Genomic DNA, 57671 nt, shown 5'->3' on the forward strand with positions numbered 1-57671 from the left:
AACCTTGGGTGCCTTTTTCAGCGCACGCCGAACCTGCCGGTCACGGATCTCGAAGTTGAGCCGCATCGTCATGCGCGCCTCCCGAACTCGTCCATCAGTTGCTGGTAGAGCGCCGCCGGGGTGCCGTCGCCCCGTCCGGGCGCCCCTGGCTGTCCTCGAACAGCTCCAGGTGGCGGCGGGTGTGCACGTCGAGCAGCAGGGCGTCGCTGGTCTGTTCCACGGCCAGCCCGTCGATGTGGCCCAGCTTGGTCTTTTGCGTGTCATTGACGTACTGCCACAGGGCGCCGGCCGCGCCGAGTGCGGCATCCAGGGCCTGGCGGTTGTCGGCGTGGATGCCGAAGCCGGCGAGATCGCGGGTGCCGAACTGGGCACACAACTGCTCGCTGGCCGTCTCGCTGGCAAAATGCCAGACCGGGCGTTCGCGGGAAAACCCGTCGGCCCGGAACAGGCCGTCGGTCAGCGCCTCGATGGAGAGCCCCTCGGGCAGCAGCAGCTCGCGCGGGTCGACCGCGCCAGTTCGGTGGCCAGTTCGTCCGGGCCGGCCGGGGCCATGATGGCGAAGTGGCCGCTGGAGAGATCCAGGTGCGCCAGGCCGAGGCGCTCACGGCCGCGGTAACGGCTGCGCGATACCGCCACCAGCCGATGCGCCTGGCGCTGTTCGAGCAGGGCCTCGTCGGTGACCGTGCCCGGGGTGACCACCTTGACCACCTCGCGCTTCATCGGCCCCTTGGCCTGCACGTCGCCGACCTGCTCGCAGATGGCGACCGACTCGCCGGCCTTCAGCAGCCGGGCCAGATACGACTCGTAGGCATGCACCGGCACGCCGGCCATCGGGATCGGCTCGCCGGCCGAGGTGCCGCGCTGGGTCAGGGTGAGATCGAGCACCCTGGCCGCGTGCCGCGCGTCGTCGAAGAACAACTCGTAGAAGTCGCCCATGCGGTAGAACAGCAGCACGTCCGGATAGTCTTGTTTGATCCGGAGAAACTGCTGCATCATGGGCGTATGCGCGCTGAAACTGTCCGTCGGGTCGGCCGTTGGCGAGGTTTCGGCGGGGCGGGGCGATGTCGATTTCGTCATGCGCGGCATTGTAACGAAAACCCAGTAACGATAACCCTGGCGCCGAACGGCCCGCCGATCTGGGCGCGTGCCGGTCGTGGGCCGTGGGTGACACGAGGGACGGGCGAACCGGATGGTGGAACGGGACGAGGGGCAACAGCCACCCGAATGGCACGGGGCCCAGGCCATGACCGACTGCGACCTGAGTCGCCCGGCCCGCATTCGTTGCCTGGGCGAGGCGCTGGGTGCGCGTGGGCTGCGCCTGGCCGTCGCCGAGTCCTGCACCGGCGGGCTGTTGGCTGCCAATCTCACGGCGCTGGCCGGGAGTTCGTCCTGGTTCGACGGTGGCTGGGTCACCTACAGCAATCAGGCCAAGCAGCGTGAGCTGGGCGTGCCGGCGTCCTTGTTCGCCGAGGTGGGGGCGGTGTCCGCCGAGGTGGTCACGGCGATGGCCCGCGGGGCGCTCGAGCGCGCGGGGGTCGATTACGCGGTGGCCATCAGCGGCGTGGCCGGCCCGGGCGGCGGCAGCGAGACCAAGCCGGTCGGCACCGTCTGGATCGGTTGGGGCCATCGGCCGCCGACCGAAGGCGAACCGCATCAGTCCGCCGTTGCCACCTTCGCGACCCGATTTCGTTTTCCCGGCGACCGCGAAACGGTGCGCGAGGCGGCCGTGGACGTCGCCCTGCAAGGCCTGTGTGCCCACCTGGGCGGCGAGGGCTGGAACGACTCGGCCGCCGCGCGCTGGTCGTCGGCGCACTGGCCGGCGGCTGGTCTCAAGTGGTCGGAGGCCTGACGTGATATGAACGTCGAACCGGCCACTAATCGCCTCGACAGCGCCCGCTTCGTCGCCTCGCCCAATTGCGACGCGCGCCCACGCGATGAACGCATCGAGCTGGTGGTGATCCACGGCATGTCCCTGCCGCCCGGCCAATTCGGCGGCACGGCGATCGAGCGCTTTTTCACCAACCGGCTCGACCCCGGCGAACATCCGTATTTCGAGGAGATCCGCGACCTGCGCGTCTCCGCCCACGTGGTGATCTACCGCGACGGGGCGGTCACGCAATTCGTGCCCTTCGATCGTCGTGCCTGGCACGCGGGGCAGTCTCGCTTCGGCGAACGCACGCGGTGCAACGACTTTGCCATCGGTATCGAGCTCGAGGGCACGGATACCGAGCCCTATACGGCCGTGCAGTATGAGACGCTCGGTCGCGTGCTCGCGGCCATCAAACGCGCCTACCCGAGCGTGCACGCGGTGCGTGGCCACAGCGATATCGCCCCGGGACGCAAGACCGATCCCGGCCCGGCCTTCGACTGGGGGCACCTGGCATCCCGCCTGCCCGACGGCATGGCGACCGCCTGACCGTGCGTCCTTTTTCGTCCAACAGTGGGGCATCCACGCGATGAAACTTCTGGTCCTGATCCTCGTCATCGCCTTCGACCGGTTCCTGGAATTCTTTCAGCGATGGCGCGCCGATCGCTGGCCGCATCGCGTCACCATCGAGGTGTTCGACACGCTCGCCGGCATGATCGGCGCCACGGCCGCGCGTCTGTTGGTCTGGCTGTTGTTGCCGGCGGTGCTTCTGGTCTGGCTCGGCATCGGTGGCGACGGCTGGATCGGTTGGGTCGTGTCGCTGGTCGTACTGCTGCTGGTGATCACCCCGCGCAACACCTCGGAGATCAATCGCCAGTTGCTCGACGCCGCCGGCCGGGACGACCAGGAGACCGTCGAGGCGGCACGCCGCGTCCTGTTCGACGGCACGCCGGTGGATTCCGCCAAGGCGACCACCCGCCAGACCGGCGAGCGCATTATCGTGCTGGCGTTCAGCGAATGGTTCCTGGTGCTGTTCTGGTTCGTCCTGCTCGGGCCGGCCGGGGCGTTGTTCTACCGCCTGACCGAGTGGCTGGCACAGGCGCCCGACCCCGAGGCTGGTTCGGGGGCTGCATCGGGTGCCGATGCGGACGGGGAAGGGCGGTTGCGTCGCTGGCAGACGAAAGCCCACGCGCTGCTGGTCCTGCCGGCCGCGCCGGTGTTCACCGTGCTGATGCTCCTGGCCGGTTCATTCCAGCGGGGCCTGAATGCCTGGCGGGGTGACGAGGCACTTGGGCGCGAGCACGGCGCGATGGACGGCTGGGAGGCCGGCTCGATCGGACTGATCGCCCGGGTCGGCCACGCCGTCATCGACGTCGAGCGCGCCGACGAATGCCTCGACGAGAATGCCTGTCTCGCCGATCAACGCACCTGGTACCGGGCCGCCCACGCGATCGTGCTGCGCGCGCTGCTGTTCGGCCTGGCCCTGGTGGCCGTGCTCACCCTGATTGGCTGGCTGCCGTGACGTTGGTGAATGTGTCAGCAGTAGGTAGTAACGCGTTGCGTTAATACCAGCGTGGCTGTATTCTCAGTTCATGATCGTTAGCTTCGCTTGCAAGGATACGCAACGGGTGGCGAGCGGGCGGTTCTCAAAACGGCTCCCGCAACAGATTCAGCGCCGGGCGAAGATGCGCCTGGACCGGATCGACGCAGCACGAGACCTCGACGACTTGCGCGTGCCGCCGTCCCATCGACTCGAGGCCTTGTCCGGGGATCGGCTCGGGTTTCATAGCGTGCGCATCAATGACCAATGGCGGATCGTTTTCCGGTGGGAGCAGGGCGGCGCCCACGACGTGGCGATTGTGGATTACCACTGAGAGGGGGCGTGATGAACAACCGTATTGACCCAATTCATCCAGGCGAACACCTGGCCGAGTTCCTCGATGACTTCGGTGTCACGCAATATCGCCTTGCCAAGGAAATTCGGGTTCCGGCAAGACGGATCAACGAAATCGTGCTTGGGCGGCGTGGGGTCAGTGCCGACACGGCGCTCCGGTTGGCGCGCTTTTTCGGTACCAGCCCCGACTTCTGGATGAACCTGCAGGACAAGTACGAACTCGAGGTGGCTCGGGCACGATCAGGGGATGAGATCGACCAGATCATCACGTGTTCGGCTTGAGTGGCTGTGCCCCCGGGTTCTCCTGCGGGAGCGTCCATCGTGCTTTTTGACGCCGGGCCGACTGATAGAATCCCGCCTCGACTTCCAGCGGCGAGTGTCCATGATCACCCAGACCACCCCGGCCACCCGACTCGACCTGATACGCCACGGCGAACCCGTCGGCGGTCGTCGCTTTCGTGGCGACGCCGTCGACGATCCGTTGAGTGAACTCGGCTGGCAGCAACTCGAGCGTCGCCTGGCGATGGTCGAGGCGCGTGGCGAAGCCGACTGGGACGTCATCGCCACCTCGCCGATGCGTCGGTGCCGAGCCTTTGCCGCCTCGGTGGCCGAGCGTCGCGGGCTGGAGCTCGTGGTCGATCCCGATCTGCGCGAGATCGGCTTCGGTCCCTGGGAAGGCCTGCGGCATGCCGAGATCCCCGAGCGCTATCCCGAACAGCACGCGGCCTTCCTCGCCGATCCGGTCGACGGCCGTCCGCCTGGCAGCGAGCCGATGGCCGATTTCTTCGAGCGCGTCACGCGCGGGCTGGCCCGCCTGGAGACCAATCACGCCGGCCAGTCCGTGCTGGTGCTCTCGCACGCGATCGTCATGCGCGCCGCCTGTGCCTGGGTGCTGAACGCACCCATGGCGGCGATCGCCAAGGTGGAGACCGAATACGCCGCCATGCTCTCCATCCGTCACAACCATCGCGGCCGGCGGTTGCTCGGCCTGGATAATGGCCTGGACAACGACCTGCCGGGTGACGGGGCGTGACGCGGCGAATCGTCGATGTCGAGCTGACGGTATTGGGCCTCGAGCCGCTCGATGCGCCGGGCGATGACCAGAGCGGCTTTTCCCGCCCCATCTGGACCGGGCCGAGCGTTTCCGAGACGGACGTTTCCCGCCTGGCCCAACTGCTCGACGGCCGCTTTCAACGCGGGGCATCGACCGATGACGACTCTCCCGAGGAGGCCTGCGACGATCCCGATGCGCTCGCGCTGGTCGCCGTGGCTGGCGCCACGTCAGTCGCCGCGCCCCGTGGCATTACGAGTCCGGGCTACGCTCTGGCTCGCGCCCTGGGCGACTGGTGTCTTGCCGGTGGCACGCGGGCCGGGTTTGCCGAGCAAGTCGCCGACTGGCGCGCGCAGGGTTTCGAGCGGCTGCTGTGTTTCGATCCCGTTCACTTAAAGCCCGAAACCGACCATGCCATCGTGCTTGGGCCGCGGTTTCTCGCCTTGAGCGATGCCGAGCTCGACAGCCTGCTGGACGTTCTCAACCCGTGGCTTGCCGACGACGGCATGCAAGCCGTTCGCATCGGTCGTCAGACCTACCTGCTGGCCCAGTTGCGCCCGGACGGAATCGGCCCCGCGAATGCGGCCTTGCAACGGGGCGGGGCGCCGCTGGCCTGCCTGTTGAACCGCAACGCGGGGGTGTTCCTCAACGAGGAGCGCAGCGATCCACTGCTGCGCCAATGGCTGACCGAGTTGCAGATGTGGCTCTACCCGCAACCGCTCAACGACCGCCGCGCTGAACACGGCCAACCCATCCTGAGCAGCTTCTGGCCGCACGGGCTGAGTGCCCTGTCCGATGAAATGCCGTCACCGCCGGTCGGGGACCGATTGATCCTGACCGACTCGCCCGTCGTGATTGCCGAGCGCGATGCCAGCGTGTGGCAGGCCGACGACGTGGATGTGGCACGTGAGGCGATCCGTGCCGGCCGGCCCGTGCGCGTGCTGCTGACCGAAGCGGCGTGGTGTCGGCTGGAAGGCGACGTCGGCGGCTTCCAGCAGGAACTGGCCCGCATTGATGCCTGGCTCGAGCGACTGCAGACCGAATGCCCGGACGTGGTGGTCCGCCTGGATGATGGCCAGGGCGGGGTATGGCAGCCGGAATCCGGGTGGAAACGCACCTGGCGTCGACTTTTGCAGCGGGTGGGCCGATGACCGCAGAGGCAAAGGCCAACCCCGAGGCCAACCCCAGGGCCGCCCGCCTGCTGGGTGTCGCGAGCATCCGCCGGCGTCAGACCCCCGAGGTCAGCGACTCCCTGGCGCATCTCAATTCCCGGTTGGCGCGCGTGCTCGCCGCGCGTGGAATCACGCAGGCCGCGCAACTCGATCATCGCCTGCACGCGGTCCTCCCGCCGACGGGTCTGCCGGACCTCGATGAAGCGGCCCGACTGGTCAGCGATGCCATCGAGCGGGATGACTCCATCCTGATCGTCGGCGATTTCGATGCCGACGGCGCGACCGCCACGGCCCTGTGTTTGCGCGGTCTGCGCGCCATGGGGGGTGAGCGGGTCGACTTCCTGATCCCGGATCGCCAGCGCCACGGCTACGGCCTGAGCCCGGCGTTGCTCGACGAACTCGACACACCGCCGGCGTTGATCCTCACGGTCGACAACGGCATCAGCGCCCACGACGGGGTCGCCGCCGCCAAGGCTGCCGGGTCGCGCGTGGTGGTCACCGACCATCACCTGCCCGGCGAGACGCTTCCCGCCGCCGATGCCATCGTCAATCCCAACCGTGCCGATGCCGACTTCGGGTCGACCGCGCTGGCGGGCGTTGGCGTGGCCTTCTACCTGCTCGCCGCCGTGCGTGGCGAACTCGATCGACGCGGCTGGTTCGCCACGCGTCAGCGGCCCAATCTCGCCAACTGGCTGGATCTCGTGGCCCTGGGCACCATCGCCGACGTGGTCGAACTTGACGACAACAACCGCCGTCTGGTCGCGCAGGGGCTTTCCCGCATCCGCTCCCACGCCTGCGCGCCGGGGATACTCGCGCTGTTTGCCGTCGCCGGGCGCGACCCGCGCGAGGCGCGATCCAGCGATCTGGGTTTTGCCATCGGCCCGCGACTCAACGCCGCCGGGCGGCTGGAGAACATGCGGCTGGGGGTCGAGTGCCTGCTCGCCGACGATGCGGCCGAGGCCCGGCAACTTGCCGGCACGCTCGATCAGATCAATCGTCAACGTCGCGACGTCGAAGCCAACATGCTCGACACCGTCGCCGCCGACCTGGACCGGGCGATGGCCGGGCAGGGCGACACGCCGCCGTCAAACCCGGCCGACTGGGTACGCTTCGATCCGGGCTTTCACCCCGGCGTGATCGGCATCGTCGCCGGGCGCCTGAAGACCCGCTGGGTGCGCCCCGTGTTCGTCTTCGCCCCAGCCGAGGTCGGCAGCAATGACGGCCGGCTCAAGGGCTCGGGTCGCTCGATTCCCGGCATCCACCTGCGCGACCTGCTGGTCGAGATCGACGCCCGACAGCCCGGGCTGATCGACGGCTTCGGCGGGCACGCCATGGCGGCCGGGCTGTCACTCGAGCGCTCCCGACTCGACGCCTTCCGCCAGGCCTTCACGCAGGCCCTCGAACGCCACCACGAGCGGCTCCCCGACGGTCGCGAAGTGATTACCGATGGCCCGCTGGAGGCCGCCGACCTCCACCTCGACTTCATCGACGCCCTCGACCACCACGGCCCTTGGGGCACCGGCTTTCCCGAACCGCTGTTCGACAACAGCTTCGAGGTGCTCGAGAAAACCGCCCTCAAAGACGGCAAGCACTGGCGCCTGTCGGTGCGCCTGCTCGACCACCCGAACGCCCGCCCCGTCGACGCCATCTGGTTCCGCGCCCCCGACTCACTCCCCCCCGGCCGTCACTGGCAGATCGCCTACCGCCCCGTCGCCGACAGCTTTCGCGGTCGCAAGCGCTTGAAGCTCTTCGTTGAGACCGCGTTGCCGCTAACCGCAACAGATGGGACGTAACCATCGAATCTTGGATTCCGACTCTCCGGCCGGATATCAATTTTTCGCACTCGTCCATTTGCCCCACTGCAATGAGATAGCATTCCGCGACCAGAACGAACCTTTCTGGCGGAACGGTGTCACGAATGGTGCCGTGGGATCCATTGGCGAGGGGGTGTTTGCGTCGGCGAAATGCCCGTCGAGAAGCGGCGCCGCCGTCGTGATCTTTTCGTCTACAGAGCGGGTATGACTCGAGCAAACATTGGGTGTCTAACGCATTGGGTGCGTTTACAAGAACAATAAAGGCATGTCAGAGGCGGGAAGTTGAATTCGAGAAATTTCGAAAAGGTGGAGGTTTGGGAGCGAGCTGCCTTGTTGAGTGCGAAAGTGAATTGCTCGCTGCGTAGCTTGTGGGACCCCGGTTTCCGGGACCAAATTGCCCGAGCAGGTGCGTCCATGCTCAACAATATTGCTGAGGGATTGAGCCAGGAATCGCTCATGGAGCGGAATCGGTTCCTCACTATCGCGAGTCTCTCTTGTAGCCAGTTGCAGGCATGTGTTCATCGCGGCGGTGATTTGGGCTACTTTGAGAAAAATCAGGTTGCTGATTGGTTTGCTGAAACCCACGAGATTGTCGTCATGCTGGGCGACTTGTCGGACACGTAAGGGAAAGACGAGGAAGGCACGGCTCCGGCATGCTCGATTAATAAGATGCCCGGTTCCGTCATACCTCGCTTTGTAGCTGCTCACGCGGCTTTAGTTGGCGCCGTTCGCCAACACCCGTTGTGCTTGCGTGCCGAGGCCGGTGCAGACTTGGATTTCTTCACCCTCAACACCGCCTCCTTGAGATACAATCCCGCGCTATTCAATCCGAGTTAAATGGGAAGCGGATTCATGTGCGGAATCGTCGCAGCGGTAGCCGAACGGCAGGTGGGGCCCATCCTCCTGGAAGGATTGCGTCGCCTTGAGTACCGCGGCTACGACTCGGCCGGGGTGGCGTTGCTCGACGAGGATCAGGGGCTCGCTTCGGCGCGTGCCGTGGGCAAGGTCGCCGCCCTTGCCGAGAAACTTGAAGCCACCCCCATTACCGGTCAGCTCGGCATCGCTCATACCCGCTGGGCGACCCACGGCGTGCCGGTCGAGCGCAATGCGCACCCGCATATCGCGCCCAATGGCGATCATGGCCGGGTGGCGGTGGTGCACAACGGCATCATCGAGAACTTCGCCACGCTCAAGGCCGAGTTGGTCGACGCGGGCTGCACGTTCGCGTCGGATACGGATACCGAGGTCATCGCGCACCTCATTCACCACCAGCTCGACTTGGGGCTCTCACCGGAAGCGGCCTTCCATGCCGCCGTGGATCGCCTCCAGGGCGCCTTTGCGTTGGCGGTGATCGTCACCGACGCCCCTGAGACGCTGTTTGTCGCCCGCCAGGGCAGCCCGTTGGTTATCGGCGTGGGCATCGGCGAGCACTTCGCCGCTTCGGATGCCCTCGCGCTCCTGCCGGTCACCCAATCGTTCGTCTACCTGGAAGAGGGCGATCGGGCGGTCATCACCCGCGAGAACCTTGCCATCACCGATGCGGCGGGCAGCCCCGTCGAGCGCCCGGTGCGCCAATCGGCCCAGCGTGCGGAAAGCGCCGATCGGGGGCGGTTTCGCCACTTCATGCTCAAGGAAATCCACGAGCAGCCGCAGGCCATTGCCGACACCCTGGAAGGGCGGATCGCCCACGGCCATATCCTGCCGGCGGCGTTCGGCGTCGGCGCCGACGAGATCTTTGCCTCGGTCGAGCGCGTGCAGATCATCGCCTGCGGCACCAGTTACCACGCCGGCATGGTGGCCCGCTACTGGTTCGAGGACATCCTCCGCTTGCCCTGCGCCGTCGAGGTCGCCTCCGAATTCCACTACCGCAACCCGGTAGTCAGCCCCAACACGCTGATCGTCGCGCTGTCGCAGTCCGGCGAGACCGCCGATACCCTCGCCGCCATCCGCATGCTCAAGCGGGAGGATCCGAAGCGTCCGGTTCTCGCGATCTGCAATGCCCCTGAATCCTCGCTGGTGCGCGAATCGGACCTGGTGCTGATGACCCGCGCCGGCCCCGAGATTTCGGTTGCCTCCACCAAGGCATTCTCCACCCAATTGGTCTCTCTGGCCCTGCTGCTGTTGGCTATCGGGCGAGCGAGTGGCCGTATGGACGAAGCCGAGGAACAACGTATCGTCTCTGGCCTGGAGAAAGTGCCCGGACGGATCCAGAACGCGCTCGATCACGGTGACCGCGTCCGTGACCTGGCCGAACTGCTGGTGGAAAAAGAACACGCCCTGTTCCTCGGCCGGGGGCCGATGTACCCCATTGCCATGGAAGGGGCATTGAAGCTCAAGGAAATCAGCTACATCCACGCCGAGGCCTACCCGGCGGGTGAGCTCAAGCATGGGCCGTTGGCGCTGATCGACGAAACCATGCCCGTGATCACCATCGCCCCGCAGAACGAACTTCTCGACAAGTTGAAGTCAAATATTGCGGAAGTCAGCGCGCGAGGTGCGGAGCTATTCGTCTTCGCTGACGAGCGTGCTGGTTTAACGTCCTCCGGCTTTACCCATGTCCTACCGGTGACCTCACATGTCGGGCGCATCAGCGCGCCGATCATCTTCAACATCCCTCTGCAGCTGCTGGCCTATCATGTCGCCGTGCTCAAGGGCACCGATGTTGATCAGCCACGCAACCTCGCCAAGTCGGTCACCGTGGAGTAATGCTGTGAGCGTGGTAGCACCCGAAAAAATGGTCCCTCTGCCGGCAGACAAAGATGTTCGTCTCGCCGTGGTCGGTCTTGGTTACGTGGGGCTGCCGTTGGCCGTCGCCTTTGCCCATCGCCAATCCGTCATCGGGTTCGATATCGACGCTCAGCGTATCGAGGAGCTTTCGCGGGGTTACGACCATACGATGGAGGTCGAGAGCGATGAGCTCGGCGTGGTGAGCGTCAACTTGACGTTCACCGACCAAATCGAACACCTGGTCGACGCGAACGTTTACGTCGTTACGGTCCCGACGCCGATCGACAAGTACAAGCGTCCGGATCTGTCGCCCCTCCTGTCGGCGTCCCGGACAGTCGGACAAGTGCTGGCCCCCGGCGATGTGGTGATCTACGAATCGACCGTGTATCCCGGTGCGACCGAGGAGGACTGTGTCCCGGTACTTGAGCAGGTGAGCGGACTGACGCTCAACCAGGACTTCTCCGTCGGCTACAGCCCGGAGCGGATCAACCCCGGCGACAAGGAACACCGGGTGGCCGACATCAGGAAGGTCACCTCCGGTTCGACCCCCGAAGCGGCCGCGTTCATCGACGCGCTCTACAACCGCGTCATCCGGGCAGGTACGCACCTGGCGCCGGCGATCCGCGTGGCCGAGGCCGCCAAGGTGATCGAGAACACCCAGCGGGACGTGAATATCGCCCTGGTGAACGAACTGGCGATGCTGTTCAACAAGATGGGCATCGACACCCAGGCCGTGCTCGACGCCGCTGCCACCAAGTGGAATTTCCTGCCGTTCAAGCCGGGGCTGGTCGGAGGCCACTGTATCGGGGTGGATCCGTACTACCTGACGCAAAAGGCTCAGGAGATGGGTTATCACCCTGAGATGATTCTTGCCGGCCGCCGCACCAACGATGGCATGGGCGAGTACGTCGCCGCCCAGGTGGTGCAGTTGATGACCAAGCATCGCCTGCAGGTGGTCGATTCCAAGGTCCTGATCCTGGGGCTGGCCTTCAAGGAGAACTGCCCGGATCTGCGCAACACGCGCGTTGTCGACGTCGTCCACCACCTCGAGCAGTACAACGTCGATGTCCACGTCCACGACCCATGGGTCGACGCAGCCGAGGCCCGGCATGAGTACGGCCTCGAGCTGGATCCGGCCCCGGCTCCGGGCACCTTCGACGCGGTCGTGGTCGCCGTGGCGCATGACCAGTTCAAGGCGCTGGGTGCGTCTGGAATCCGGCGAATGCTGCAGCCGGAAGGCGTGATCTACGACATCAAGCACATTCTTCCGCGTCCGGAGAGTGATGGCCGACTGTGAATATGACTGGGGTAACCAACCGTGACTCTTCGACCGCCGGGGCGCACATCGCCGTTCTCGTGTGTGTCTACCACCCTGAAGAGAGATATCTGCGGGAACAGTTGGACTCCATCCTGAACCAGACTCACGAGAATCTGTCGGTTTGGGTGTCCGATGACGGCGACGACCAGGCAACACGTGACGTTCTGACCGAGTACCAAGCTAAGTTTCCCGTCGGCAAGATCACGCTCGTCACCGGGCCCAGAAAAGGCTTTGCGGCTAATTTCCTGTCACTGGTTAGTCGTGACGAGATCGAGGCGGATTATTACGCCTTCAGCGATCAGGATGATATCTGGGAGCCGAAAAAACTCGAGCAGGCGCTCGCAAAGCTGCGGGGTGTGGCGCAATCTGGACCGGCGCTGTATGGTTCGCGCACTCGATTAATCGACGCGCGTGGCAGCGTTATCGGGCAATCGCCCTTGTTCATGCGGAAGCCCTCGTTTCGTAATGCGCTGGTGCAGAGTCTGGCCGGCGGCAACACCATGGTCTTCAACCATGCTGCCAAGGAACTCCTCTCTCGGGCCGGGATGCCCGATGTCGTCAGTCACGACTGGTGGGCATACTTGATGATCACGGGTGCCGGGGGACGTGTCATTTATGATCCGGTTTCGTGGATCCAGTACCGGCAGCACGGTAGCAACCTTATCGGCTCGAACGTGTCTATGTGGGCACGGTTCACTCGGGTGTGGTGGTTGTTCAGGAATCGTTTTCGGAACTGGAATGATGTGAACATCGCTGCTCTTGAGGATGCGCGCGATGCGTTGTCTCCAGAGAATCGGAAAATCCTTGAACTGTTTGTGCGGGCTAGGCAGAGCGCCCTGCCGCTCCGACTGATGTTGCTCAGGAAGACGGGCGTATACCGGCAAACGCTGGCGGGAAGCTTGGGGCTCTTGTTAGCCGCATTCACCAATAAACTCTGATATTTGATTTACTTTTATGACCATTCTTGTAACCGGCGGCGCCGGCTTTATCGGTAGCAACTTCGTTCTCGACTGGCTTGACGTTTCCGACGAGCCGATCATCAACCTCGATTTGCTGACGTACGCCGGCAACCGCCAGAACCTTGCCGCCCTGGAAGGTGATTCCCGTCACGTGTTCGTCCGTGGTGACATCGGCGATACGGAACTGGTGGCGCGACTGCTCGAGGAGCATCGTCCCCGGGCGGTGGTGAACTTCGCCGCCGAGAGCCACGTGGATCGCTCGATCCTCGGTCCCGAAGAATTCATCCAGACGAACATCGTCGGCACCTTCCGTCTGCTGGAGGCTGTCCGGGGCTACTGGAATGACCTGCCCGAAGGGGATCGCGAGGACTTCCGTTTCCTGCACGTCTCGACGGACGAGGTTTACGGCACGCTCTCGCCCGACGAGCCGGCGTTTACCGAGCAGCACCGATACGAGCCGAACAGTCCCTATTCGGCGTCCAAGGCGGCCTCCGATCATCTTGTTCGCTCGTACCTGCACACCTACGGGCTGCCGGTCCTGACCACCAACTGCTCGAACAACTACGGGCCGTACCATTTCCCGGAAAAGCTGATTCCGCTCGTCATCCACAACGCGCTGGCGGGCAAGGCGCTGCCGATCTATGGCGACGGTCAGCAGGTGCGCGACTGGCTTTACGTCAAGGATCACTGCTCGGCCATCCGCCGGGTGCTCCAGGACGGTCGTACGGGCGAGACCTACAACGTGGGCGGCTGGAACGAGAAGCCCAATCTGGAAGTGGTCGAGACCCTGTGCGCGATCCTGGACGAGCGCCAGCCGCGCGAGGACGGCCGCTCCTACGCCGAGCAGATCACCTTCGTCAAGGATCGCCCCGGCCATGATCGTCGTTATGCGATCGATGCCTCGAAGATCGAACGGGAACTGGGCTGGTGCCCCGAAGAGACCTTCGAGACCGGCATCCGCAAGACCGTCGACTGGTATCTCGACAACCAGGTGTGGGTCGAGAACGTGACTTCCGGTGCCTATCGAGACTGGGTGGAGGCGCAGTACGCATGACCACGCTTCTTTTCGGCAAGAACGGTCAGGTGGGCACGGAACTGCAGCGCACCCTGCTGCCGCACGGCCCGGTCGTCGCGAAGGGAAGCGAGTCCGTGGACCTGGCGCAGCGGAACGCCGTGAGCGAGTGTCTGGAAGCGGTGCGCCCCGATGTCATCGTCAACGCGGCGGCCTATACGGCCGTGGACAAGGCCGAGTCGGAAGAGGAGCTCGCCCGAGCGATCAACGCCGACGCGGTTCGCGCGATGGCTGATTACGCGGCGCGAAATGATGCGCTGCTGATCCACTACTCGACCGACTACGTGTTCGACGGCGACAAGGACGGGGCCTATCTGCCCGATGACTCGCCCAATCCGCAGAGTGCGTACGGCCGAACCAAGCTCGAGGGTGAGGAAGCGATCCTGGGAAGTGGCTGCAACCACCTGGTGTTCCGCACCAGCTGGGTGTATTCCGCAAATGGCCATAATTTCATCAAGACCATGCTGCGATTGGCCGCGGAGCGTGACGAACTCAAGGTCGTGGCTGATCAGGTCGGCGCGCCAACCTCCGCGGAGCTGATCGCGGACGTGACCTCGATCGCCCTTGCCGGTTACCGCAAGGGCCATCTGCCGATCGGGACCTACCACCTCACCGCCAACGGCGCGACCAGCTGGCATGGACTGGCATGTCGGGCCATCGACCGGGCGATCGACAACGGCCGGAAACTCAAGCTGCGCGGTGCTGACGTCCAGGCTATCGGCACGGACGACTTCCCGACGCCGGCGGCCCGGCCATCGAATTCGCGCATGGACTCGAGCAGCCTCGAACAGGCACTGTCGCTCGAGCTTCCCGACTGGACCATTCACGTCGATCGCATGATCGACCAGATCACCAAGGCAAACGCATCCTGATGAAGAGAAAAGGCATCATCCTCGCGGGCGGCTCTGGCACCCGGCTGCACCCGGCAACACTCTCCGTGAGCAAGCAGCTGCTACCCGTGTACGACAAGCCGATGATCTACTACCCGTTGAGCACACTCATGCTGGCGGGCATCCGTGACATCCTCATCATCTCGACGCCGCAGGACACGCCGCGCTTCGAGCAGTTGCTCGGCAACGGCGAGCAGTGGGGGCTGAACTTGCAGTATGCCGTTCAGCCGTCGCCGGACGGCTTGGCACAGGCTTTCGTCATCGGCGAGGAATTCATCGGCAACGACCCTTGCGCGCTGGTGCTCGGGGACAACATCTTCTACGGCCATCACTTCGACGAACTCCTTGGGAACGCAATGGGACGCAGGGATGGCGCCTCGGTGTTCGCCTACCACGTTCATGATCCCGAGCGATACGGCGTGGCCGAGTTCGACGCGGACGGCAAGGTGCTATCGCTCGAAGAAAAGCCGGAACAGCCGAAATCGAACTATGCCGTCACCGGTCTCTATTTCTACGACAACGACGTCGTCGACATGGCCAAGGATCTCAAGCCATCCGCGCGCGGCGAACTTGAGATCACGGACATCAATAGCGGTTACATGGAAGCCGGCAAGCTGAATGTCGAGATCATGGGACGAGGCTACGCTTGGCTCGACACCGGCACACACGAATCCTTGCTGGATGCCGGCCAGTTCATTGCCACGCTCGAGCAACGCCAGGGGCTCAAGGTCGCATGCCCGGAGGAGATTGCCTTCCGTGCAGGTTGGATCGGTGCTCAGCAACTGGAGGACCTGGCTCGTCCGCTACTTAAGAATGGTTACGGCCGCTACCTGCGGCAGGTGCTCAACGAAAAGGTGTTTTGATGAAGGCTACTCCGCTTGTCATCCCGGACGTCCTCCTCATCGAGCCTAAAGTATTTGGCGATGAGCGGGGGTTCTTTTTTGAAAGCTACAATAAAACCAATTTTGACGGTGCTGTGGGAAGGGCCGTTGACTTTGTGCAGGATAACCACTCTCGATCAGTTAAGGGTGTGCTCCGCGGGCTCCATTATCAGTTGCCACCAAAACAACAAGGAAAGCTCGTAAGGGTGGTCCACGGTGAAATCTTTGATGTGGCGGTGGATATACGTCAAGGGTCGCCCACGTTCGGTCAATGGGTTTCTCAAATACTCTCCGCCGATAATAAAAAACAGCTCTGGATTCCAGAAGGATTTGCGCATGGTTTTTTGACTTTGTCCGACACCGCAGAGGTGCTCTACAAAGCCACCAATTTTTATGCGCCTGATTTGGATCGGAGTATTGCATGGAACGAACCGGCCATCAATATCGACTGGCCTTCAGGCGTGGAGCCAATTCTGTCCGAAAAAGATAAGAAAGCTTGCCTTTTGAAGGATGCTGAGGTTTTGTAACCATGGAAACAGCTCCTGTAACACTGCGTGCCCTGATCGGGTCAGCTATTCGGCATCGTGCCCTTATATCTCAACTGACCAAACGCGACGTCGTCGGACGTTATCGTGGTTCAATGATTGGTCTGGGCTGGTCTTTTTTAAATCCCTTGCTTATGTTGGCTGTGTTTACATTCGTATTCTCGGTCGTGTTTGAAGCAAAATGGGGTGTCTCATTGCAGGGTGAGCAAGAAAGCACAGGTTTTTTTGCGATAGTATTGTTTATTGGATTGATCATTCACTCGTTCTTTTCTGAAATCCTGGTTCGCTCGCCAGCGCTAATCATACAAAACTCAAACTACGTTAAAAAAGTGATCTTTCCTTTGGACATCCTGCCGCTTACAGCGGTTCTGAGTGCGTTGTTTCATGCCGCAGTGAGTTTAGCTGTCTGGGCTATGGCCTACATAGCATTGGTTGGCGTTCCTGCATTTCATGTCTTGTACCTTCCTTTGGTCGTCTTGCCGCTGATCACTCTGTCGCTGGGTATCTCGTTTTTTCTGGCGTCGTTAGGCGTTTATTTAAGAGATATCGGTCAGACTATGGGTGTTGTTTCAACAGCGCTGCTCTTCCTTTCGCCGGTATTTTTCCCTATTGAGCAGCTGCCAGAGGCTTATAGGCCGTTCTTTTTAGCAAATCCGTTGACCTTTGTGATTCAAGAAGCCCGGCAAGTGCTCGTCTGGAAAAGTGCCCCGGATTTCATGGGCTTGGGTGTTTATATGTTGCTGGCATTAGGTGTTCTAGCGAGTGGCTACTTTTGGTTCCAGAAGACCAGAAAAGGGTTTGCTGATGTGCTCTGATATCGTCATTGATGTCCGCAATATCCAGAAACGTTACGAGATATTCGATCGCCCAAAAGACCGTCTTAAACAGATGGTTTTGCCCAGATTGTCTCGTATTTTTAGGCGGCCGCCTAGACAGTATTTCACTGAGTTCTGGGCGTTGCGCGATATAACGTTTTCTGTTCGCCGTGGCGACACGGTTGGAATTATTGGCCGTAATGGAAGTGGGAAATCTACGCTTTTACAAATCATCAGCGGGACCCTAAATCAGACCTCGGGAAAGGTGGCTGCGCGTGGTCGAGTCGCGGCCCTTTTGGAGCTCGGTTCGGGCTTCAACCCTGAGTTTACTGGAAGGGAGAACGTATACCTAAATGGCGCCCTCTACGGATTGTCTGAAGACGAAGTTGATCGACGATTTGCCGATATTGAACAATTTGCCGATATTGGCGATTTCATCGATCAACCCGTAAAAACATATTCCAGCGGTATGATGGTCCGTCTTGCTTTCGCGGTAATCGCGCATGTTGACGCTGACGTGCTTATCATCGATGAGGCTCTGTCAGTTGGTGACGCCATATTTACTCAGAAATGCATGCGGTTTATCAGGGAGTTTCAGGAAAACGGAACTCTTTTGTTTGTAAGTCATGATGCCGCCGCTATCCAAAACCTCTGCAGAACGGCTATTTGGCTGCACCAGGGCGAAGTGGTCCAACAGGGAAAAGCGAAAGAGGTTTCTGATGCGTATTTAGAGTTTTCCCTGCAAGAGATATATGGAGAGAAAGCTAAATTGAAGAGCGTCGCTCCGCACAAGGGACGTGATCTTAATTATTCGGTTGCGCGCCCCGCTCCCGGCGGGTTGAGTGCTGAGATGGAGGCTCCGACAGAAGCTTTTGTACCTGAGTATTCCAGCAAAGCTTCGTTTTCTGAGAATATAAGTTCGGCAAAGGGTTGGACCACCGAAGACGCTGAGATCAACAACGTCGAGTTCTTAGATCAAACTGGTGAATCTGCAACCGTACTCTCGGGTGGAGAGCGCGTTAGCTTAAGGATTTCAGTGTTTCTTCGACGTGAGTTCACGCGGCCTATTGTTGGGTTTCTAGTTAGAGATCGGTTGGGTCAGGATTTGTTCGGTGAGAATACGTTGCCTTTTACATCCTTTCATCCGGTTTCCGGGAATGAAGGGGATACCATTGAGGCCGAATTTGTTTTTCGACTACCTATGCTGCCCAACGGGCAATATGTGATTATGGCTTCCTTCGCGGAGGGTGATTTGCATAGTAATGTGCAACACCATTACTTGCATGACGCTGCAGTACTGACAGTCAGCTCCGAAAAAATACGTTGGGGTTTGGTCGGTATCGAGTTTGAAAATATTAGGTTGGCTTCGAAGAAATGACATCACTTAAACAGCTTTATAACCGGAAGCATGGCAAAGCGTCTGATAAGTGGGAGCTTTATCTAGATGAATATGATGTGCGCTTTCAAGATTTAAAAGGTCTGCCGATCAACCTTCTCGAGATCGGGGTTCAGAACGGGGGCTCGATAGAGCTATGGGGCGAATATTTTCCACATGCACATAAGTTGGTGGGTTGTGATATCAACCAAAAGTGTGCCTCGCTCCGGTTTGAGGACCCGCGTATAAATATTATTGTTGGCAACGCCAACGACCCCTTAAGTTTTAAGAAGATACGCGATTTATCCCCGGATTTCGATGTAATCATAGATGATGGTTCGCATAAGTCTAGTGACATTATCAAATCATTTTGGCTCTATTTCCCGTTGCTGAAAGAGGGCGGGGTTTATGCCATAGAAGATCTTCATTGCTCGTATTGGAGTGAGCTTGAGGGCGGGCTTTACGACCCGTTCTCGTCAATCAGTTTTCTGAAAAATTTGGTAGACGTCATTAACCAGGAGCATTGGGGTGTCTCTATATCGGCACGTGAGCACCTGGAACCGTTTGCGACGCGATATGATTTCGAAACTGATTTGGATGTTTTGAGGTCCATCCATTCAGTTGAATTTGTCAATTCGTTGTGTTTTATATATAAAAAACCGGCTTCTAAAAATGAGCTGGGTAAGCGGATCGTTGGTGGAGAAGATTACAGCGTTTGGGACGAGATTAGGCCGCTATCTGGGTCGCAAATCACAGTTCCGGGACAAGAAGGGAATCCGTATTCCGATCTAGCCCATCATCCGATCTTAGAAACACGCGAGTTATTAGAGCGGGCCGAGGACTTAAGTGGGAAGCTTGTCGCCCTTAGAGACGAGAAATTGAGGCTTGAGCAGGAAACAAGGAAGTTGTCGGAAGAATGTCTCGCGGAAATATATCGGACGCGAGCGATCGTAGACGGTATGAAATCTTCGACCAGCTGGCGGATAACTTCGCCACTGCGCTTTATTTCACGAGGCGGGCGGGTCTTGGTTCAAGATTTGCGGAACTTCCGTAAAAAGCCGTCCTATGTTTTAACTGAACTAAAGTCTTGGCTCAACCGGAATCCCAGAGTGAAGCAAAGGATTGTTGGTCTGCTCGCCAGTAACAGACTTGGTAGATTCGCACTAAAGAGCTTGAGGTCATCCCATGACGGCGTAGATGAGGGGTTGGTTGGCTCTTTGATAAATGATTACCCAAGTTGGTTGGAAACGTTTGATACGCCGACTAACGCAGAACTTTCTGAACTCGTTTCCTCTTTGGGTGAATCCAAATCTCTAACGATTTTAGTTTTTTTTGATGAACACGATGCCTCTTCCGCTGAGGCCATGGCGGAAGCGTTGTCCCGAGACGTTATGCGCGCTTGGCGAGCGTTTTTTATTTGCCGCTCCGGGTCGGTTGATGCTGTGCGAACTATTGAAGATGCAGCTGCCCTCGACGCCCGAATCGAGGCGGGGTGTGTCGAGAGTGAAATGCAGGGTGACGGCGCTGTAATTATTGAGTGCGGCGTATTGCTTAGACATCACTGTCTCGTGACTTTGGCGAACGTGCTGTTTTCCGATGATAATGTGTCCGTTGTCTACTCGGATGAGGATCGAGCACGTGAAGGCAACTTCTCCGACCCATGGCTAAAACCAGAATACTCACCTCTTCTCGCCTCGCAAGGTGTTTTGTTCGGACGAGTTTTTGGCGTCAACCCCCAAAAGTTTGAATTGACTGATCTTTGCAACTCTTACCTTGATGATGGGGTTTTGCCGAGTGAATGGATAACACATGAGATAACCCGAAGCAGTCATGTTGATATCGTCAGGGTTCCTTCGGTTTTGTTTCATGACGTCAAGGCCACGAAAAGTCCAAAACCAATAACTCATCCAGAACTCTCTGAACCCCCGAGGGTGTCGGTAATCATCCCAACCAAGGATCGCTGGGACTTGTTGGGACCGTGTATCGATAGCCTTGCAAAAAGCGAATGGCCAACGGAACGCCTCGAGATTATCGTTTTGGATAATGGGTCGTCCGAAGCGCATACCCTAAATTGTCTTGCGGAATACGAGCGCAAGGGAAAAATACGTGTCTTGAGGGATGAACGTGAATTTAACTGGGCCAGGCTGAACAACTTTGGTGCTTCGCAAGCACGCGGTGAGGTACTTGTTTTTCTAAACAATGATACCGAGTTGCTGGATCCGACCTGGCTAAACAAGTTGTCACGGTATGCGAAGTTGTCTCGTGTTGGTGCAGTGGGTTGCAAATTGGTATTCCCTGATCGAACAGTTCAACATGCGGGTGTTATCGCCGGTATTCAAGGGGTGGCAGGTCATGGAAACCTGTTTATACCTGAGCACGCGCCCGGGTATAGGGGCCTAGCAAACCTCACGCGGGAGGTGAGCGCGGTTACGGGTGCGTGTCTGGCGGTTGAGAAAGAAAAATTCGATCGTGTTGGGGGCTTCAATGAGCGATTTAAAGTGGCGTTCAACGATGTCGTGTTCTGTTTTGATTTGCTGGAAGAAGGCTTTGATAACGTTTATATTCCGGATGCCTTGTTTGTGCACTATGAGAGCAAATCAAGAGGTTATGATGACAGTCCGGAAAAAGTAGAACGCAATAGGTTGGCCGCGATCGAGACATGGAAAATTCATCCAAAGACGATGCGGGAAGATCCTTATTACTCCCCAAATCTATCTTTATATAGCCCATATGATCTGAGCTTTGCACCTAGGAGGCGTGCGCCTTGGAGACTCGCTCCGACGAGGAATGAAGACATTCGGGTCATGCTCCTGTCGTGTACACATGCAATAGGGCACGGGGTTCCGGCTGTTTTGTCTCTACAGGCTGAACATCTGGTGGAAAAGGGGTTTCGGGTCACGGTAGCAGGCCCAGCTTCAGAGAATGACTTTGAGTACCCCGGGTGCGAACGTGTCGTTACGTCGGACCCGATTGAAGCTGTCTGTCATGCCGCTAGGTTGGGAATCGATGTGCTGATTCCTCATACACCACCATTTTTCAATGTCGCACGTTGGTGTGGGAATTATCCGGTGGTTCTGGCGTATGATCATGGAGAGCCACCACCGGAATGGTTTTCTGACGTTGAGGAAAGACGAAGTTTGCTTGCCGAAAAAGATATGTCCTTGGCTATGGCGCACCGGGTTTTTGCGATCTCGCAAGCGATTTCCGACGAGAGCCGGACTCCAGTGGACGGCATCATTCCCGAGGGAAATACTCATCTGGGTCAGTGGGATGAGGCGGCAAAGGAACGACGTGCAAGCGCGCGGGCCCGTTTCGGTTGGGAAGGAAAGTTCGTCGTTTTGGACGTTTGTCGTTTCCATTATGGGGAAAGGGTTTATAAAGGTGTAGACAAGTTCGCGGAGCTATGCGAGTGGGTGAAAAGGCAGCTTGATCCACTGGAGGACAAAGTTTGTTTTGTTCTGGCTGGAAAGGGTGATGAAGCTGACGTGCGTGAAATGCAAGACCGGGGTTTGTCGGTCTTCCCGAATGTTTCCAATGAGGAAATGTTTGATTTGTATGCGGGTGCAGACGCCTATGTGAGTTTTTCTCGCTGGGAAGGGTTTAACCTCGGTATAGCGCAAGCTCTTGCCATGGGTCTTCCGACGGTTGGTTCAGACATACCGGCGCATAGGGCGTTTGGCATTTACACCACCGACCAGGTCGGGTTGGCTGGCGAATGGCTTCAGCGCCAAATTGAGAATCCTTCCGGCCGAAAACCGGTTCTTATGCCGTGGGAAGAATCACTCGACCTTTGGGTTGATGTGATCATGGATGCAGTTCGACCGGTAAAGAATGCTGATTGACTAAACGTGGGTGAGCAACTCCTATTGCTGCTCTGATAACGTGAGTGGAAGGTTTTATGCAACTAATTCCAGCTATCTTGTGCGGGGGGTCTGGGACCCGACTTTGGCCTGTGTCTCGCGAATTACATCCCAAACCCTTTATACGGTTGGCTGATGGTGAGAGCTTGTTGCAGAAATCCTACCTTCGTGGTGCGCAGATCCCTGGGGTGGCGGAAGTGCTGACCGTTACCAACCGGGAGCTGTTCTTCAAAACCGAAGATGAGTTCCGAGAGGTGGGGGCGCAGCTGGACCATGTTGTTGATAACAGCTTCATTTTGGAGCCATTCGGTCGCAACACGGCGGCTGCGGTTGCTGCCAGTTCGCTGCACATAGCGGAAAAATACAGCGATGATGCAGTTGTTCTGGTTTTGGCCGCTGACCACTTGATTGCGGACAGGGACGCTTTTGAGGCCGCCGTGGGTGAAGCCTGTGAACTGGCAGCAGAAGGGAGGTTGGTCACGTTCGGTATCAAGCCGGATGCGCCGGAAACGGGTTATGGGTACATCGAGGCGCAGGGCAGTAGGGTGCTTAGGTTTGTAGAGAAGCCTTCGCTAGAGAAGGCACGCGAGTACCTCGACGATGGGCGGTATCTGTGGAACTCCGGCATGTTTTGTTTTCGAGCCGGAACAATGATTCGGGAGCTCGACGAGCATGCGCCAAACGTGCTTTCGGCGGTGCGTGCGTGTTTGGAGGTGGCTCGAAAGGCTGAAGGGGATCACTTCAGCCAGGTGGAGCTTACTTCAGACTCATTCGACCCGGTTCCGGAAGATTCGATCGATTACGCGGTGATGGAAAAAACAAAGAATGCTTCCGTGGTTGCGTGTGATATTGGGTGGAGTGACATTGGCTCGTGGGCTGCACTTGGTGACCTGTCGCCGGCGGACGAGGAGAACAATCGCGTGGATGGGAATGCGTTGCTGCATGACACGCACAATTGTTACATCAAAAGCGACGAGCGGCTGGTCGGAGCGGTTGGGGTAGACAACCTCATCATCGTTGATACACCAGATGCACTATTGGTCGCGGATAAGCGCCGTGCTCAAGAGGTAAAAAAGCTGTATTCAGAGCTCAAAGAGGTGGGCCACGAGGCTCACCGTCTCCACCGCACGGTGCATCGCCCCTGGGGAACCTATACCGTTCTCGAGGAAGGGGAGCGCTTCAAGATCAAGCGAATTGTCGTCAAGCCCGGCGGCAACCTGAGCCTGCAGATGCATCATCACCGCAGCGAGCACTGGGTCGTGGTCAGTGGCATGGCGAGGGTCTTCAACGACGGAAAGGAACTGCTGCTCGGCGTCAACGAATCCACCTACATCTCAGCCGGTCACACCCATCGGTTGGAGAACCCGGGTGTCGTGGAGCTCGTGATGATCGAAGTCCAGAGCGGCGAATACTTGGGCGAGGACGATATCGTTCGTTTTGAAGACATTTACGGACGGTCCTGATATGTCCCTGAACTGCTTCAAGGCCTATGACATTCGCGGCCGGGTGCCCGAGGAACTTAACGACGATATCGCTTATGCGATTGGCCGAGCCTTCGCTAAGGAATTGGAACCTGGCAAAGTCATTGTGGGTAGGGATATCCGGCTTGAAAGCCCGGCCCTCGCCAATTCGCTGATGACCGGGCTGGTGGATTCTGGTGTTGACGTAACCGACATCGGGGTGTGTGGCACGGAAGAAGTATATTTCCAAACATTCCACAGAGAGGGTGAAGGCGTCGGTGGCGGCATCATGATTACCGCCAGTCATAATCCGAAGGGCTATAACGGCATGAAGTTGGTTCGTGCCGGTGCGCGTCCGATTTCTGGTGATACGGGGCTTCAGGCAGTCAAGGAGGCGGCGGAACGTCTCATTGCTAAGGGGTGGAACAAAGAGAGCGGTGCCGATCAAGCGGCTGGACAAACCATCACGGACGCTGATAAGTCGGCATACATTGAGCACCTGCTTTCATATGTCGACCTGAGCCAGCTCAAGCCCCTCAAGATTGTTGCAAACCCCGGTAATGGCGGTGCTGGGCCAGTGTTGCGATTGCTCGAAGAGAAGTTGCCGTTCGTTTTCGAGTTTGTTCAGGAAGAGCCAGACGGCAACTTCCCCAACGGTATCCCTAACCCCCTGCTTCCCGAGAACCGCGCTGCCACTGCTGACGCCGTGCGGCGCAGCGGTGCGGATATGGGTGTCGCCTGGGATGGTGATTTCGACCGATGTTTCCTGTTTGATGAAAACGGAGAATTCATCGAGGGCTACTACATCGTCGGTCTCTTGTCGGAAGCTTTCTTGCGCAAGCACCCTGGCGAGAAGATCGTTCATGACCCGCGGCTGACCTGGAACACCATCGACATGGTGGAACAGGCCGGCGGCGTTCCAATCCAGAGCAAGACGGGGCACGCCTTTATCAAGGAGCGCATGCGCATTGAAAATGCTGTTTATGGCGGCGAAATGAGTGCCCACCATTACTTCCGTGATTTCGCTTACTGCGATAGCGGAATGATCCCTTGGCTGCTGGTGGCCGAACTGATCGGTAAGGTCGGCCAGCCGCTGTCCGCTTTGGTGCAGGAGCGGGTGGCGGCGTATCCCTGCAGTGGTGAAATCAACTACCGGGTCAGGGATGTCTCTTCCACTCTTGAACGGATTTACTCGCATTTTGCAGAGCTTGAGCCAGAGGAAGATCGGACCGACGGTTTGAGTCTGGAGTTCGCGGAGTGGCGAATGAATCTGCGTGGCTCAAATACCGAACCACTGCTTCGGCTCAACGTCGAAGCTCGAGGTGACGCCGCCGAAGTTAAGCGCCGGGTCGCGGAAATCCAATCTCTGATCGAAGTGGAATAAGGCTCCATGTGCCCACGGATGTGTTGCGATATTTAAATTTCTTCCTTGGCCCGTTGCTGGCAATCGAGTCAGGGTGGACTCGACCTCGTCTCATACGCTGAGGTGATCCGGTGATGCTGGTGATTTTTCGTCCAGTGGAAGGCGTTTAGATACCCCGATGAGTCTGAAATCACGCTCGCAATATAAGCTGGAAACTAGCTCGACTCGGTCATTGAACCACCTTGGGGACGCAGTTGGTCGATTGGCCGTGACCGGAGCAAATGGATTTATCGGCAGCGCTCTCGTGCCCGCGTTGCGAGAGAGAAATGTGGACGTGGTGTCGCTCGTGCGGTGTGATGGGGGCGTCGGTGATCGCGAGCTGAGCGTGGGCGATATCGGTCCACTGACCAACTGGTCTGAGGCATTGTGCGGAGTTGACACCGTGATACACACGGCTGCGTTGGCGCATGGCCGAGGGCTTTCTTATGCAGAGCTTCTCGAAGTGAATGTCGAAGGGACACTGTGTCTCGCGCGACAGATGGTTGGTTGCGGCGCACGACGTCTGGTCTACCTGAGCTCCATCGGAGTGCTCGGGGCCGAAACGACCGGCGTGGCTTTTACCGAAACTGATCCACTCTCTCCTCACAATCCGTACGCACGGTCAAAGGCTGAAGCGGAAATCGCTTTACGTGAAGTGGCTAGGGCGACCGGCCTTGAAGTGGTGATCGTCCGCCCTCCACTGGTTCACGGCCCGGGCGCGCCAGGCAATTTTGGTCGGTTGCTTCGATGGATGGAGCGAGGGCTACCGATGCCCCTTGGCGCTGTCCAGGGAAATCGCCGGAGCCTTGTGGGGATAGAGAATCTGGTCGATTTCCTGGCGGTTTCCGCGGCGCACCCCGACGCGGCAGGGCAGACGTTCCACGTTGCCGATGCGGAGAGCGTTTCGACGGCGGACCTATTGCATCGGTTGGGAAATTTACTGGGTTCGCCAGCTCGGCTGTGGCCGGTTCCGCCACGCTTGCTCACCTGGTCAGCCCAGGTTTTCGGCAAACGGGAGATGGCGACACAGCTAACTCATTCGTTGGAAGTGGATATCAGCAAGGCCGCTCGGTTCCTTGGCTGGGAACCGCCGCTATCCATAGACGAGGGGTTGCGGCATGCTGTTGCTCCATTTAAAGACGCATAGTGGATAAAGTCGAACGGCATTCCGGAAATTTTATTGCCACCGGGAGGGCTATCCTGTTCGGTTATGCACGCATGAGGATCTTGTGATTCGGCTGATTGATCTCTTTTTCTCCATAGCTGGCCTGGTAATGGGGTTGCCGCTGCTGGCGCTCATTGCCGTTATCGGCTGGTTTGATACTGGCTCGCCCATTTTCCGGCAGGAGAGGGTGGGGCGGCATCGTCGGCCGTTCACCCTGGTCAAGTTTCGCACCATGAAGCCGGGCACGGCGTCGCGGGCGACCCACCTGACCAATGCATCGGCCATCACGCCGTTCGGCCGTTTCCTGCGTCGTAGCAAGCTCGACGAGCTGCCTCAGTTGTGGAACGTGCTCAAGGGGGAGATGAGTCTGGTTGGGCCGCGCCCGTGCCTGCCCACACAGGAGGAGCTGATCGCTGCGCGGGACGTGCGGAATGTTTTTGCCATGCGACCCGGCATTACGGGGCTTGCGCAGGTCCAGGGGGTCGATATGTCGGACCCCGAGCGGCTGGCCGAACTGGATCAGGAGATGATTCGCAGCCTTACGCTGCGCGACTATTTCCGTTACCTCTTCCTGACCGCGACCGGCAAGGGGGCGGGAGACCGGGTGCGTCCCTCCTCCTGATGTCGCGGCGGGTCCTGCCTGAAACAGGGCGCGCCGCGGTCTGACGTGGCAGACTATGTGCCAGCGGGGCGTCGGGAAGTCGCCGCCTTAACCACGACTACCAGCACGGAAGACCATCGATCAGTGCCTTTCACCGCGCGCATCAAGCACTTTCTTCGCGATCTGCCATCCGTCTACAAGCGGGGGCTGATGCTTGCGCTGGACCTGGGGTTGATCCCGTTTGCGCTCTGGGCGGCATTGTCGCTTCGTTACGGTGAACTCTTCACCGAGCTCGATCGCGCTGCACTGGTGTTCATCGGGCTGGCCTTCTTCACCGTACCGGTGTTCGTCAAGCTGGGACTCTACCGCGCGGTGATGCGCTACCTCGGCTGGCACGCCATCGAGCAGATCGCCATCGGTGTGCTGACCTCCACTGGCATCCTGCTGGCGATCATGTTTCTCTATCCCCAGGCCGGGTTGCCGCGCTCGACCTTCATCATCTTCGGGCTGGTGCTGTTCCTCTTGGTCGCCGGATCGCGGTTCGCGGCCCGGCGGCTGTTGGGCGTGATACCCGCCCGGGGAAAACGCGAGCGGGTGGCGGTGTACGGCGCTGGCGCCGGCGGTCGGCAGGTCGCCGAAATGCTGCACCAGGGCCCCGACTACGAGCCGGTCGCGTTCCTCGACGACGCGGCTGACCTGCAGGGCAGAGAGATCAACGGCCTGCGGGTGCTGTCACCGGACATCCGTGATCTGACCCCGCGCCTTCAACGCCTCGGTGTCGAGTCGATCCTGCTGTCGATTCCGTCGGCATCGGCGTCGGCTCGCCGGGCGATCCTGGCGCGGCTCGAGCCGCTTCCGTTCCACGTGCGCACGGTTCCGGCGATCAACGATATCCTCGCCGGCAAGGCGACGCTCGATCAGATCCAGGAAATCGATATCGAGGACCTGCTGGGGCGGGAACCGGTTGCCCCGGATGTCGAGCTGATGCACCGCTGCATTACCGGCAAGACGGTACTGGTGACCGGGGCGGGCGGCTCGATCGGCTCGGAATTGTGCCGGCAGGTGATCGCGCAGGGTGCCAGCTGTCTGATTCTGTTCGAGGTGTCGGAGTTCGCGCTCTACCGGATCGACCAGGAACTGCGCGCGCTGCCGAGCGTGGCGAACGGAGAGATAGAGGTGATCGCCGCGTTGGGTAGCGTGCTCGACGAGCGTCGCCTGGCCCGTCTGTTCGACCGTTTCGCGGTGAACACCGTCTATCACGCCGCGGCCTACAAGCACGTGCCGCTGGTCGAGCACAATCCGGTGGAGGGGCTCTCGAACAACGCGCTCGGCACCCTGATCACGGCACGACTCGCCGCCGCCTCGAGCGTCTCCCACTTCGTCCTGATCTCCACGGACAAGGCCGTTCGTCCCACCAACATCATGGGTGCGAGCAAGCGGCTCGCCGAGATGGCTTTGCAGGCGCTGCAGCCAGATTCGCCCGACACCATCTTCAGCATGGTGCGCTTCGGCAATGTGCTGGGGTCCAGCGGTTCGGTCGTGCCGCTGTTTCGCCGGCAGATTGCCGATGGCGGGCCGATCACGGTCACGCACCCGGACATTACCCGTTACTTCATGACCATCCCGGAGGCCGTCGAGCTGGTCATCCAGGCGGGCAGCATGGCGCAGGGCGGGGACGTGTTCGTGCTCGACATGGGCGAGCCGGTGAAGATCGATCACCTGGCTCGCCGCATGGTGCACCTCAGCGGACTCGAGGTGCGGGACGCGGAGCACCCGGACGGAGATATCGAGATCAGTTACACCGGCCTGCGTCCGGGCGAAAAGCTCTACGAGGAGTTGTTGATTGGTGAGGCGGTGAACGGAACCGAACACCCACGGATCATGCGCGCCAGTGAGGATTGCCTGACCTGGCGCGCCTTTGACAAGGCGATATCCCGCCTGCAACGCGACATGGAACGTTCCGATTTGCCGGCGGTTCGCGCACAGCTTGCCGAATTGGTCAGTGGGTACCAGCCGCACGCCCGCATCGAGGACCATTGTTGGAAAGAATGACGGTGGTGCGGAGGTTTGGAAATCGCGGCTAACGCCGCTCCTACCGCGATCGTTTCCGTAGGAGCGGCTTTAGCCGCGAAACCATGCCCAGAGTCATCCGAGCATGTCGCGCCTTTCAGGTGTTCCTGCGGGGATCTTGCACCAACGTGGGCGATGCCGGCCGTTTCACGAACTTTTCGGTTACGGGCCGGCTGGCGACCCTTCAAGCGATAGAATCCCGCCTTTTGCGACGGAATCGATTTACCCACATGTCATCTCTCTCTCACGTATTGGCCCGTTGGGATCGCCTCACGCTGACGATCGTTGGTCTGACCATCCTTACCTTCCTGGTCTTCCCCTTCGGCCGGTCGGCCAATGCGCCGTTGGCGATTCTGGCGCTGGTCGGGTTGTGGCTGTTGGCCACGCGTTGGCGCGAGGTTTGGGCGCAACCGGTGACGCGCTGGTTGCTGATCCTGGTGGCGGCCCTGTGGATTCCGCAATGGTTCGCCCTGCCCGGGGCGGTGAACTTCGAGCGGGCGTGGAGTGATGCGATCTATTACCCGTTGTTCGGGGTTGCGGCATTACCGGTTGTCTGGGCGGCGCTGCGGCATGACGTGTTGCCGGTGATTCTCTATTCGCTGCTGGCGATTGTGTTTGTCTGGGCGGTGGACGGCTTGTGGCAATTTGCCACTGGTACGAATGTTCTTGGCTATCCCTACCCCCGGCCACGTTTGTCTGGCCTGTTCGGCGAGAACCTGACGATGGGCGTGGTGATCGCGCACTTGCTGCCCTTGTTGCTCGAGGCGACCCGGCGGCTCATACAGCGCTGCGTGGCATGGGGGCTGGTCATCCTGCCCATCCTGGCGGTGATCATGCTGTCGGGTTCGCGATCGGCGATGTTGCTGATGCTGTTCGGACTGGTGCTCTACGGCGCGCTGGTGTTGTTGTTCTCCCGTCCGCGGTGGTATTGGATTGTCGGCGCAATCGCGGTGGTGTTTGTTGGGATGGCCGGCACCCTGGCGCTTTCCCCCGAGACGCGTGACCGCGTCGAGCGGGTGGGCAAGATTTTCGAGATGGACCGGGAGAGCTTCAACCAGGCGACGTCCAAGCGTGGCGATGTCTGGCTTTCCGGTTGGGAAGTGGCCAAGGATGATCCGTGGTTGGGCGTGGGCGTGCGCGGCTACGAGTTGGCGGCGGTGGAGCGGGGCTATACCGATCGTCCTTACATGCATCTGCACTTCTTCGCTCTCGATGTGCAGGTGAGCACGGGGCTGGTGGGGCTGCTCGCGTACCTGAGCGCCTATTTCGCCTTCCTGGTCGTGCTGTGGCGTGCCGGCGGGAATATGGCGGCCGGCGTTGGTGTGGTGGCCGTCGGGCTGGCCTTGCTGCCGATCAACACCCATTTCGGCTTCTACGCCTCCTACACGCTCGCGATCATCTGGCCGATCATCGGGTTGGCAGCCGCGCTGGTCGTAAGCCAATCAGTTGGAGAGAAGGCGTAGGAGCGCCTTCAGGCGCGAAATAGTCGGGTGGCAATGGGTTGGTTTCGCGGCTAAAGGCGCTCCTGCGGGGCGAGGCGGCGTTGTAGGAGCGCCTTTAGGCGCGAAATCACCCTGTTTCAGACCGGAGGTGTCTCGGCTGAAGCCGCTCCTACAATGTAGATGCGGCGGGTTCGGGGGTGTAAGCCAAGGATGGATTCGTTTCGCGGACATTCTGTTTTAGAACGAAGGAGGCAAGGATGCCTATTGACCAGATGCGCCATGGATGGCGTTTGCGTCATGGTCGTGTATCGATACCGGATCAGGTGTATTCGGTGACCCTCGTTACCCGTGGTCGTTGGCCGGGGCTGGCGGATCTATCGGTGGCGCGGCGAGTGATCGGTAGTTTACGTGAGATGGATGAAACGGGTCATTCGGAGACGTTGGCCTTTTGCCTGATGCCCGATCATCTGCACTGGTTGTTTCGACTAAGACACCGCGATGGCCTGTCTGGTGTGGTTGGACAGTTCAAGGGACGCAGCGCACGACGCATCCCGCTGTTGCGCTGGCAGCGGGGCTTCCACGATCATGCGGCTCGCGATGACGTGGACCTGCGGCGACTGGCTCGTTACATTGTTTCAAATCCCGTTCGTGCGGGTTTGGTCTGCCGGGTTGGTGATTATCCGTATTGGGACGCAGTTTGGTTGTGATTGGCCAGATCCGCCGTAGGAGCGCCTTCAGGCGCGAAATGCCCAGGAAACAAGGGTTGCGGTTTCGCGGCTGAAGCCGCTCCTACGCTGTGTTGGTGTTGCGTGTAGGAGCGCCTTCAGGCGCGAAAATCGGACAGCTGCCGCCGTGTTCACCAATCACCCACCGCCGAGCTCGGCTTTTCGGGCCGCTTTCCTCGCACCGAGGCCTTGGCCTGCTATCCTTCTCACACCTTTCGGTTCTCCGGCAATGAGCCGGGGGCATCCTTGTTTGAGCAACCAAGAAGGAGATCTTGATATGGCTTTTCAACTGCCTGATCTGCCGTATGGCTACGGTGACCTGGAGAAGTCCATCGACGCGCAGACGATGGAGCTGCACCACACCAAGCACCACAACACCTACGTCACCAAGCTGAACGACGCCATCAAGGACTCCGAGTGGGACGAGAAGTCCATCGACGAGATCATGGCGAACATCTCCAAGCTGCCGACCGCGGTACGCAACAACGGTGGCGGTCACTACAACCACGACCTGTTCTGGAAGCTGATGTCGCCGAACGGCGGTGGCAAGCCGAGCGGTGCGTTGGCCGATGACATCGCCTCGACCTTCGGCTCGTTCGACGACTTCGTCGAGAAGTTCAACAACGCCGCGCTGACCCGTTTCGGTTCCGGTTGGGCTTGGCTGATTGTCGACGGCAACGGCAAGCTGCAGGTCACCTCGACCCCGAACCAGGACAACCCGGTGATGGACATCGCCGAGGTGAAGGGCAGCCCGATCCTCGGCCTGGACGTGTGGGAGCACGCCTACTACCTGCGTTACCAGAACCGCCGTCCGGATTACGTCAACGCGTTCTGGGACGTGGTGAACTGGGACGAAGTGGTCAAGCGTTACAACGCGGCGAAGTAATCACCCGTTCGAGTCATTGAATTTGATGTAAAGCCGGGTCTTCGCCCGGCTTTTTTTCGTGATACCAATTAGGTTCTTCTGCGTAGCGGAGAAACGAATGAAGCCAGGTGACCTGGATCAAGTCTTGGTCTTGTGTATAAGTCTGCCCGAGGCGGTGGAGCGCCGGGCCTTGATGAAACGAGCGCTGGAACGGCTTCCGCTGGTGAGTGAGATGGTCGACGCGATCCGGGGTGTTGATCTCGATGCCCGATTGGCAATTGAGCAGGGGTATCGTCCCGGTTTGGTGCCTGGCGCCGGTGAATTGACCAGGAACGAGATCGCTTGCGTTTTGAGTCACCGCAAGGCACTGAAACGATTTATCGAGTCGGACAGGCGGTGGGGTGTCATTTTGGAAGATGACGCCGAGCTGGATGAAGCCTTTTCCGAAGTGCTCAGGGACGCGATTCGCGTCGCTGCATGTTTCGATTTGCTCAAGCTGGAAAACCGAACGAGGAAAGTATCGGGAGTGGTGGGCAGCGTCGGTGCCGGATATTCGCTGCACGTTCCGGCTCGTCCCGGTTTGGGGGCAACCGGGTTTTTGTATTCTCGAGCGGGCGCGAGCAAGGTGCTCCGATCACTCGAAACGTTCTCGGTAGGCTACGACACGCATCTTGGTCGATTGTGGCGTAACGGAGTTCGCATGCTGCAGGTATGGCCACCGATTGTCACGGAGAGAGCAGGGATGAGGTCCACCATTGGGCACGAGCGGAGTGACGGCCGAGTCGGTCGCAAGGAGATTCGGCGCCGTTGGGACCGCTTGATTTCCTCGCTCGGCCGGCGGGTTTTCCATACGTGGCTTTTTGTCGTGTGCCGTCGGTGTTTGTCTCGAATCGCAAAACGACGGCACTAAAAAAGCCGCCCGGTTGGGCGGCCTGTGTGGCGATCGGGTTCTACGCGTTGCTTAGAACTTGTAGGTGTAACCCACGGTCGCCTCGTACTGCTTCATCTTGATCTGCAGATCCTGCGACACGCCCGGCATACCGTTCTGTGCAGCCAGGTCGCTGAGGAACTGGTTCTCGCCCTTCACGTCGACTTCCGGTGCGTACATGAACGAACCGTGGATCTCGTGGTTCGAACCCATGGCGTAAGAGAAGCCCACGGTGTAGTGGTTCTCGACGACGCCCGGGGCAATGGTGTTGAACAGCGCGTCTTCGGAGCTGATCGGGTTGTCGCCATGGTTCCAGCCGGCACGAAGCTGCAGCTTCGGAGTGGCCTGCCATTGAACGCCAAGCTTGATCACGTCGACGTCATCCCAGCCGAAGCCGGCACCATCGGAACCACCCAGGCAGTTCGGGCCGGCAGCACCGGTGCTCATCCAGCTACCGAGACACTGGTTCAGGTAGGCAGTGGACGGATTGGAGATCGCCTTCACATCGCTGTATTCGATGCGCTGGTAGTCGGCGGTGACCGTAATGTCATCGGTCAGATCCGCGGCGAGGCCAACGGTCCAGGTGGCCGGGATGTCGAAGTCGCCACCCTCGGCGAACAGGCCCGAGTACTTGTCGAACTCGTCCATCTCGATCTTGGACTGATAGCTGGCGGCGAGACTGATGCGGTCGGTGGCCTTGAAGGTAACACCGAGTTTGCCGCCATAGCCCCAGGCGGAATCATGGCCTTGGCCGGTCATGTTTTGCGGAGCGACCGAGAACGGCGGCAGACCGGTAGCCTGAGCGACCGGACCGGTGCCGTTGAAGTTGGCCAGACCCTTGGCGCTGAAGGATTGGCGGGCGATGACTGCGCTGACACCTACCGACAGGCGATCGTCCATCAATTCACGGGCGTAGGTCGGGGTGATGAAGAGCTGCTTGAGGTCTACGCCAGCCTCGCCGTCACCGTACGGGCCGTCAGCGGGTACGCCCGGGAAGCCAAGGTAGTTGCCGGAGTCGGCCGGATAGTCGGTGTTCATGCCGCCGCTGCCATACATGGCCAGGCCGACCGAATCGCGCTCCGTCAGGGCGTAGGTGAACGCCAAGCCCGGGATGAAGAAGCCTTCACGATCACTGTCACCGGAACCAGAAACGCTGCCCATCGGGTTGGTGGTGGTGTAGTCGTAACCCCGAATCGGCTTGAAGTAAGCGAGTTCACCGGTGATTTGATTGTCCACGTCGGTGATGCCGGCCGGGTTCGTGGCGATGATCATGGCGCTGTTGTTGGCGAATGCCACGCCGCTGCCGCCCATGCCTTTGCTCTTCACACCGAAGCCGTGCGAGAAGTAGCCGTTGGTGGCCTGTGCGGTGCCGGTCGCCAGTACGGCGCCGGTTACGGCTGCTGCCAGTAGGGTCCTTTTGAAGGTCATTCCTCTTTCCTCTCCTGTCGTCAATTCCATTGCCTGAAATTGTTGTTATCAAATCCTTGTCGCCGACATCACTGTCGGCATGCAGAGCACGTTGATCGGGTCCGGCTTTCCTTGCCGATGTTGTCCTTGAGGCCGTCTGCAGCGACCCGCCCGGATCAGTGACGGGAGTCAACGTATCAGAAATCGGTAATTTGCCCATTCAAAAACATTAAGTGTTGATTAAATTTTCCTACCGATTCTTATGAGGCGGGTTTCTAATATTAGGGAGAGCTGATATGCCTAGCGGGGTGCTTTCACCTAACTTCATGAAAACCCGGCGTTGTCCACCATTTGTCGTCATTGTCGGTATGCGGTGGGCAGGTGATTTTTGATCTTCAAGGATGGGGCGGCAAGGAACTTGAGGTGTTGTTTTTAGGACTTAGAGTTGGGTTAAGAGCGTTGTTATTCGACTTCCGGCATCGATGTCACCGTTGGTCGGCATCATCGTTGTCGTTCGTAATTCCCTGCTTTGGTTCGGGTTATTCCGTTGGCGCTTCGTGGGTGTGGGCGTGGACAGTACAAGCTGAACGTAAAGCGCGCGGCATGATCGTGACCCGTTTGGCTGCGTTTGTACTACCCACTTTGTCCGTGACGCGCGCCGGGTCGCCGATTTGGGCGCATTGCTCGGCGCATTCCGCTACGGTTGAAGGTGAAGACCTGTGCCATGCGAGGAGGGGCGATGAAGTTACTGACGTATTCGTTGGATGGATCTACCCGAGTGGGTGTCTGGCTCGATAGCGCATCGATCGTGGAGTTGTCGGCTGTTGCCGACGCGTTTCCTGGTTCGATGCTGGGGTTGATCCGGGAATGGGATGCCTGGCGGGATCGCCTGCCCGAGATGATCGAGCGAGCCCCGCGGCGCGCGTTGACGGACGTGCGTATCGAGGCGCCGATCGCCAACCCGCCGCGCGACATTCTGTGTGTGGGGAAGAACTACGCCGATCACGTCAACGAGGTGAAGGCCCTGGGTTACGGGTCGATCCCGAGCCATCCAATCGTCTTCTCGAAGGCAACGACCACCATCAATCGCCCCGATGGCTTGGTCGATATTTCGGCCGACCCGACGGAAACCACCGACTACGAGGGCGAACTGGCGGTCATCATCGGCAAGGGCGGTCGCTATATCGACGAGCGCGATGCCCGAGATCACGTGTTCGGCTACACCCTGATCAATGATGTCTCCTCGCGTGACCTTCAGGGGCGTCACGTGCAGTGGTTCCTGGGCAAGAGCATCGATGGGTATGCGCCCATGGGGCCGGTGGTCGTGACCGAGGAGTCGGCCGGGAATGTCCGCGACTGGCGCCTGCAGACGCGGGTGAACGGTGAGCTGCGACAGGATGCGTCGATTGGCCAGATGATCTTCTCGGTGCCAGAGATCATCGCGACCATTTCCCGATACGTGACCCTGATGCCCGGCGACATCATTGCCACCGGCACGCCCTCAGGTGTCGGCGCGGGGCACGAGCCGCCGGTCTACCTCAAGCCTGGTGACGAGGTGGTGGTCAGTTGCGATGCGATCGGGGAGTTGCGGTCGCGGTTTGTTTGATTCGCGGCCAGCGGTAGTTCGGTATTGCTTGGTTTCGCGCCTGAAGGCGCTCCTACGGTGGACGAGCGGGTAGGAGCGCCTTCAGGCGCGAAATGCTTTCCGATGGACCGTACGCACTCACGCGCCGGGGTTGGCTCAAAGATCGATGAACTCCCCCTGTTCCGGCATCAGCACCCTCGTGCCGTGCAGTGCCTCGGCAAACGACTCCATCGCTTTTTCTTCACCGTGGACCAGGATGGTGCGGTCGGGCTTGATCGCGCCGTGCCAGGCGAGTAGCTCGTCTCGGTCGGCGTGCGCGGAGAAGCCGTTGATGGTGTAGATGTGGGCGTTGACGGGGATGTCGTCGCCGAACAGGCGCACCTGGGGCTTCTTGTCTTCCTGCTTGCTGCTGTCGATGATGCGGCGGGCGAGGGTGCCGGGTGCCGCGAAGCCGACGAAGATCACGCTCGCCTCGCGCTTCCAGAGGTTGTGGCGCAGGTGGTGGCGCACGCGCCCGCCAGTGCACATGCCGGAGCCTGCCATGATTACCGCGCCGCCGGACAGCCGGTTGAGTGCCATCGAGTCGGCCGTCTCGCGGGTGAAATGGACCCCCGGGAGCCAGAACGGATCGATGTCCCTCTCGAAAAGCGCCCGCGCCTCCTCGTCGTAGCAGTCCGGGTGATGCCGGAAGATCTCGGTGGCGGAAATGGCCATCGGCGAGTCGAGGAATACCTGCAGGGTTCTCGGCAGGGCGCCGGACTCGACGCCTTCCCGTAGGTGGTAGAGCAGTTCCTGGGCGCGTTCGAGCGCGAAGGTGGGGATGATGACATTGCCGCCACGGGCCATGGCCTCGTTGATTGCCGCGTAGAACTCCTCGATCGACGGGGCCAGTGGCTTGTGGTCGCGGTCGCCGTAGGTGGTCTCCATGACCACGGTTTCCGCCCGGGGTGGCACGTGGGGGTCGCGCAGCATCGGTCGGTCGCTGCTGCCGATGTCGCCGGAAAAGATGATCGCCTTTTCCTGCTCGCCGTCGCGGTAGGTCAGGCGGATACTGGCTGAACCTAGGATATGCCCGGCGTCATAGAAGGTGGCGGTCACGCCGGGGGATAGCTCCAGTCGCTGTTCGTAGCGTGCCCGGCGACCGAACAGGTCCATCGCGTTGAGCGCATCGAGCTCGCCGTACAGGGGCGCATCGGCCCTCTTACCGCGTCGCTTGGCCTTGCGGGCGTTGCGTTCCGCCTCTTCCTCCTGCAGGTGGGCGGCATCGAGCAGGATGACGCGGGCGAGCTCGCGCGTGGCCGGCGTGGCGATGATCTCGCCGGTGAAGCCGCGCTTGACCAGCAACGGGATGCGCCCGCAGTGGTCGAGGTGCGCATGGGTCAGGAGCAGGAGGTCGATCTCGCGTGGGTCGAAGCCGAACTCCGCGGCGTTCTCCTCGTCGATCTCCCGGCCGCCCTGGAAGAGTCCGCAATCGACCAGCACCTTGAGCCCGTCGAGTTCGAGTAGATGACAGGAGCCGGTGACGCCCCGGTTCGCTCCGTGAAAGGACAGTCGCATCATGTGAGTTCTCCCTTGCCGCCGAATTGGCACTCGTCCTTATTCAAGCATGACCCGGCGGCGAGCGCGCGAAAGAAAGCAAAACCGGGGGTAATGGAGGCGTGCCGAAAACGAAAAAGGCGACACCCGTGGATGTCGCCCAAATCGTCAGATCGTTTCTGGTGCCGAGGGTCGGACTCGAACCGACACGGTATCTCTACCGGCGGATTTTGAATCCGCTGCGTCTACCAATTCCGCCACCCCGGCAAGGCAGCGAAAGGTAGCGCAACTGTGGTACAAAGGCAAGCCGTCGGGCGGCGTGCCAGCGCCGCTCGCGAGCCGTGAGCACCCGTTTTCGGCGTGACGAATCGAGAAAGGACGACAGACCTGATGTGGACCCTGGGTGACGTATTCATTTTGATCCTGGTGCTGGCGGCCGTTGGCCTCTGGGTGCAGCACGATCGCTTTCGCCGTCGGGCGTTGTCGCTGGCCCGGCAGGCGACCGACAAGGCCGACGTGCAGTTGCTTGACCAGAGCGTGAGCCTGCGTCGCGTGGGGCTGGGTCGGGACGATCGCGGTTGGCCGCTGATCACGCGTCGTTTCGGTTTCGATTTCTCCCGCAGCGGGTTCGACCGGTACCGGGGGCACGTGGACTTTCGCGGCCAGCACGTCAGCGAGGTGGAACTCGACTTGGGCGATCCGCACTGGCGTCACGAAAAGAACTGAGTATGGCCCTGAGTGAACTGGATCAACGCCGCATCGAGAAGCAGGTCGGCGAGTTCGTCGAGGCGCGTCGTCCGCCGGCGGACATTCGCCCGCAGATCGACATCGGCTACCGGCTGGACAACCAGGCCGTCGAGTTGTTCGAGCGGCGCCGGTCGATGCGCGGGCATCGGATCGAGGAGGAGTTCGCCCGGCTGGTCTACGTGAAGTCGCGTGACGTCTGGAAGCTGTACTGGAAGCGTGCCGATTTGCGATGGCAGCGGTACACCCCGTTTCCGGAGTCGACGCGGCTGGACGTGCTGCTCCAGGAAATCGACGAGGATCCCAACGCCTGTTTTTTCGGCTGAGGCGTGAGCTTTCCGCGTCAGTAGGAGCGCCTTGAGGCGCGAAATGCTGAGGTGAAATCCACTCTGGTTTCGCGGCTAAAGCCGCTCCTACGGTTCTTCCGGATGAATCGTGACGACCGAGACGCAAAATGGCCGCCCCGAGGGCGGCCATTTTTTATCGATGGTCGAATGGTTTATCGACGGTCGAAATTACGACGCGGCGGGCGTCCCTTGCCGGGGTGACCACCCGGGCCACCCGGACGCGGCCGGCGACGCGGTCGGCCAGCAGGTGCCGGGCCGATCGCCTGCAGGCCGAGCTTGATGCCGAACAGGTGGATGTTGCTCATCTGCTGGACCAGGCGGTCGGGCATGCCGGCGGGCAGGTCGACGAAGCTGTGATCCGGCTCGATCTCGATCGCGCCGATCTGCTTGCCGTTGATGCCACCCTCGTTGGTCAACGCGCCGACGATGTTGCCCGGCGTGACGCCGTGCTCGCGACCGACGTTGATGCGGTAACGGATCTTGTCGGAATCGTCGCGCGGGCCGCGGTCGCCACGGTCCTGCATGGCCGGCGGCGGAGCCATTTCCTTGATCTGCTCGGCGAGGACCGGACGGTCCTTCTGCAGCAGGAAGGCCAGCGCGGCAGCCACCTCGGCCATCTCGATGTCGTGCTCGTTCTGGTAGTCGTTGAGCATCTCGACGAACGGGGTCAGGTCCTCGGCTTCACGCACCGCGGTGATCTGGTCCTTGAGCTGCGCACTGCGCTTGCTGGCGATGTCGGTCGCGCTCGGCAGGCGCATCTGCTCGATCGGCTGGCGCGTGGCGCGCTCGATCGCCTTGAGCATGCGCTTCTCGCGCGGGGTGACGAACAGGATCGCCTCGCCCGAGCGCCCGGCGCGGCCGGTCCGGCCGATGCGGTGGACGTAGGCCTCGGTGTCGTAGGGGATGTCGTAATTGATGACGTGACTGATGCGCGGCACGTCGAGGCCCCGTGCGGCCACGTCGGTGGCCACGACCAGGTCGATCTGGCCGTTCTTGAGCTTCTCGATGGTCTTCTCGCGCTCGGCCTGGCCCATCTCGCCGGAGAGGGCGGCGGCGCTGTAGCCACGGGCGGCCAGACGCTCGGCGAGCTCGTTGGTGGCCTGGCGGGTGCGCACGAAGATGATGCCGGCATCGAAGTCCTCGACCTCGAGGATGCGGGTCAGCGCGTCGGGCTTGTGCATGCCCGAGACCGGCCAGAAGCGCTGGCGGATCGCCGAGACGGTGCTGGTGGTCGCCTTGATCTTGATTTCCAGCGGATCACGCAGGTGGCGCTGGGCGATACGACGGATCGGCTCGGGCATGGTGGCCGAGAACAGCGCCACCTGGCGCTCCGGCGGCACCTCGCCGAGGATCGCGTCGACGTCGTCGATAAAGCCCATGCGCAGCATCTCGTCGGCCTCGTCGAGGACGACCATGCGGATCTGGTCGAAGCGCAGCGTGCCGCGACGCAGGTGATCCTGGATGCGGCCCGGGGTACCCACGACCACGTGTACGCCACGGTCGAGCAGCTTGCGCTGCTGGAACATCGCCTGGCCGCCGTAGATCGGCGCGATGTGGAAGTCGGGCATGTGACGGGCGTAGTTGGCCATCGCCTCGGCGACCTGGATGGCCAGCTCGCGGGTCGGGGCCAGTACCAGCATCTGCGGGGCACGGATCGAGGTGTCGATGCGGCTCAACAGCGGCAGCGAGAACGCGGCGGTCTTGCCGGTGCCGGTCTGGGCCATGCCGATCAGGTCACGGCCTTCCAACAACGGCGGGATGCTCTGTGCCTGGATCGGGGAGGGGGTTTCGTAGCCGACGTCTTCGATGGCTTGCTGGATGGCAGAGTTCAAATCGAGATCGGCAAAGCGGACCGAGGGTTGCTCGGCAGCAGGGGAATCGGACATGGATTTCTCAACAACAGGCGGCGGGGTGCCGCGGGGACAGGCGACGGGCGCGGGGCCCTGACAACGCAAACACCTAGTAGAACAGGCATTTTGAAGGCGGGCTCGTGGCTCGGCGGAAATTCAGGAGGCGGAGTATAGCGGTAACGAGCGGTTTTGTCGCGGAGCACCTCGAAAAACCTATTGCGCCACCCGATTGCGGCGTCGCGTGCTCACTCGCTCCTCGTCTATCCCGATGATATGTCTCGTCGCTCGTTCCGCGGCTCCTTGCACTCGGGCGGCTCATCACGGTTTTTCGAGGTGCCCGTGACTTTTCGTGCGGTGGTCGAGGTGACGGGCCGGTACAAACACGAAGGGCGCGAGCCGGTTGCCCGGTCTCGCGCCCCTGGATGGCTCGAGGAGCGTGAGTGATTACTCGCCCTGGTCCTCGTCGGCCTTTGCCTGCTCGGCCTTGGCGACCGCCTCCTCGAACAGCGGCTTCAATTCGCCGCGCTCGTACATCTCGATGGTGATGTCCGCGCCGCCGATCAGCTCGCCGTTGACGTAGACCTGCGGGAAGGTCGGCCAGTCCTGGTAGCTCGGCAGGGCCTGCATGATTTCCGGGTCGGCCATGACGTTGACGTAGCCGAACGGCACGCCGCAGCCCTTCATCGCCTCGGCGGTGCGGCTGGAAAAGCCGCAGGTCGGGAATTGCGGGGTGCCCTTCATGAAGATCAGGATCGGGTTTTCTTTGACGAACTGGTCGATGCGCTCAAGAGCATCCATGGTGATGGTCTCCCGTTGAAATCGGTGTTGGCGTGGGCCTCGCGACCGGCGAGCGCCCCAGATGGTTTTATATGGGACCAAATTCGTACCGATTTGGCAAGGGCGGGGGTGCAGGCATGTGGTGGAATGCGCCGGGGTGAGTCGGCCTGACGGTCGACGTTGGACTGAAGTCCAACCTACGGGACGGTGTGCTGGTTGGTGCCGATGATCGCGGGGGTAGGAAGAGATCAGTCTTCGTAGTGGCGCGCCATCACCTGGTTGCGACCGGCCTGCTTGGCGCTGTAGAGGGCCCCGTCGGCGGCGCTGATGATTTCCTGCGGGGTGATGTGTTCGGGATAACCCGCCACCCCGGCGCTGAACTGGCAGTGGATGGTGTCGCCGGCCTCGGTCGTGACGGCGATCTCCGCGAACTGCTCGCGCAGTCGGTCGATCAGTTCCACGGCGGCATCGATCTCGGTGGCCGGCAGGACCACCATGAATTCCTCGCCGCCGTAGCGTCCCACCCCGTCGTACTTGCGCAGGCGGGTGTTGAGCAGGGTCGAGAGTCGACGGATCACGCGGTCGCCGCTGGGGTGGCCGTGGGTGTCGTTGATGTGCTTGAACTTGTCGATGTCGATCATGACCACCGACAGCGGTTGTTCCTGGCGGATGGCGCGGTCGAGCTCGCTGTCGACCAGCGAGGTGATCGCGCGGTGGTTCAACAATCCGGTGAGCGAGTCGGTGCGCCGTTCGGCACGCGCCTGGCGATAGCGCTGCGCCCGGTAGCGCACCATGCGGATCAGATCGTCGCCGGCGATGGACTTGTTGAGGAAATCGTCGCCGCCCTTGAGCTTGGCCTCGAGCCGGTGCTGGTCGCGCTCCTCGGTGGACATGAACAGGATGGGTACGTCCGAGAGCTGCGGGTGCTCGCGGAAGATGCGGGCGAGGTCCACGCCGTCCATCTCTGGCATGTAGAGATCGAGCAGGATCACGTCGGGTTGCTCGGCGATGGCGGTGTCGAATGCGGCCTGGGGGCGGGTCTCGAACAGGAGCCGCACGTTGGCACGCGCGAACTGCTTGCGCCAGTACATGCCCGCGGTGGCCATGTCGTCGACCAGCAGCACGGTGATCTGCTCGTCGTCGCACTCGTAGGCGCGCGCGCCGGTGAGCAGGGTGTTGAGACGCGCGGAGTCGATCGGGTAGGTAATCACGTGGTCGATGCCGGCACGCACGGCGGCCGCACGAATGGCGAAGTCGTCGCGCTGACTGATCATCAGCGACTGGGCGCAGGCGGACATGCGCTTTTTCAGCTCGGCCAGCTGGGTGAATTCGCGCTCGTGATCGGCCGTGTCCCGTGCGAGGTAGATCAGCAGCCCGGTGTGCTCGAGCAACGCCGGATCCGGGTTCTCCAGGTGGATCGGGTGGGCGCCGAAGCCGCTGCGTCGCAGCGAGTCTTCCAGCAACTCCGGCAGCTCGGTGCTGCCCGTGTAGAGGGCGATGGCCTCGGGGGTGTCGTCCTGGGTTTTCTGCAGGTGCTGGACCAGGCGGTCGAAGTAGCGAATCAGACGATTGAGGCGGGACAGGTCCGCCGAGCCCTGCGCGTGTTCGCGGTCGATTTCCTGGTCGATGCGGTTGAGCACGCCCAGCAGGACGCGGAGCTTCTCTTGACGCGCGCGCTGGATCAGGCAGCGGACCTGGTTCTGCAGGTCGGCCAGCCGGGTGGCCCGTCGGGCGGTGGGGTCGTCGACGGTGGCGCGCAGCGAGGCGGCCGCCATGGGCCAGCCGCGCGGCCCCGTGTCCCAGTCGGGCAGGTCGATCGGCTCGGGCTCGGTCACGGCGTCGTCAGGCATGGGGCTCGGTCCATTGAGTCAGTGGGGCTGATTCAGTTCAGCGTTTCCTGATATTGACTCTAACGCAATCCAACGGCGGTCTGTACCGCCGTGATTTGATTGCCCATAAAGCTGGATAGTGAGGCAATCGATTGGCGTAAAGGTTCCCTGAGTCTCCCTTTAACCCGTGCCTAAATCCCCTGTTCCTGCAGCCAGAGTTCGAAGACCGCGAGATGCCAGATCTTCGCCCCCTGCAGGCGGGTGAAATGGCGGTCGGGCTCGGCGAGCAGCTTCTCGACGTAGGCCGGCTCGAACAGGCCGCGGGCGCGTGCGGTGTCCGAGGTGAGGATCTCGCGCATGAACTCGAGGAACGGGCCGCGCACGAACTTCAGTGCCGGGACCGGGAAGTAGCCCTTGGGGCGGTCGATCACCGCATCCGGGATCCGCCCGCGGGCGATGCGCTTGAGGATGCCCTTGCCGCCCTGGGCGAGCTTGTATTCGGCCGGCACGCGCATGGCCGCCTCGACCAGGCCGGTGTCGAGGAAGGGTACGCGCGCCTCCAGCCCCCAGGCCATGGTCATGTTGTCGACCCGCTTGACCGGGTCGTCGACGATAAGCGTGCTGGCATCGAAACCCAGCACGCGGTTGGCGAACGAGCCGCGGCCGGCGCCGGCCAGTCCCTGCTTCACCAACTCGCTGGTGGCATCCGGGCCGCGGAAGCGCTGGGTGACCATCGCCATCAGCTCCTCGTGGCTGCGGTCGAAGTAGTACGGCGCGAAGCGCTCGAGGTCCGAGCCTTCCGTTTCCGCCATCTTCGGGTACCAGAAATAGCCCCCGAAGACCTCGTCGGCACCCTGGCCGGAGAGCACCACCTTCACCTCGCGGGCGACCTGTTCGGAGAGCAGGTAGAAGGCGACCGCGTCCTGACCGAACATCGGTTCGTTCATCTCGCGCACCGCCTCGGGCAGGCGGGTGAGCACCTGCTCGTTGGGCACGTGGAAGCGGAAGTGTTCGGTCTGGTAGCGCTCGGCGACCGGGTCGGCGTACTCGAACTCGCTGCCTTTCTCTTCCGGCTGGTCCTCGAAGCCGATGGTGAAGGTCTTCGGGGTGACGCCCGCCTCGTGGGCCAGCGCGACGATCAGCGAGGAATCCAGACCGCCGGAGAGCAGTACGCCGACCGGTACGTCACTGATGGTCAGGCGCTTTCGCACCGCATCCAGCAGACGCTCGTGGATGAGATCGGGCCACTCGTCGGCCGGGACGTCGTGGTCCTCGGCGGTATCGATGGCCCAGTAGCGGTTCAGCGTCCGGTTGCCGTTGCGATCGACGCGCATCCAGTGGCCGGGCGGCAGCTTGTTCACGCCGCGGAAGATGGTGCGCGGCGCCGGGACGACCGCGTGCAGGGTGAACTGGTGGTGCAGGGCGGTGGGATCGAAATCGGTGTCGACGTTGCCCGCGGCCAGCAGGGCCGGGATGCTCGAGGCAAAGCGCAGCGGGCCGTCACCGACGGTGTGGTAGAGCGGCTTGATGCCCTGACGGTCGCGGAACAAGAACAGCGATTCGTCGCGCATGTCCCAGATCGCGAAGGCGAACATGCCGTCGAGGCGCGAGACGCCGTCCGGGCCCCACTCGCGGAAGGCGGCAAGGATCACCTCGGTGTCGCCGGTGGAGGCGAAACGATGCCCGAGCGACTGCAGTTCCTCGCGCAGTTGCGGGTGGTTGTAGATGGTGCCGTTGAAGACGATCGCCAACCCACGCTCGCGATCGATCATCGGCTGGTGGCCGTGGAAGGACAGATCCAGGATCGACAGGCGCCGGTGACCGAAGGCCAGCGGCCCGTCGGAGAAGCTGCCCTCGTGGTCCGGCCCCCGCCGTTCCAGTCGGCTCATCATCCGCCGTACCGCGGTCAGGTTGCCGTCACGTCCGCCGGTTTCCAGCCATCCGCAAATGCCACACATCGTTTCGCTCGCCTGTCGTCTGATCGTTGTCGGGATCGAGAGTCTAGCGCACGGCACCGGCCTACAGGCCGATGATGCCGTACTCGGTCAGGGTGGACTCCCAGCGGCGCCAGTCCGGGTAGGCGTCATCCATCACGCCGTAGAATCGGGCGTTGTGGCCGCGCTCGATCAGGTGCGCCAGTTCGTGGACGATCACCAGGTCGATCGCCTCGACCGGCAGGCGCACCAGCTCGAGGTTGAGCCAGATACGCCGCGCCTGGATGTTGCAGGTGCCCCAGCGCGATCGCATGCGCCGGATGCGGGTCTCGGGCCGGGGCAGCGCCATGTGGTCGGCCCAGACGGGGACGCGGTGGTCGAGTACGCCCTTGAATTCCCGTCGGCAGTGCTCGCGCAGCAACGCCTGCGCCTGCTCGACCCCGGCGCTGCGGACATGGATGGTGCCGGGCTCCCGCCGAACGCGCCCCCGCGGTGTCGAGTCGTCTTGCCAGACAAGCGCGTGTTCCTCGCCGAACAGGTGGAGTCGATCCGGGAGTTGGCCCTGGGTGATGACGGGCGGTCGACTGGCCAGCTTGCGGCGCTGTTCCTCGATCCAGCCGGCCCGGCTGGTGACAAAGGCTCGCACCGCGCGGTCGCTGACCCGGCGGGGGGCGTTGACCCGCAGCGAACCGTCGGCCGGGTCGAGCCGCAGGTAGAGGTGTCGAATTGATTTCCGCTGCACCCGGACCTCGCCCAGTGGGTGGTCGAGTCGGCTGACGCGTGTCTGGGTGGTTCGTTTGGGGAGCAGGCGTTTCATTGGGGACGCAGTCTACCCGAGCGCGGCGAGCGGAACGGCAAGCGACTACGCTGGTCGCACGCGAATCCAGTTTCCCGCCAATGATCGAGGCCCCGGATGCTCAAGACACTGCAAGCGCTGTTCTTCCCCGACCAGCCCGCCACCGAGACCACTCGGGAGACCCGACTCGACGCGGCCGTGGCCATCCTGTTGATGGAGGTGGCGCGGGCGGACTTCGACGTCGCCGAGGACGAACTCGACGTGATTCGTCACACCCTGATCGACGATTTCGCCATGGCGCCGGACGCGGCGGAGGCTTTGGTGCGCCATGCCGCGGCCGAGGTGGACGATTCCACCGGGCTGTTTCCGTTCGTGCGCGTGCTCAACGAGCAACTTTCTCCGGATCAGAAGGGCCAGGTGATCGAGACCCTCTGGCGGGTCGCCTACGCCGATGCCGGCAAACACCACCTCGAGGAATCGATCATCCGTCAGATCGCCGATCTGCTCTACGTGCCGCACAGCCAGTTCATCCGCGCCCGGGTGCGGGCCGAGGAAGCCGCCGGCTGAGTCACGCCTTGCGCGAAATAGAAAAAGCCCCGCGACCGGCTGGTGCGAGGCTTTTCTGGTTCGGCGCTGTCGCCGGTCAGGTCTTGAACTGGTTGACCAGCGCCTGCAGCTGCGAGGCCAGTCGGGCCAGTTCGTGGCTGGCCGTCGAGGTCTGCTGGCCCCCTTCGGCCGTCTGCGAGGCCGCCTCGTTGATATTGGTGACGTTGCGATTGATCTCCTCGGCAACCTGACCCTGTTCCTCGGCGGCCGAGGCGATCTGATGGTTCATGTCGGTGATCGTCTCGATCGCGCGGGTGATGGTCACCAGCGACTGGCCGGCCTCGCGGGCCTGGTCGGCGGTCTTGCGCGCGTGCTCCTGGCTGCTCTGCATGGCGCCGACCGCCTGCTTGGAGCCGCCCTGGATGCTCTCGACCATCTCGCGGATCTCCTGGGTGGAGGCCTGGGTCTTGCTGGCGAGCGAACGGACCTCCTCGGCGACCACCGCAAAGCCACGGCCGTGTTCGCCGGCGCGGGCGGCCTCGATCGCGGCGTTGAGCGCAAGCAGGTTGGTCTGCTCGGCGATCTCGCGGATCACGTCGACCACGGTGCTGATCTTCTCGCTGGCGGTCTCGAGGTTGCCGATGATGGTACCGGCTTCCTCGATCTCGTCGGCCAGGGCGGCGACGTGGTTGATGGTCTCGTTGACCACGCGCTGACCGTCCTTGGCCTCCTCGTCGGCATTCTGCGCGGCATCGGCAGCGCCCGAGGCGTTCTGGGCGATGTCCTGGACCGTGCTGGTCATCTCGTTCATGGCCGAGGCGACCATCTCGGTCTCTTGGCGCTGCTTCTGCACGCCCTCGTTGGTGTCCGCGGTGATCTGCGAGAGTTCCTCGGCGGAGGCCGAGAGCTGGCCGGTCGAGTTCGCGACTTCGTGGATCGAGTCGCGCATCTTGCCGGCGAAGCGGTTGAACGCGGCCGACAGGTCAGCGATCTCGTCGCGACCGCTCTCGTCGAGGCGCTGAGTGAGATCGCCGTCACCCTTGGAGATATCGTCCATCGCCTGGACGGTCCGACGCAGCGGCCGTGTGATGCTACGAGTGATCAGGAAGCCGATCAGCGCGGCGATCGCGATCGCCACGGCCATCACCGAGATCACCTTGTTGCGGGCGGCGGCCTGGCGCTCGACGTACTCGCTGCGATCCATGCTCACGGCAAGCACGCCCACGGGGTTGCCCGAGAAGTCGGCGACGGTGTGGGCGTAGGTGACCGCCGGCGTCTCGCCGAGCATGTGTTCCCAGATGGTGGTGTCGCGCTGGGCGGTGCGTAGCTGTTCGGCATCGAGCGTGCCGGGCTGGTCGAGGGTCGAGCCGAAGGCCTCGAAGCCACCCGCGTCCGTCTCGAGGTACAGGCCGATGTCGACCCCGTAGCCGGCCTTGAACTTGTCGAAGAAGGGCTGGCCGAAGCTCATGCCGAATTCGACGCTGCCCTGGTGCTCGCCCTGGTAGCGGATCGGGGCGATGCCGCGCATGCCGAGACCGGCCACGCCACGCTCGAGCCCGCGCACGCCTTCGCTCTGGTTGTTGGTGGCCAGCACCGTCTTGCGGAAGCCGGACAGGTCGTCACCGAACTTCTCCGGCTTGTGGGCGCGGAAGAAGGAGGTCGCCGGCGGCAGGTGGAACTGGAACTGGCGCGCGCCGTAGTCGTCGCGCATCGGGGCGAAGACCGGCAGCGTCATCGCGCTGATCCGGTCGCGATCCTGCTCGGCCATGGCCTGCTCGATGTCCGGAATGCGCGAGACCGCCGTGGCCAGTGCCTCGGCCAGGCGCCCCTCGGCGGCGATCTCGGCCTGGGCGCTCTCGAACAGGCCGCGCAGTTCGCGTTGCTGGGCCTGCTTGATCGTGGCGGAGAACTCGGTGATCACCAGCGGGATGATCAGGGCGGCGATGAAGACGATGACCAGGGCAAAACCGAGGGCGAGTCGGGCACCGATGGTCAGATTCTTGAACAGGGCGGGCATGGCTGGCTCCGTGACGACGGCGTTAGGGCGGTGTCGATTTTTTCGAAAGACGGGTCCGTTCAATCGGCAGGTATCCCGTGTCCTTTAGCCCGAGCGTTTCGCTCGGGTAACAGTTCGCTGTCTATCCTTTTCAGCCGGTTGCCGCGTGCGTCCGTACCAGTAGCCCACTGGTGCGCAACCCTTGGAAGGGCGCGCACATTAGCGAATTCGAATACGAGAGTCCATTGCCCGGCTTTCCGTTAGCCGGTTAGGGAAGGGGCGTCAGTCGCCTTCGAGCTCCATCCAGCGCTCCAGGGCGGCCTCGAGTTCGCCCTCGAGTTCGGTTACCCGGGCCAGGGTCGCTTCGATTTCGGCCGCGTCGCCCTGATAGAAGGTCGGGTCGTTGATGGCGGTCTGCAACTCGGCCTGCTCGGATTCCAGCGCCTCGATGCGCGCGGGCAGGGCGTCGAGTTCGCGCTGGTCCTTGTAGGACAGCTTTTTCGGCTTCCTGGGTTTCCCGGCCACGGTCTTGTTCGCGGATGCGGGCTTGGGCGCGGGTTTGCCGGTGGGGGCGGGCTTGGCGGTTGCCTGCTCGTCGAGGTAGTCCTGGTAGCCGCCGATGACCTCCTCGATCTCGCCGTCGCCCTTGAACACCAGCAGGCTGGTGACGACGTTGTCGAGGAAGGCGCGGTCGTGGCTGACCAGCAGCAGGGTGCCTTGATAGTCGGCGAGCGCCTGCTCGAGTACCTCGAGCGTCTCCAGGTCCAGGTCGTTGGTGGGTTCGTCCAGGACCAGCAGGTTGGCCGGCTTGGCGAACAGCTTGGCCAGCAGCAGCCGGTTGCGCTCGCCGCCGGAGAGCAGCTCGACGCGCGTGCGCGCCCGTTCCGGGGTGAACAGGAACTGCTGCAGGTAGCCGATGCCGTGGACGTTGCTGTTGCCGACCTCGAGGCGGTCACCGCCGTCACAGAGGTTCTCGAGCGCGGTCCAGTCGTCGCGCAGCTGGGCCCGGTGCTGATCGAAATAGGCGATATCGAGCTGCGAGCCGCGCTTGATCTTGCCCGAGGTCGGTTCGATCTGGCCGAGCAGGAGCTTGATCAGGGTCGACTTGCCCGCGCCGTTCGGGCCGACCAGGCCCACCCGGTCGCCGCGCAGGATGGTGGTGGAAAGGTCCCGGATCACGGTCTTCTCGCCGAAGGTGACGTTGACGTGATCCGTCTCGGCGATGATCTTGCCGGAGGTCTTGCCCGAGCTGGCGGAGAGCTCGACCTTGCCGGCCTTCTCGCGCCGGGCGGCGCGTTCGGCGCGCAGTTTCTCCAGGTTGCGCACGCGGCCCTCGTTGCGGGTGCGTCGCGCCTTGATGCCCTGGCGGATCCAGACCTCTTCCTGGGCGAGCGTCTTGTCGAAGCGCGCGTTCTCCTGCGCCTCGGCGTTGGCGCGCTCCTCGACGCGGCGCAGGTAGTTGTCGTAGTCGCCCGGCCAGCTCGTCAGGTGGCCGCGATCGAGCTCGATGATGCCGTTGGCCAGGCGCTTAAGAAACGCGCGATCGTGGGTGATGAACACCACGGCACCGGTAAAGCGCCGCACCAGCTCCTCGAGCCATTCGATCCCGGCGATGTCCAGGTGGTTGGTGGGCTCGTCGAGCAGCAGCAGGTCCGGCTCGAGTACCAGGGCCTGGCCGAGCAGCACGCGCCGCCGCTCGCCGCCGGAGAGCCCGCGCACCGAGGCGTCGGGGTCCAGCCCGAGGCGGGTGATCACCTCGTCGATCTTCTGGCCGGCCATCCAGCCGTCGCGCGTCTCGAGTTCGTGCTGCAGGGTGGACAGGCGGTCGAGGGCGGCATCGCTGTCGGCGTTCTGCGCCAGCCGGTGGTACTCGGTGAGCACGTCGTGCAGGTCACCCAGGCCCTCGGCGATCACCGAGTAGACCGACTCGTCGGTGTCCAGGTGCGGGTCCTGCGGCAGGTAGGCCACCCTGGAGCCCGGCTCGAGGCGGATCTGGCCGTCGTCGGCGCGCTGGATACCCGCGAGCATCTTGAGAAAGGTGGACTTGCCTTCGCCGTTACGCCCGATCAGCGCGAGCTTCTCGCCGCGTTCGATGGTGAGGTTGGCGTGGTCCAGGAGCTTGCGGTCGCCGATGGCGAATTGCAGGTTGTCGACGGTCAGCAGGGGCATGGGTCAGGGGATCTGGTGGCAGGTGAGAGTAGGGAAGAGCGGCACATTGTACGCGGTTGCTTCGCGCCGTTATGGACGGATTCGTCGGTCAGCGGCGGTCGCGGAAGAACCCGGTGAGCAGGGCGGCGGCCTCGGCCTCGCAGGGGCCGGTGTCGATCACCGGGCGGAAGTGGTGCCAGTCGGCACGGTTGAGGTCGATGGCGCTACCGCAGGCGCCGGCACGCGGGTCGGGGGCCGCGTACACGATACGACTGATGCGCGCATGCGAGGCGGCGGCCAGGCACATCGGGCACGGCTCCAAGGTGACGTAGAGCGTGCAGTCGTCGAGCCGGTAGTTGCCCAGGAAAGCGCCCGCTTCGCGCATGGCCAGGACTTCGGCGTGCGCGCTGGGGTCGTGCAGGGCGACCGGCCGATTGTGGCCGCGGCCGATCACCCGGCCGCCGGCGTCGACCACCACCGCGCCGACCGGCACCTCGCCGGCCTCGATCGAGTGCCGGGCGAGGGCCAGGCACTCCTGCATGAAGCGGCGGTCGCGTCCGGTCATCGTTGTCCGAGTCGATTAGGGAAGGCCTGCACGAATCCGATACCGCCCTGCGTGCCTGGAGCCGGGCAGATGCAAGGCGTTCGTCCGCCGCGGAAGGGTGTTCCCGCATCCTCGGACGACAACGCAGCAGATGCCCGGCCCAAGGCTCGCCCGGCGGGGCTTGGCGAGTCGCCCGTGCCCCGCGTTGCAATGTCTTGACGTGGCCACCGGCACGCCGGCGACATCGCGCCTTGATCACGAACGACTCGCCAAGCCAGAGTGGCATCGGATTCGTGCAGGCCTTCCCTAGCGGGCGTCATTCCCACTCGATGGTGCCCGGCGGCTTGCCGGTGACGTCGTAGACGACCCGCGAGATGCCGCGCACCTCGTTGACGATGCGCAACGAGACCTTCTCCAGGAACTCGTAGGGCAGGCGGGCCCAGCGGGCGGTCATGAAGTCGATGGTTTCCACGGCGCGCAGGGCGACCACGTAGTCATAGCGGCGACCGTCACCCATCACGCCCACCGAGCGGACCGGCAGGAACACGGCGAAGGCCTGCGAGACCTGGTCGTACAGTCCCGCCTCGCGCAGCTCGTGGATGAAGATGGCATCGGCGCGGCGCAGCAGGTCGGCGTACTCGCGCTTGACCTCGCCGAGGATGCGCACGCCCAGGCCCGGCCCCGGGAAGGGATGGCGCATGATCATCTCGCTGGGCAGACCGAGCTCGAGGCCGATCTGACGGACCTCGTCCTTGAACAGCTCGCGCAGCGGCTCGACCAGGCCGAGCTTCATGTGCTCGGGCAGGCCACCGACGTTGTGGTGCGACTTGATCACGTGCGCCTTGCCGGTCTTGGAGCCGGCCGATTCGATCACGTCGGGGTAGATGGTGCCCTGGGCGAGCCACTGGGCGTTCTCGCGCTTGCCGGCCTCGGCATCGAAGATGTCGATGAAGGTGTTGCCGATGATCTTGCGCTTTTTCTCCGGGTCGGCCTCGCCGGCCAGCCGGGAGAGGAACTGGTCCTCGGCATCGACGCGGATCACGCGCACGCCCAGGTGCTCGGCGAAGGTGCGCATCACCTGGTCGCCTTCGCCCTCGCGCAGCAGGCCGTTGTCGACGAAGATGCAGGTCAGCTGGTCGCCGATGGCGCGGTGGAGCAGGGCGGCGACCACCGAGGAGTCCACGCCGCCGGACAGGCCGAGGATCACTTCCTCGTCACCCACCTTTTCCTGCACCTGCTCGATCATCGTCTCGATGATCGCCTCGGAGCGCCACAGCCCCTGCGTGTCGCAGATGTCGCGGACGAAGCGCTCGATGATGCGCGCGCCCTGGCGGGTGTGGGTGACCTCGGGATGGAACTGCACGCCGTAAAAGTGGCGCGACTCGTCGGCCATCCCGGCGATCGGCGCGTTGTCCGAGGAGGCCATCAGCTTGAAGCCCTCGGGCAGTTCGACCACGTGATCGCCATGGCTCATCCAGACGTCCAGCAGGCCGAATCCTTCCTCGGTGACCTCGTCCTCGATGTCCTTCAGTAGCGCGGTGTGGCCGCGCGCGCGCACCTTGGCGAAACCGAACTCCTGGTGGCTGGCGTTCTCCACCTTGCCGCCGAGTTGCGCGGCCATGGTCTGCATGCCGTAGCAGATTCCCAGCACCGGCACGTCCAGCGTGAAGACCATCTCGGGTGCGGCGGGCGCGTTCTGCGGGTCGATCACCGACTCCGGGCCACCGGAGAGGATGATGCCGGTGGGGTTGAAGTCACGGACGAAGGCGTTGTCAACATCCCAGGAGTGGATCTCGCAGTAGACGCGCGACTCGCGTACGCGCCGGGCGATCAACTGCGTGTACTGCGAGCCGAAATCCAGGATCAGGATGCGCTCGGCGTGGATATCGGGGTGCGGGATGGTCGAGGAAGCGGTCATCGTCAGGTCCGTGTTGTTCAGGCAAGGGCGGCTTGGCCCTGTAACAAGTCGACCCGGCAGGCAAGGCCGGGTCGTTGTAAACCGAGGCGCCCCGCGGGGCGCGGGATTGGATCAGACCCGGTAGTTCGGGCTCTCCTTGGTGATCGACACGTTGTGGACGTGCGATTCGAGCATGCCGGCGTTCGTGATGCGCACGAACTGTGGCAGCTTGCGCATGGTGTCGATGTCCTTGGCGCCGACGTAGCCCATCGAGGCACGCAGGCCACCGATCATCTGGTGCACGATCGCGACCAGCGAGCCCTTGTAGGGGACGCGGCCCTCGATGCCTTCCGGCACCAGCTTCTCGGCGGTGGTCTCGGCCTGGAAGTAGCGGTCCGACGACCCCTGCTGCATCGCGCCGAGCGAGCCCATGCCGCGGTAGGACTTGTACGAGCGGCCCTGGAACAGCTCGACCTCGCCCGGCGATTCCTCGGTACCGGCCAGCATCGAGCCGACCATCACCGAATGGGCGCCGGCGGCCATGGCCTTGGCGAAATCGCCGGAGAAGCGCACGCCACCGTCGGCGATCAGCGGCACGTCCGAGCCCTTGAGCGCCTCGGCGACGTTGGAGATGGCAGTGATCTGCGGCACGCCGACACCGGCGACGATGCGGGTGGTGCAGATCGAGCCCGGGCCGATGCCGACCTTGACCGCGTCCGCGCCGGCCTCGACCAGCTCGAGGGCGGCCTGGCCGGTGGCGATGTTGCCGCCGATCACGTCGACCTGCGGGTAACGGCTCTTGACCCAGGCCACCCGATCGATGACACCCTTGCTGTGGCCGTGGGCGGTGTCCACGACGATCACGTCGACGCCGGCGGCGACCAGCGCCTCGATGCGCTCTTCGGTGTCACCGCCGGTGCCGACGGCCGCGCCGACGCGCAGCTGCCCGGAGGCATCCTTGCAGGCGTTCGGGTAGTCGGTGGACTTCTGGATGTCCTTGACGGTGATCATGCCGCGCAGTTCGAAGGCATCGTTGACCACCAGCACCTTCTCGATACGGTGCTTGTGGAGCAGGGCCTCCACTTCCTGGCGCCCGGCGCCTTCCTTGACCGTGACCAGCTGGTCCTCGCCGGTCATGATGTTGGCGACGGCCTGGTCGAGGTTCTGCTCGAAGCGCAGGTCGCGGCTGGTGACGATGCCGACCAGCTTGCCTTCGCTGACCACCGGCACGCCGCTGATCGAATGATCGCGGGTGATCTTGAGCACGTCGCGGATGCTGGTGTCCGGCGAGACCGTGATCGGGTCCTTGATAACGCCGGACTCGTGCTTCTTCACCCGGCGGACGTGCTCGGCCTGCTGCGCGGCCGTCATGTTCTTGTGGATGATCCCCAGGCCACCTTCCTGTGCCAGTGCGATGGCGAGGCGCGCCTCGGTCACCGTGTCCATCGCCGCGGAGATCAGCGGGATGTTGATTTCGATATTGCGGGTCAGGCGCGTGACGAGCGACACATCCCGCGGCAGTACCGAGGAGCGGGCCGGGATGAGCAGCACGTCGTCGAAGGTGAGACCTTCCTCGAGGATTCGCATGGTTGGGGGACTCTTGCGGATGGTAGAAAGTGTCCGCGCAATTATAGTGACCTGCGCGCGGCGGGTAAACGTCCGGATGCCTTCGGTCCCGGTCCAGGCGTCATCCGGATGCGGTTTTGGCGGCATAAAAAGGCTCTTGTTGGCATACCGAGTTTGATTGCGCTAGAGTCGGACTCGCTACCAGAGCAAACCACCTAGGAGGCAGTAAATAATGATTAAAACAGCACGCGTTGTTGCCGCAGCTGCGGGCTTTGCCCTGATCGGTACCGCCGGTATGGCCAACGCCGCCAGCGAAGCCGACTACGAGAAGGCCAAGCAGGAAGCCCAGGCAGCGGTCGAGGCCGTTGAAGAGAAGGGCTACGCGGCCTGGAGCCCGCACCCGAAGAGCGCCCTGTTCGGCGAAGCCGACAAGCTGGCCAAGAAGGGCGAGTACGAGAAGGCCATCGAGAAGGCCGAGTACATCAAGGAGTTGCAGGCACTGGCCGAGAAGCAGTGGGCCGAGCAGGACGCCGGTCCGTACAACTCCTGGTAATCGCCAGGATTTGAGGGTTTCGGCCAGCCCCAGGGGTTGGCCGACCGCCTGAAACAGCAAGCATTCCGGGGCCGCGGACGTTGTTCGCGGCCTTTTTCATGTGGCATTCGGCGAGCGTTTCCTTGGGCTCGCCCGCCTTCTGGACAGACGTGGGGACAGGCACATGCCGTTCAACTCCGGCGCCCCGGGCGTGGGCGCGACTGCGCTTTCGGTTACCCAGATCAACAAGCAGGCAGGCGATCTGCTCGGGCAGGTGTTCGGGGTGGTCGAGGTAATCGGTGAGATCAGCGAGCACAAGCGCGCGGCCTCCGGGCATCACTACTTCGCGCTCAAGGACGAGCGCTCCCAGCTGCGCTGCGCGTTCTTTCGCGGCAATGCGCAGCGCTGTGCCCACCCCCTGCGCGAGGGCGAGGAGGTGGTCGCCACCGGCCGGCTGGGTATCTACACCGAGCGCGGCGCCTACCAGCTGATCGTCCAGTCGATTGCCCCGGCCGGCGAGGGGCGACTGGCGGCCGAATTCGAGCGGCTCAAGCAACGCCTGCTTGCCGAGGGCTTGTTCGCTGCCGAGCACAAGCGACCCACGCCGACGATGCCGCGGCGGATCGCGGTGATCTCCTCGGACACCGGGGCGGCCATCCACGACGTGCGCGTGACCCTGGCGCGGCGATTGCCGCTGGCGCGGGTCACGCTGTTCCCGGTGCGGGTGCAGGGGGCCGAGTCGGCCGGCGAGCTGCGTCAGGCGGTTTCGCAGCTCACGAGCGAGACATTCGACGTCGCCCTGATCGTGCGTGGGGGTGGGTCGCTGTCGGATCTGTGGTCGTTCAACGACGAGGCACTGGTTCGTGCCCTCTACGATTGCCCGGTGCCGGTCATCAGTGGCGTGGGTCACGAGACCGACACCACCCTATGCGACCTGGTGGCCGATCGGCGCGCGGCCACCCCGACCGGGGCCGCCGAGCTGGCCACGCCGATCACGGCGAGCGACATGCGCCAGGGGATTGGCCGGTTGGCCGATCGTGCCCGCATGCGCTGGGAGGCGCGTCAGCAGACGCAGGCCCAGTATCTGGACGGGTTGTCACGCCGGCTGGAACGCGCCGGGCCGGTGGAACGGCTGCGCCTGGCCCGGTCTCGTTTGGTCGGCCTGGCTGCCCCGCTGCGGCACGGGATCGAGCGACGTGTCGCCCAGGGGCGCGAACGCACTCACGGGTTGCGCCGGCGCCTGGACGGGGCGCATCCGCGACGGCAGCTGGAGGCCTTGCGGGGACGCTTGGTCGAGCCCGCCAGTCGGTTGCACCAGGGGATGGTCGCGGTCGGTCAGGCCGAGCGCGAGCGGGTCGCGCGGCTCTCGCGGGGGCTGTTGGTCAGTCGGGAGCGGCTGATGCCCCGCTGGCGCGCACGGCTTGATGCGGTGCGTCTTGACCCGCGCAGCTTCGAACGACGCCTGCGCGAGGAGCGCACGCGATTGGCGGGGCTGTCGCGCCAGCTGGAGGCACTTGGGCCCCGCCAGGTGCAGAAACGCGGATACGCCCTGGTCGAGACGCGGGACGGCTCGTCGGGCGTGCTGGTCAAGCGGGCGTCGGAGGTGTCGGTGCTGGCGGGCACGCACGACCGGTTGGCGTTGAACCTGCGTTTCGCCGACGGTGACGTGCCGGTGGAATGGCGCAAGCCCGATAGCGGGGCCTCGTCTTCCTGATCGACTGGCAGGCGGCCCGAGGCAGCCGTTGGCACGGGCAGAAAACCGTTCCGATGGTCAGTACGACGGGCGCTTTTCCATCGCCTCGAGCCGCTCGTCGACCCACTGGCGTGCCGGCACCGGGCGCGCGAAGCAGAAGCCCTGGAACCGGCTGCAGTCGTTTTCCTTGAGGTAGTCGAACTGCTCGCAGGTCTCGACGCCCTCGGCCACCACGTCGATGCCGAGACGCGAGGCCATGGCCAGGATCGCCTCGACCATCGCGGTGTCGCCCGGGGTGCCGGGCACGTCGTCGACAAAGCTCTTGTCGAGCTTGATCTCGCTCAAGGGCAGGCGCTTGAGGTAGGCGAACGACGAGTAACCGGTGCCGAAGTCGTCGATGGAAAAGGCCAGGCCCAGCGCGGCGAGCGCACGCATGCGGGCAATGGCGTCCGAGGCGTGGCTGACCAGCATGTTCTCGGTGATCTCGATCATCAGGTGCGAGGGGTCGATACCGGTCTGCTCGATCGTCTCGCGGACACGGTCGACGAAATCGGGCGTGCGGAACTGGCGCGGACTGACGTTCACCGAGATGGTCGGCACCCGCTGGCCGGGCGGCGTGGAGTGCTCGAGCCCGTGCAGTAGGTGGCAGGCCTCGCTCAGCACCCATTCGCCGATGGCGATGATCTGGCCGGATTCCTCGGCCACCGGGATGAACTCCGCTGGCGAGACCAGCCCGCGCACGGGATGGCGCCAGCGCAGCAGCACCTCGGCGCCGATCAGCCGCTCGTCGCGATCGAACTGCGACTGCAGGTGCAGTTCGAACTCGCCGCGATCGAGGGCCTGCTTTAGCTCCTGCTCCAGCCGGTAGCGGCGGGTCACCGACTCGACCATGCCCGACTCGAAGTTGACCAGGTTGTTTCGTCCCGCCCGCTTGGCCTGGTACATGGCGATGTCGGCCTCGCGTACCAGTTCCTCGGCGTTGCCCACCTTGCCGGCAAACAGCGTCAGGCCGACGCTTGCGGTTGCCAGGTGCCGAAATCCCTCGA

General features: G+C 62.4%; 49 protein-coding genes and 1 tRNA gene (1 of these 50 running past the window's edge). 33 read left to right on the top strand and 17 right to left on the bottom strand.

What is annotated here, in order from left to right:
* Window positions 1-94: 94 nt before the first annotated feature.
* Both FAZ79_RS11675 and FAZ79_RS11680 read right to left on the bottom strand, forming a co-directional pair.
* A complete protein-coding gene (locus FAZ79_RS11675; RefSeq protein ID WP_348769782.1) occupies window positions 95-493 on the bottom strand; it encodes a hypothetical protein in 399 nt (132 codons plus the stop codon).
* Window positions 457-1077 (bottom strand): hypothetical protein, encoded by a 621-nt coding sequence (locus tag FAZ79_RS11680; protein ID WP_247709503.1) that lies wholly within the window; start codon window positions 1075-1077, stop codon window positions 457-459. The genes FAZ79_RS11675 and FAZ79_RS11680 overlap by 37 nt, the downstream gene beginning before the upstream one ends.
* 166 nt (window positions 1078-1243) lie before the next feature.
* Here FAZ79_RS11680 and FAZ79_RS05610 point away from each other — a divergent pair, with 166 nt between their 5' ends.
* The 27 genes from FAZ79_RS05610 to FAZ79_RS05740 all read left to right on the top strand — a co-directional run bounded on the left by FAZ79_RS05610 (window position 1244) and on the right by FAZ79_RS05740 (window position 31991).
* Window positions 1244-1849, top strand: a complete 606-nt coding sequence (locus tag FAZ79_RS05610; RefSeq protein ID WP_136866999.1) for a CinA family protein — start codon at window positions 1244-1246, stop codon at window positions 1847-1849.
* 6 nt (window positions 1850-1855) lie between these two features.
* The gene (gene ampD, locus FAZ79_RS05615; RefSeq protein ID WP_136867000.1) at window positions 1856-2416 is read left to right on the top strand and encodes a 1,6-anhydro-N-acetylmuramyl-L-alanine amidase AmpD; all 561 of its coding nucleotides are present in this window, start codon (window positions 1856-1858) and stop codon (window positions 2414-2416) included.
* Between the two features lie 40 nt (window positions 2417-2456).
* Window positions 2457-3389, top strand: a complete 933-nt coding sequence (gene ampE, locus FAZ79_RS05620; protein WP_136867001.1) for a regulatory signaling modulator protein AmpE — start codon at window positions 2457-2459, stop codon at window positions 3387-3389.
* A gap of 70 nt (window positions 3390-3459) precedes the next feature.
* Window positions 3460-3741, top strand: a complete 282-nt coding sequence (locus FAZ79_RS05625; protein ID WP_136867002.1) for a type II toxin-antitoxin system RelE/ParE family toxin — start codon at window positions 3460-3462, stop codon at window positions 3739-3741.
* A gap of 11 nt (window positions 3742-3752) precedes the next feature.
* Window positions 3753-4043 carry a HigA family addiction module antitoxin gene (locus tag FAZ79_RS05630; protein WP_136867050.1) on the top strand — a complete coding sequence of 97 codons (291 nt, stop codon included), beginning with the start codon at window positions 3753-3755 and terminating at the stop codon, window positions 4041-4043.
* A 100-nt stretch (window positions 4044-4143) separates the two neighbouring features.
* Window positions 4144-4794: a histidine phosphatase family protein gene (locus tag FAZ79_RS05635; protein ID WP_169303605.1), complete on the top strand. Its 651-nt coding sequence runs from the start codon at window positions 4144-4146 to the stop codon at window positions 4792-4794.
* Window positions 4791-5963 carry a hypothetical protein gene (locus FAZ79_RS05640; protein WP_136867004.1) on the top strand — a complete coding sequence of 391 codons (1173 nt, stop codon included), beginning with the start codon at window positions 4791-4793 and terminating at the stop codon, window positions 5961-5963. Before FAZ79_RS05635 ends, FAZ79_RS05640 begins: the two co-directional genes overlap by 4 nt.
* Window positions 5960-7777: a single-stranded-DNA-specific exonuclease RecJ gene (recJ, locus tag FAZ79_RS05645; protein WP_136867005.1), complete on the top strand. Its 1818-nt coding sequence runs from the start codon at window positions 5960-5962 to the stop codon at window positions 7775-7777. Before FAZ79_RS05640 ends, recJ begins: the two co-directional genes overlap by 4 nt.
* A gap of 327 nt (window positions 7778-8104) precedes the next feature.
* Window positions 8105-8422: a four helix bundle protein gene (locus tag FAZ79_RS05650; protein WP_282097228.1), complete on the top strand. Its 318-nt coding sequence runs from the start codon at window positions 8105-8107 to the stop codon at window positions 8420-8422.
* 228 nt (window positions 8423-8650) lie between these two features.
* A complete protein-coding gene (glmS, locus tag FAZ79_RS05655) occupies window positions 8651-10504 on the top strand; it encodes a glutamine--fructose-6-phosphate transaminase (isomerizing) (RefSeq protein ID WP_136867007.1) in 1854 nt (617 codons plus the stop codon).
* Between the two features lie 28 nt (window positions 10505-10532).
* On the top strand, window positions 10533-11822 hold the full coding sequence (locus FAZ79_RS05660) for a nucleotide sugar dehydrogenase (RefSeq protein ID WP_136867051.1): 1290 nt from the start codon (window positions 10533-10535) through the stop codon (window positions 11820-11822).
* Between the two features lie 2 nt (window positions 11823-11824).
* A complete protein-coding gene (locus FAZ79_RS05665; RefSeq protein ID WP_136867008.1) occupies window positions 11825-12781 on the top strand; it encodes a glycosyltransferase family 2 protein in 957 nt (318 codons plus the stop codon).
* Between the two features lie 16 nt (window positions 12782-12797).
* On the top strand, window positions 12798-13856 hold the full coding sequence (gene rfbB / locus FAZ79_RS05670) for a dTDP-glucose 4,6-dehydratase (protein ID WP_136867009.1): 1059 nt from the start codon (window positions 12798-12800) through the stop codon (window positions 13854-13856).
* Window positions 13853-14746 carry a dTDP-4-dehydrorhamnose reductase gene (gene rfbD / locus FAZ79_RS05675; protein WP_136867010.1) on the top strand — a complete coding sequence of 298 codons (894 nt, stop codon included), beginning with the start codon at window positions 13853-13855 and terminating at the stop codon, window positions 14744-14746. Before rfbB ends, rfbD begins: the two co-directional genes overlap by 4 nt.
* The gene (rfbA, locus tag FAZ79_RS05680) at window positions 14746-15627 is read left to right on the top strand and encodes a glucose-1-phosphate thymidylyltransferase RfbA (protein ID WP_136867011.1); all 882 of its coding nucleotides are present in this window, start codon (window positions 14746-14748) and stop codon (window positions 15625-15627) included. Before rfbD ends, rfbA begins: the two co-directional genes overlap by 1 nt.
* Window positions 15627-16172 carry a dTDP-4-dehydrorhamnose 3,5-epimerase gene (gene rfbC / locus FAZ79_RS05685; RefSeq protein WP_136867012.1) on the top strand — a complete coding sequence of 182 codons (546 nt, stop codon included), beginning with the start codon at window positions 15627-15629 and terminating at the stop codon, window positions 16170-16172. The genes rfbA and rfbC overlap by 1 nt, the downstream gene beginning before the upstream one ends.
* Before the next feature lie 2 nt (window positions 16173-16174).
* Window positions 16175-17005: an ABC transporter permease gene (locus FAZ79_RS05690; RefSeq protein WP_136867013.1), complete on the top strand. Its 831-nt coding sequence runs from the start codon at window positions 16175-16177 to the stop codon at window positions 17003-17005.
* On the top strand, window positions 16995-18383 hold the full coding sequence (locus tag FAZ79_RS05695) for an ABC transporter ATP-binding protein (protein ID WP_247709504.1): 1389 nt from the start codon (window positions 16995-16997) through the stop codon (window positions 18381-18383). Before FAZ79_RS05690 ends, FAZ79_RS05695 begins: the two co-directional genes overlap by 11 nt.
* Window positions 18380-22222 (top strand): glycosyltransferase, encoded by a 3843-nt coding sequence (locus FAZ79_RS05700; protein WP_136867014.1) that lies wholly within the window; start codon window positions 18380-18382, stop codon window positions 22220-22222. Before FAZ79_RS05695 ends, FAZ79_RS05700 begins: the two co-directional genes overlap by 4 nt.
* Before the next feature lie 56 nt (window positions 22223-22278).
* A complete protein-coding gene (locus tag FAZ79_RS05705; protein ID WP_136867015.1) occupies window positions 22279-23703 on the top strand; it encodes a mannose-1-phosphate guanylyltransferase/mannose-6-phosphate isomerase in 1425 nt (474 codons plus the stop codon).
* A 1-nt stretch (window position 23704) separates the two neighbouring features.
* On the top strand, window positions 23705-25084 hold the full coding sequence (locus FAZ79_RS05710) for a phosphomannomutase (protein WP_136867016.1): 1380 nt from the start codon (window positions 23705-23707) through the stop codon (window positions 25082-25084).
* A gap of 157 nt (window positions 25085-25241) precedes the next feature.
* A complete protein-coding gene (locus FAZ79_RS05715) occupies window positions 25242-26249 on the top strand; it encodes an NAD-dependent epimerase/dehydratase family protein (RefSeq protein ID WP_136867017.1) in 1008 nt (335 codons plus the stop codon).
* Between the two features lie 82 nt (window positions 26250-26331).
* Complete coding sequence (locus FAZ79_RS05720; protein WP_136867018.1) at window positions 26332-26889, top strand: sugar transferase; 558 nt, start codon at window positions 26332-26334, stop codon at window positions 26887-26889.
* A gap of 123 nt (window positions 26890-27012) precedes the next feature.
* The gene (locus FAZ79_RS05725) at window positions 27013-28920 is read left to right on the top strand and encodes a nucleoside-diphosphate sugar epimerase/dehydratase (RefSeq protein ID WP_247709505.1); all 1908 of its coding nucleotides are present in this window, start codon (window positions 27013-27015) and stop codon (window positions 28918-28920) included.
* A gap of 248 nt (window positions 28921-29168) precedes the next feature.
* Window positions 29169-30401 (top strand): O-antigen ligase family protein, encoded by a 1233-nt coding sequence (locus FAZ79_RS05730; RefSeq protein ID WP_169303607.1) that lies wholly within the window; start codon window positions 29169-29171, stop codon window positions 30399-30401.
* A gap of 236 nt (window positions 30402-30637) precedes the next feature.
* Window positions 30638-31087 (top strand): transposase, encoded by a 450-nt coding sequence (locus FAZ79_RS05735; protein ID WP_247709506.1) that lies wholly within the window; start codon window positions 30638-30640, stop codon window positions 31085-31087.
* A 295-nt stretch (window positions 31088-31382) separates the two neighbouring features.
* Window positions 31383-31991, top strand: a complete 609-nt coding sequence (locus FAZ79_RS05740) for a superoxide dismutase (RefSeq protein WP_136867020.1) — start codon at window positions 31383-31385, stop codon at window positions 31989-31991.
* A gap of 13 nt (window positions 31992-32004) precedes the next feature.
* On the opposite strand, the gene FAZ79_RS11685 is transcribed toward FAZ79_RS05740, so the two are convergent.
* Window positions 32005-32532, bottom strand: a complete 528-nt coding sequence (locus FAZ79_RS11685; RefSeq protein WP_247709507.1) for a hypothetical protein — start codon at window positions 32530-32532, stop codon at window positions 32005-32007.
* Window positions 32533-32931: 399 nt separating this feature from the next.
* The gene (locus FAZ79_RS05750; protein ID WP_136867022.1) at window positions 32932-34326 is read right to left on the bottom strand and encodes an outer membrane protein transport protein; all 1395 of its coding nucleotides are present in this window, start codon (window positions 34324-34326) and stop codon (window positions 32932-32934) included.
* Window positions 34327-35044: 718 nt separating this feature from the next.
* Here FAZ79_RS05750 and FAZ79_RS05755 point away from each other — a divergent pair.
* Complete coding sequence (locus FAZ79_RS05755; protein ID WP_136867023.1) at window positions 35045-35911, top strand: fumarylacetoacetate hydrolase family protein; 867 nt, start codon at window positions 35045-35047, stop codon at window positions 35909-35911.
* A gap of 135 nt (window positions 35912-36046) precedes the next feature.
* Here FAZ79_RS05755 and FAZ79_RS05760 read toward each other — a convergent pair whose 3' ends face one another.
* Together FAZ79_RS05760 and FAZ79_RS05765 are read right to left on the bottom strand one after the other, a co-directional pair.
* Window positions 36047-37450, bottom strand: a complete 1404-nt coding sequence (locus FAZ79_RS05760; protein ID WP_211238801.1) for an MBL fold metallo-hydrolase — start codon at window positions 37448-37450, stop codon at window positions 36047-36049.
* A 156-nt stretch (window positions 37451-37606) separates the two neighbouring features.
* A tRNA-Leu gene (locus FAZ79_RS05765) sits at window positions 37607-37693 on the bottom strand.
* Window positions 37694-37816: 123 nt separating this feature from the next.
* On the opposite strand from FAZ79_RS05765, the gene FAZ79_RS05770 reads away from it, so the two are divergent.
* Together FAZ79_RS05770 and FAZ79_RS05775 are read left to right on the top strand one after the other, a co-directional pair.
* Window positions 37817-38152, top strand: a complete 336-nt coding sequence (locus tag FAZ79_RS05770; RefSeq protein ID WP_136867024.1) for a DUF3301 domain-containing protein — start codon at window positions 37817-37819, stop codon at window positions 38150-38152.
* Window positions 38153-38154: 2 nt separating this feature from the next.
* Window positions 38155-38496 carry a DUF3024 domain-containing protein gene (locus FAZ79_RS05775; protein ID WP_136867025.1) on the top strand — a complete coding sequence of 114 codons (342 nt, stop codon included), beginning with the start codon at window positions 38155-38157 and terminating at the stop codon, window positions 38494-38496.
* Between the two features lie 173 nt (window positions 38497-38669).
* Here FAZ79_RS05775 and FAZ79_RS05780 read toward each other — a convergent pair whose 3' ends face one another.
* The 5 genes from FAZ79_RS05780 to FAZ79_RS05800 form a co-directional block, all read right to left on the bottom strand.
* Complete coding sequence (locus FAZ79_RS05780; protein ID WP_136867026.1) at window positions 38670-40403, bottom strand: DEAD/DEAH box helicase; 1734 nt, start codon at window positions 40401-40403, stop codon at window positions 38670-38672.
* 408 nt (window positions 40404-40811) lie between these two features.
* A complete protein-coding gene (gene grxD, locus FAZ79_RS05785) occupies window positions 40812-41165 on the bottom strand; it encodes a Grx4 family monothiol glutaredoxin (protein ID WP_136867027.1) in 354 nt (117 codons plus the stop codon).
* 227 nt (window positions 41166-41392) lie between these two features.
* Window positions 41393-42994 carry a diguanylate cyclase gene (locus tag FAZ79_RS05790; protein ID WP_136867028.1) on the bottom strand — a complete coding sequence of 534 codons (1602 nt, stop codon included), beginning with the start codon at window positions 42992-42994 and terminating at the stop codon, window positions 41393-41395.
* Window positions 42995-43164: 170 nt separating this feature from the next.
* Window positions 43165-44931, bottom strand: coding sequence for an N-acetylglutaminylglutamine amidotransferase (locus FAZ79_RS05795; RefSeq protein WP_136867029.1), 1767 nt, complete (start codon window positions 44929-44931; stop codon window positions 43165-43167).
* Window positions 44932-44992: 61 nt separating this feature from the next.
* Window positions 44993-45724 (bottom strand): SprT family zinc-dependent metalloprotease, encoded by a 732-nt coding sequence (locus tag FAZ79_RS05800; RefSeq protein ID WP_136867030.1) that lies wholly within the window; start codon window positions 45722-45724, stop codon window positions 44993-44995.
* Window positions 45725-45820: 96 nt separating this feature from the next.
* Here FAZ79_RS05800 and FAZ79_RS05805 point away from each other — a divergent pair, with 96 nt between their 5' ends.
* Window positions 45821-46270 carry a TerB family tellurite resistance protein gene (locus FAZ79_RS05805; RefSeq protein WP_136867031.1) on the top strand — a complete coding sequence of 150 codons (450 nt, stop codon included), beginning with the start codon at window positions 45821-45823 and terminating at the stop codon, window positions 46268-46270.
* 76 nt (window positions 46271-46346) lie between these two features.
* Here the strand turns inward: FAZ79_RS05805 and FAZ79_RS05810 are convergent, their stop codons facing one another.
* From FAZ79_RS05810 to guaB, 5 genes are all read right to left on the bottom strand, one after another.
* Entirely contained in the window at window positions 46347-48266 is a 1920-nt protein-coding gene (locus tag FAZ79_RS05810) for a methyl-accepting chemotaxis protein (protein WP_136867032.1), read from the bottom strand.
* Between the two features lie 261 nt (window positions 48267-48527).
* The gene (locus tag FAZ79_RS05815) at window positions 48528-50414 is read right to left on the bottom strand and encodes an ATP-binding cassette domain-containing protein (protein WP_136867033.1); all 1887 of its coding nucleotides are present in this window, start codon (window positions 50412-50414) and stop codon (window positions 48528-48530) included.
* Window positions 50415-50502: 88 nt separating this feature from the next.
* Window positions 50503-50958 carry a tRNA adenosine(34) deaminase TadA gene (gene tadA, locus FAZ79_RS05820; protein WP_136867034.1) on the bottom strand — a complete coding sequence of 152 codons (456 nt, stop codon included), beginning with the start codon at window positions 50956-50958 and terminating at the stop codon, window positions 50503-50505.
* A gap of 295 nt (window positions 50959-51253) precedes the next feature.
* The gene (guaA, locus tag FAZ79_RS05825; RefSeq protein WP_136867035.1) at window positions 51254-52855 is read right to left on the bottom strand and encodes a glutamine-hydrolyzing GMP synthase; all 1602 of its coding nucleotides are present in this window, start codon (window positions 52853-52855) and stop codon (window positions 51254-51256) included.
* 111 nt (window positions 52856-52966) lie between these two features.
* A complete protein-coding gene (gene guaB / locus FAZ79_RS05830; RefSeq protein ID WP_136867036.1) occupies window positions 52967-54421 on the bottom strand; it encodes an IMP dehydrogenase in 1455 nt (484 codons plus the stop codon).
* A 211-nt stretch (window positions 54422-54632) separates the two neighbouring features.
* On the opposite strand from guaB, the gene FAZ79_RS05835 reads away from it, so the two are divergent.
* Both FAZ79_RS05835 and xseA read left to right on the top strand, forming a co-directional pair.
* Entirely contained in the window at window positions 54633-54953 is a 321-nt protein-coding gene (locus FAZ79_RS05835; RefSeq protein ID WP_136867037.1) for a hypothetical protein, read from the top strand.
* Between the two features lie 163 nt (window positions 54954-55116).
* Complete coding sequence (xseA, locus tag FAZ79_RS05840) at window positions 55117-56646, top strand: exodeoxyribonuclease VII large subunit (protein WP_136867038.1); 1530 nt, start codon at window positions 55117-55119, stop codon at window positions 56644-56646.
* Window positions 56647-56703: 57 nt separating this feature from the next.
* On the opposite strand, the gene FAZ79_RS05845 is transcribed toward xseA, so the two are convergent.
* Window positions 56704-57671 carry the 3' end of an EAL domain-containing protein gene (locus FAZ79_RS05845; protein ID WP_136867039.1) on the bottom strand. The gene runs 1906 nt beyond the window's last position, so 968 of the gene's 2874 nt are visible here — the last part of the coding sequence; the start codon falls outside the window, past its right edge — the gene reads right to left on this strand; the stop codon is at window positions 56704-56706.

It is taken from the genome of Guyparkeria sp. SB14A (genome assembly GCF_005096345.1).
GTDB lineage: Bacteria > Pseudomonadota > Gammaproteobacteria > Halothiobacillales > Halothiobacillaceae > Guyparkeria > Guyparkeria hydrothermalis.

What these genes read in the sequence shown, in the direction of transcription:
- FAZ79_RS11680 (WP_247709503.1), bottom strand. Translation starts at nt 1,077, where the DNA reads ATGACGAAATCGACATCGCCCCGCCCCGCCGAAACCTCGCCAACGGCC.
- FAZ79_RS05610 (WP_136866999.1), top strand. Translation starts at nt 1,244, where the DNA reads ATGACCGACTGCGACCTGAGTCGCCCGGCCCGCATTCGTTGCCTGGGC.
- ampD (WP_136867000.1), top strand. Translation starts at nt 1,856, where the DNA reads ATGAACGTCGAACCGGCCACTAATCGCCTCGACAGCGCCCGCTTCGTC.
- ampE (WP_136867001.1), top strand. Translation starts at nt 2,457, where the DNA reads ATGAAACTTCTGGTCCTGATCCTCGTCATCGCCTTCGACCGGTTCCTG.
- FAZ79_RS05625 (WP_136867002.1), top strand. Translation starts at nt 3,460, where the DNA reads ATGATCGTTAGCTTCGCTTGCAAGGATACGCAACGGGTGGCGAGCGGG.
- FAZ79_RS05630 (WP_136867050.1), top strand. Translation starts at nt 3,753, where the DNA reads ATGAACAACCGTATTGACCCAATTCATCCAGGCGAACACCTGGCCGAG.
- FAZ79_RS05635 (WP_169303605.1), top strand. Translation starts at nt 4,144, where the DNA reads ATGATCACCCAGACCACCCCGGCCACCCGACTCGACCTGATACGCCAC.
- recJ (WP_136867005.1), top strand. Translation starts at nt 5,960, where the DNA reads ATGACCGCAGAGGCAAAGGCCAACCCCGAGGCCAACCCCAGGGCCGCC.
- glmS (WP_136867007.1), top strand. Translation starts at nt 8,651, where the DNA reads ATGTGCGGAATCGTCGCAGCGGTAGCCGAACGGCAGGTGGGGCCCATC.
- FAZ79_RS05660 (WP_136867051.1), top strand. Translation starts at nt 10,533, where the DNA reads ATGGTCCCTCTGCCGGCAGACAAAGATGTTCGTCTCGCCGTGGTCGGT.
- FAZ79_RS05665 (WP_136867008.1), top strand. Translation starts at nt 11,825, where the DNA reads ATGACTGGGGTAACCAACCGTGACTCTTCGACCGCCGGGGCGCACATC.
- rfbB (WP_136867009.1), top strand. Translation starts at nt 12,798, where the DNA reads ATGACCATTCTTGTAACCGGCGGCGCCGGCTTTATCGGTAGCAACTTC.
- rfbD (WP_136867010.1), top strand. Translation starts at nt 13,853, where the DNA reads ATGACCACGCTTCTTTTCGGCAAGAACGGTCAGGTGGGCACGGAACTG.
- rfbA (WP_136867011.1), top strand. Translation starts at nt 14,746, where the DNA reads ATGAAGAGAAAAGGCATCATCCTCGCGGGCGGCTCTGGCACCCGGCTG.
- rfbC (WP_136867012.1), top strand. Translation starts at nt 15,627, where the DNA reads ATGAAGGCTACTCCGCTTGTCATCCCGGACGTCCTCCTCATCGAGCCT.
- FAZ79_RS05690 (WP_136867013.1), top strand. Translation starts at nt 16,175, where the DNA reads ATGGAAACAGCTCCTGTAACACTGCGTGCCCTGATCGGGTCAGCTATT.
- FAZ79_RS05695 (WP_247709504.1), top strand. Translation starts at nt 16,995, where the DNA reads ATGTGCTCTGATATCGTCATTGATGTCCGCAATATCCAGAAACGTTAC.
- FAZ79_RS05700 (WP_136867014.1), top strand. Translation starts at nt 18,380, where the DNA reads ATGACATCACTTAAACAGCTTTATAACCGGAAGCATGGCAAAGCGTCT.
- FAZ79_RS05705 (WP_136867015.1), top strand. Translation starts at nt 22,279, where the DNA reads ATGCAACTAATTCCAGCTATCTTGTGCGGGGGGTCTGGGACCCGACTT.
- FAZ79_RS05710 (WP_136867016.1), top strand. Translation starts at nt 23,705, where the DNA reads ATGTCCCTGAACTGCTTCAAGGCCTATGACATTCGCGGCCGGGTGCCC.
- FAZ79_RS05715 (WP_136867017.1), top strand. Translation starts at nt 25,242, where the DNA reads ATGAGTCTGAAATCACGCTCGCAATATAAGCTGGAAACTAGCTCGACT.
- FAZ79_RS05730 (WP_169303607.1), top strand. Translation starts at nt 29,169, where the DNA reads ATGTCATCTCTCTCTCACGTATTGGCCCGTTGGGATCGCCTCACGCTG.
- FAZ79_RS05735 (WP_247709506.1), top strand. Translation starts at nt 30,638, where the DNA reads ATGCCTATTGACCAGATGCGCCATGGATGGCGTTTGCGTCATGGTCGT.
- FAZ79_RS05740 (WP_136867020.1), top strand. Translation starts at nt 31,383, where the DNA reads ATGGCTTTTCAACTGCCTGATCTGCCGTATGGCTACGGTGACCTGGAG.
- FAZ79_RS05750 (WP_136867022.1), bottom strand. Translation starts at nt 34,326, where the DNA reads ATGACCTTCAAAAGGACCCTACTGGCAGCAGCCGTAACCGGCGCCGTA.
- FAZ79_RS05755 (WP_136867023.1), top strand. Translation starts at nt 35,045, where the DNA reads ATGAAGTTACTGACGTATTCGTTGGATGGATCTACCCGAGTGGGTGTC.
- FAZ79_RS05760 (WP_211238801.1), bottom strand. Translation starts at nt 37,450, where the DNA reads ATGATGCGACTGTCCTTTCACGGAGCGAACCGGGGCGTCACCGGCTCC.
- FAZ79_RS05770 (WP_136867024.1), top strand. Translation starts at nt 37,817, where the DNA reads ATGTGGACCCTGGGTGACGTATTCATTTTGATCCTGGTGCTGGCGGCC.
- FAZ79_RS05775 (WP_136867025.1), top strand. Translation starts at nt 38,155, where the DNA reads ATGGCCCTGAGTGAACTGGATCAACGCCGCATCGAGAAGCAGGTCGGC.
- FAZ79_RS05780 (WP_136867026.1), bottom strand. Translation starts at nt 40,403, where the DNA reads ATGTCCGATTCCCCTGCTGCCGAGCAACCCTCGGTCCGCTTTGCCGAT.
- grxD (WP_136867027.1), bottom strand. Translation starts at nt 41,165, where the DNA reads ATGGATGCTCTTGAGCGCATCGACCAGTTCGTCAAAGAAAACCCGATC.
- FAZ79_RS05790 (WP_136867028.1), bottom strand. Translation starts at nt 42,994, where the DNA reads ATGCCTGACGACGCCGTGACCGAGCCCGAGCCGATCGACCTGCCCGAC.
- FAZ79_RS05795 (WP_136867029.1), bottom strand. Translation starts at nt 44,931, where the DNA reads ATGTGTGGCATTTGCGGATGGCTGGAAACCGGCGGACGTGACGGCAAC.
- FAZ79_RS05800 (WP_136867030.1), bottom strand. Translation starts at nt 45,724, where the DNA reads ATGAAACGCCTGCTCCCCAAACGAACCACCCAGACACGCGTCAGCCGA.
- FAZ79_RS05805 (WP_136867031.1), top strand. Translation starts at nt 45,821, where the DNA reads ATGCTCAAGACACTGCAAGCGCTGTTCTTCCCCGACCAGCCCGCCACC.
- FAZ79_RS05810 (WP_136867032.1), bottom strand. Translation starts at nt 48,266, where the DNA reads ATGCCCGCCCTGTTCAAGAATCTGACCATCGGTGCCCGACTCGCCCTC.
- FAZ79_RS05815 (WP_136867033.1), bottom strand. Translation starts at nt 50,414, where the DNA reads ATGCCCCTGCTGACCGTCGACAACCTGCAATTCGCCATCGGCGACCGC.
- tadA (WP_136867034.1), bottom strand. Translation starts at nt 50,958, where the DNA reads ATGACCGGACGCGACCGCCGCTTCATGCAGGAGTGCCTGGCCCTCGCC.
- guaA (WP_136867035.1), bottom strand. Translation starts at nt 52,855, where the DNA reads ATGACCGCTTCCTCGACCATCCCGCACCCCGATATCCACGCCGAGCGC.
- guaB (WP_136867036.1), bottom strand. Translation starts at nt 54,421, where the DNA reads ATGCGAATCCTCGAGGAAGGTCTCACCTTCGACGACGTGCTGCTCATC.
- FAZ79_RS05835 (WP_136867037.1), top strand. Translation starts at nt 54,633, where the DNA reads ATGATTAAAACAGCACGCGTTGTTGCCGCAGCTGCGGGCTTTGCCCTG.
- xseA (WP_136867038.1), top strand. Translation starts at nt 55,117, where the DNA reads ATGCCGTTCAACTCCGGCGCCCCGGGCGTGGGCGCGACTGCGCTTTCG.